49 protein-coding genes, 1 tRNA gene and 1 other RNA gene are annotated in these 55,801 nt (G+C 45.4%); 43 read left to right on the forward strand and 8 right to left on the reverse strand.

All coding sequences use genetic code 11. The annotated features are described in order from the left end of the window. From B147_RS0113140 to B147_RS0113165, 5 genes are all read left to right on the forward strand, one after another. Window positions 1-1,149, forward strand: a 1,149-nt coding sequence (locus B147_RS0113140; protein WP_020587664.1) for a formylglycine-generating enzyme family protein, incomplete at its 5' end; no start/stop codon positions are given. A gap of 103 nt (window positions 1,150-1,252) precedes the next feature. Beyond that, window positions 1,253-2,140: a site-specific tyrosine recombinase XerD gene (gene xerD / locus B147_RS0113145; protein WP_020587665.1), complete on the forward strand. Its 888-nt coding sequence runs from the start codon at window positions 1,253-1,255 to the stop codon at window positions 2,138-2,140. Between the two features lie 80 nt (window positions 2,141-2,220). Beyond that, window positions 2,221-5,697 carry a transcription-repair coupling factor gene (mfd, locus tag B147_RS0113150; protein WP_020587666.1) on the forward strand — a complete coding sequence of 1,159 codons (3,477 nt, stop codon included), beginning with the start codon at window positions 2,221-2,223 and terminating at the stop codon, window positions 5,695-5,697. 368 nt (window positions 5,698-6,065) lie between these two features. Then, on the forward strand, window positions 6,066-6,734 hold the full coding sequence (locus B147_RS0113155; protein ID WP_020587667.1) for a uracil-DNA glycosylase: 669 nt from the start codon (window positions 6,066-6,068) through the stop codon (window positions 6,732-6,734). Window positions 6,735-6,914: 180 nt separating this feature from the next. Further along, a complete protein-coding gene (locus tag B147_RS0113165; protein WP_020587669.1) occupies window positions 6,915-7,106 on the forward strand; it encodes an FmdB family zinc ribbon protein in 192 nt (63 codons plus the stop codon). Between the two features lie 155 nt (window positions 7,107-7,261). Here the strand turns inward: B147_RS0113165 and B147_RS0113170 are convergent, their stop codons facing one another. Together B147_RS0113170 and B147_RS0113175 are read right to left on the reverse strand one after the other, a co-directional pair. Then, window positions 7,262-7,606: an AF1514 family protein gene (locus B147_RS0113170; RefSeq protein ID WP_245569014.1), complete on the reverse strand. Its 345-nt coding sequence runs from the start codon at window positions 7,604-7,606 to the stop codon at window positions 7,262-7,264. An 11-nt stretch (window positions 7,607-7,617) separates the two neighbouring features. Continuing rightward, entirely contained in the window at window positions 7,618-8,454 is an 837-nt protein-coding gene (locus B147_RS0113175; protein WP_033397374.1) for an aminotransferase class IV, read from the reverse strand. A 155-nt stretch (window positions 8,455-8,609) separates the two neighbouring features. Between B147_RS0113175 and B147_RS0113180 the strand changes: the two genes are divergently transcribed. From B147_RS0113180 to B147_RS0113265, 17 genes are all read left to right on the forward strand, one after another. Then, window positions 8,610-9,350: an EI24 domain-containing protein gene (locus tag B147_RS0113180; RefSeq protein WP_020587672.1), complete on the forward strand. Its 741-nt coding sequence runs from the start codon at window positions 8,610-8,612 to the stop codon at window positions 9,348-9,350. Further along, the gene (locus B147_RS0113185) at window positions 9,328-9,723 is read left to right on the forward strand and encodes a cereblon family protein (protein ID WP_020587673.1); all 396 of its coding nucleotides are present in this window, start codon (window positions 9,328-9,330) and stop codon (window positions 9,721-9,723) included. Before B147_RS0113180 ends, B147_RS0113185 begins: the two co-directional genes overlap by 23 nt. A 581-nt stretch (window positions 9,724-10,304) precedes the next feature. Next, a complete protein-coding gene (locus B147_RS0113190; RefSeq protein WP_020587674.1) occupies window positions 10,305-13,334 on the forward strand; it encodes an FAD-dependent oxidoreductase in 3,030 nt (1,009 codons plus the stop codon). Continuing rightward, on the forward strand, window positions 13,334-13,762 hold the full coding sequence (locus B147_RS0113195) for a hydrogenase iron-sulfur subunit (RefSeq protein ID WP_020587675.1): 429 nt from the start codon (window positions 13,334-13,336) through the stop codon (window positions 13,760-13,762). The genes B147_RS0113190 and B147_RS0113195 overlap by 1 nt, the downstream gene beginning before the upstream one ends. A gap of 110 nt (window positions 13,763-13,872) precedes the next feature. Further along, window positions 13,873-14,562, forward strand: a complete 690-nt coding sequence (locus tag B147_RS0113200) for a methylenetetrahydrofolate reductase C-terminal domain-containing protein (RefSeq protein WP_020587676.1) — start codon at window positions 13,873-13,875, stop codon at window positions 14,560-14,562. Further along, window positions 14,562-15,485, forward strand: coding sequence for a methylenetetrahydrofolate reductase (locus B147_RS0113205; protein WP_020587677.1), 924 nt, complete (start codon window positions 14,562-14,564; stop codon window positions 15,483-15,485). The genes B147_RS0113200 and B147_RS0113205 overlap by 1 nt, the downstream gene beginning before the upstream one ends. Before the next feature lie 189 nt (window positions 15,486-15,674). Beyond that, the gene (locus tag B147_RS0113210; protein ID WP_020587678.1) at window positions 15,675-16,085 is read left to right on the forward strand and encodes an iron-sulfur cluster assembly scaffold protein; all 411 of its coding nucleotides are present in this window, start codon (window positions 15,675-15,677) and stop codon (window positions 16,083-16,085) included. Between the two features lie 327 nt (window positions 16,086-16,412). Then, entirely contained in the window at window positions 16,413-17,657 is a 1,245-nt protein-coding gene (gene tmcD / locus B147_RS0113215) for an electron transfer complex subunit TmcD (protein ID WP_020587679.1), read from the forward strand. Between the two features lie 11 nt (window positions 17,658-17,668). Beyond that, window positions 17,669-18,328 (forward strand): TmcC family electron transfer complex membrane anchor subunit, encoded by a 660-nt coding sequence (gene tmcC, locus B147_RS0113220; RefSeq protein ID WP_020587680.1) that lies wholly within the window; start codon window positions 17,669-17,671, stop codon window positions 18,326-18,328. 86 nt (window positions 18,329-18,414) lie between these two features. Continuing rightward, the gene (tmcB, locus tag B147_RS0113225; RefSeq protein ID WP_026259642.1) at window positions 18,415-19,746 is read left to right on the forward strand and encodes an electron transfer complex ferredoxin TmcB; all 1,332 of its coding nucleotides are present in this window, start codon (window positions 18,415-18,417) and stop codon (window positions 19,744-19,746) included. 1 nt (window position 19,747) lies between these two features. Continuing rightward, on the forward strand, window positions 19,748-20,146 hold the full coding sequence (gene tmcA / locus B147_RS0113230) for an acidic tetraheme cytochrome c3 TmcA (RefSeq protein WP_157237884.1): 399 nt from the start codon (window positions 19,748-19,750) through the stop codon (window positions 20,144-20,146). A gap of 295 nt (window positions 20,147-20,441) precedes the next feature. Beyond that, a complete protein-coding gene (locus B147_RS0113240; RefSeq protein WP_020587684.1) occupies window positions 20,442-20,828 on the forward strand; it encodes a hypothetical protein in 387 nt (128 codons plus the stop codon). A 17-nt stretch (window positions 20,829-20,845) separates the two neighbouring features. Continuing rightward, window positions 20,846-21,547, forward strand: coding sequence for a hydroxyacylglutathione hydrolase family protein (locus tag B147_RS0113245; RefSeq protein ID WP_020587685.1), 702 nt, complete (start codon window positions 20,846-20,848; stop codon window positions 21,545-21,547). Between the two features lie 106 nt (window positions 21,548-21,653). Continuing rightward, the gene (gene speD, locus B147_RS30295) at window positions 21,654-22,493 is read left to right on the forward strand and encodes an adenosylmethionine decarboxylase (RefSeq protein ID WP_020587686.1); all 840 of its coding nucleotides are present in this window, start codon (window positions 21,654-21,656) and stop codon (window positions 22,491-22,493) included. Between the two features lie 34 nt (window positions 22,494-22,527). Next, entirely contained in the window at window positions 22,528-23,400 is an 873-nt protein-coding gene (gene speE / locus B147_RS0113255) for a polyamine aminopropyltransferase (RefSeq protein ID WP_051085667.1), read from the forward strand. Beyond that, window positions 23,397-23,822: a GNAT family N-acetyltransferase gene (locus B147_RS0113260; protein WP_020587688.1), complete on the forward strand. Its 426-nt coding sequence runs from the start codon at window positions 23,397-23,399 to the stop codon at window positions 23,820-23,822. The genes speE and B147_RS0113260 overlap by 4 nt, the downstream gene beginning before the upstream one ends. A 103-nt stretch (window positions 23,823-23,925) precedes the next feature. After that, the gene (locus tag B147_RS0113265) at window positions 23,926-24,909 is read left to right on the forward strand and encodes a DUF2156 domain-containing protein (RefSeq protein WP_020587689.1); all 984 of its coding nucleotides are present in this window, start codon (window positions 23,926-23,928) and stop codon (window positions 24,907-24,909) included. 55 nt (window positions 24,910-24,964) lie between these two features. Here the strand turns inward: B147_RS0113265 and B147_RS0113270 are convergent, their stop codons facing one another. The 3 genes from B147_RS0113270 to B147_RS0113280 all read right to left on the reverse strand — a co-directional run bounded on the left by B147_RS0113270 (window position 24,965) and on the right by B147_RS0113280 (window position 26,782). Then, complete coding sequence (locus tag B147_RS0113270; RefSeq protein ID WP_020587690.1) at window positions 24,965-25,486, reverse strand: C40 family peptidase; 522 nt, start codon at window positions 25,484-25,486, stop codon at window positions 24,965-24,967. A gap of 159 nt (window positions 25,487-25,645) precedes the next feature. Beyond that, window positions 25,646-25,999 (reverse strand): flagellar basal body rod C-terminal domain-containing protein, encoded by a 354-nt coding sequence (locus B147_RS0113275; RefSeq protein ID WP_020587691.1) that lies wholly within the window; start codon window positions 25,997-25,999, stop codon window positions 25,646-25,648. A gap of 72 nt (window positions 26,000-26,071) precedes the next feature. Further along, on the reverse strand, window positions 26,072-26,782 hold the full coding sequence (locus tag B147_RS0113280) for a putative metalloprotease CJM1_0395 family protein (RefSeq protein ID WP_020587692.1): 711 nt from the start codon (window positions 26,780-26,782) through the stop codon (window positions 26,072-26,074). Window positions 26,783-27,030: 248 nt separating this feature from the next. On the opposite strand from B147_RS0113280, the gene hisB reads away from it, so the two are divergent. The 10 genes from hisB to B147_RS0113325 all read left to right on the forward strand — a co-directional run bounded on the left by hisB (window position 27,031) and on the right by B147_RS0113325 (window position 37,020). After that, on the forward strand, window positions 27,031-27,618 hold the full coding sequence (gene hisB, locus B147_RS0113285) for an imidazoleglycerol-phosphate dehydratase HisB (protein WP_020587693.1): 588 nt from the start codon (window positions 27,031-27,033) through the stop codon (window positions 27,616-27,618). A 96-nt stretch (window positions 27,619-27,714) separates the two neighbouring features. Further along, the gene (gene dnaG, locus B147_RS0113290; protein ID WP_020587694.1) at window positions 27,715-29,496 is read left to right on the forward strand and encodes a DNA primase; all 1,782 of its coding nucleotides are present in this window, start codon (window positions 27,715-27,717) and stop codon (window positions 29,494-29,496) included. A 23-nt stretch (window positions 29,497-29,519) separates the two neighbouring features. Next, window positions 29,520-31,400 carry an RNA polymerase sigma factor RpoD gene (gene rpoD / locus B147_RS0113295; RefSeq protein ID WP_020587695.1) on the forward strand — a complete coding sequence of 627 codons (1,881 nt, stop codon included), beginning with the start codon at window positions 29,520-29,522 and terminating at the stop codon, window positions 31,398-31,400. A 72-nt stretch (window positions 31,401-31,472) separates the two neighbouring features. After that, window positions 31,473-31,549: transfer RNA gene (locus B147_RS0113300), tRNA-Ile, on the forward strand. Between the two features lie 174 nt (window positions 31,550-31,723). Then, a complete protein-coding gene (locus B147_RS0113305) occupies window positions 31,724-32,539 on the forward strand; it encodes a Nif3-like dinuclear metal center hexameric protein (RefSeq protein WP_020587696.1) in 816 nt (271 codons plus the stop codon). 14 nt (window positions 32,540-32,553) lie between these two features. Further along, window positions 32,554-33,264: a zinc ribbon domain-containing protein gene (locus B147_RS0113310; RefSeq protein ID WP_020587697.1), complete on the forward strand. Its 711-nt coding sequence runs from the start codon at window positions 32,554-32,556 to the stop codon at window positions 33,262-33,264. 130 nt (window positions 33,265-33,394) lie between these two features. Next, an RNA gene (gene rnpB / locus B147_RS30300) (RNase P RNA component class A) lies at window positions 33,395-33,822 on the forward strand. A gap of 29 nt (window positions 33,823-33,851) precedes the next feature. Next, window positions 33,852-35,162, forward strand: a complete 1,311-nt coding sequence (locus B147_RS0113315; protein WP_020587698.1) for an HPr family phosphocarrier protein — start codon at window positions 33,852-33,854, stop codon at window positions 35,160-35,162. Between the two features lie 5 nt (window positions 35,163-35,167). Then, the gene (gene ispD / locus B147_RS28330; RefSeq protein ID WP_020587699.1) at window positions 35,168-35,938 is read left to right on the forward strand and encodes a 2-C-methyl-D-erythritol 4-phosphate cytidylyltransferase; all 771 of its coding nucleotides are present in this window, start codon (window positions 35,168-35,170) and stop codon (window positions 35,936-35,938) included. A 143-nt stretch (window positions 35,939-36,081) separates the two neighbouring features. Continuing rightward, window positions 36,082-37,020 carry an ABC transporter substrate-binding protein gene (locus B147_RS0113325; protein ID WP_020587700.1) on the forward strand — a complete coding sequence of 313 codons (939 nt, stop codon included), beginning with the start codon at window positions 36,082-36,084 and terminating at the stop codon, window positions 37,018-37,020. An 83-nt stretch (window positions 37,021-37,103) separates the two neighbouring features. Here B147_RS0113325 and B147_RS0113330 read toward each other — a convergent pair whose 3' ends face one another. Next, window positions 37,104-38,660 (reverse strand): MerR family transcriptional regulator, encoded by a 1,557-nt coding sequence (locus B147_RS0113330; protein WP_020587701.1) that lies wholly within the window; start codon window positions 38,658-38,660, stop codon window positions 37,104-37,106. Between the two features lie 314 nt (window positions 38,661-38,974). Between B147_RS0113330 and B147_RS0113335 the strand changes: the two genes are divergently transcribed. The 5 genes from B147_RS0113335 (at window position 38,975) to B147_RS0113360 (ending at window position 47,831) form a co-directional block, all read left to right on the forward strand. Next, on the forward strand, window positions 38,975-41,038 hold the full coding sequence (locus B147_RS0113335; protein WP_020587702.1) for a serine/threonine protein kinase: 2,064 nt from the start codon (window positions 38,975-38,977) through the stop codon (window positions 41,036-41,038). A 95-nt stretch (window positions 41,039-41,133) separates the two neighbouring features. Then, window positions 41,134-42,312: a DUF444 family protein gene (locus tag B147_RS0113340; protein ID WP_020587703.1), complete on the forward strand. Its 1,179-nt coding sequence runs from the start codon at window positions 41,134-41,136 to the stop codon at window positions 42,310-42,312. A 37-nt stretch (window positions 42,313-42,349) separates the two neighbouring features. Further along, window positions 42,350-44,014: a SpoVR family protein gene (locus B147_RS0113345; RefSeq protein WP_026259645.1), complete on the forward strand. Its 1,665-nt coding sequence runs from the start codon at window positions 42,350-42,352 to the stop codon at window positions 44,012-44,014. Further along, window positions 44,011-46,347, forward strand: a complete 2,337-nt coding sequence (locus tag B147_RS0113350) for a serine protein kinase PrkA (protein WP_020587705.1) — start codon at window positions 44,011-44,013, stop codon at window positions 46,345-46,347. Before B147_RS0113345 ends, B147_RS0113350 begins: the two co-directional genes overlap by 4 nt. Before the next feature lie 113 nt (window positions 46,348-46,460). Beyond that, window positions 46,461-47,831 (forward strand): response regulator, encoded by a 1,371-nt coding sequence (locus B147_RS0113360; protein WP_020587707.1) that lies wholly within the window; start codon window positions 46,461-46,463, stop codon window positions 47,829-47,831. A gap of 6 nt (window positions 47,832-47,837) precedes the next feature. Here the strand turns inward: B147_RS0113360 and B147_RS28335 are convergent, their stop codons facing one another. Together B147_RS28335 and recJ are read right to left on the reverse strand one after the other, a co-directional pair. Then, on the reverse strand, window positions 47,838-49,022 hold the full coding sequence (locus B147_RS28335) for a sodium:calcium antiporter (protein WP_020587708.1): 1,185 nt from the start codon (window positions 49,020-49,022) through the stop codon (window positions 47,838-47,840). Window positions 49,023-49,138: 116 nt separating this feature from the next. After that, complete coding sequence (recJ, locus tag B147_RS0113370; protein ID WP_020587709.1) at window positions 49,139-50,842, reverse strand: single-stranded-DNA-specific exonuclease RecJ; 1,704 nt, start codon at window positions 50,840-50,842, stop codon at window positions 49,139-49,141. A 155-nt stretch (window positions 50,843-50,997) separates the two neighbouring features. Here recJ and B147_RS0113375 point away from each other — a divergent pair, with 155 nt between their 5' ends. From B147_RS0113375 to B147_RS28345, 6 genes are all read left to right on the forward strand, one after another. Then, window positions 50,998-51,207, forward strand: coding sequence for a DUF4911 domain-containing protein (locus tag B147_RS0113375; protein ID WP_020587710.1), 210 nt, complete (start codon window positions 50,998-51,000; stop codon window positions 51,205-51,207). Then, window positions 51,194-52,567, forward strand: coding sequence for a tRNA (N6-isopentenyl adenosine(37)-C2)-methylthiotransferase MiaB (miaB, locus tag B147_RS0113380; protein ID WP_020587711.1), 1,374 nt, complete (start codon window positions 51,194-51,196; stop codon window positions 52,565-52,567). Before B147_RS0113375 ends, miaB begins: the two co-directional genes overlap by 14 nt. A gap of 6 nt (window positions 52,568-52,573) precedes the next feature. Continuing rightward, the gene (gene map / locus B147_RS0113385) at window positions 52,574-53,455 is read left to right on the forward strand and encodes a type I methionyl aminopeptidase (protein ID WP_020587712.1); all 882 of its coding nucleotides are present in this window, start codon (window positions 52,574-52,576) and stop codon (window positions 53,453-53,455) included. Further along, window positions 53,445-54,191 carry a lysophospholipid acyltransferase family protein gene (locus tag B147_RS0113390; protein ID WP_020587713.1) on the forward strand — a complete coding sequence of 249 codons (747 nt, stop codon included), beginning with the start codon at window positions 53,445-53,447 and terminating at the stop codon, window positions 54,189-54,191. Before map ends, B147_RS0113390 begins: the two co-directional genes overlap by 11 nt. 522 nt (window positions 54,192-54,713) lie before the next feature. Further along, entirely contained in the window at window positions 54,714-55,214 is a 501-nt protein-coding gene (locus B147_RS28340) for a hypothetical protein (protein ID WP_020587714.1), read from the forward strand. 30 nt (window positions 55,215-55,244) lie between these two features. After that, window positions 55,245-55,487: a P-II family nitrogen regulator gene (locus B147_RS28345; RefSeq protein WP_020587715.1), complete on the forward strand. Its 243-nt coding sequence runs from the start codon at window positions 55,245-55,247 to the stop codon at window positions 55,485-55,487. Window positions 55,488-55,801: the final 314 nt, after the last annotated feature.

Genomic DNA, 55,801 nt, shown 5'->3' on the forward strand with positions numbered 1-55,801 from the left:
GAGCAGGTTGAGGAAATTGATGATGATGTTGACATAGAAGAGGTTGATGATGACGAACTTGAAGAAATTGAAGAGATAGATGAAGACCAAGAGATTGAGGATATCGAACTTGACGAGGATGAAGACCTTGAAGAGTTGGAAGAGATCGATGAGGACACGGAAATAGAAGATGTTGAACTCGATGATAATGAGTCCCTTGAAGAAATAGAAGACATTGAGCTTGACGAGGATCAGGAATTAGAAGAAGTTGATTTAGGTGAAGATGAGGACTTAGAAGAGCTTGACGAACTAGATGAAGAAGAGCTTAAAGCCCTGGAGGAGTTTAGAAATGCCCGGGAGCTTGCCGAACAGTTTGACGATTTCTTGGGAGAGCGTGAAAAAAAATTTAATGCGTATATCACGATCCCCGCAGGTTCCTATACCATTGGTACGGAAAAATCCTTGAAATTCAGTCTTGCTTTACAGCCCTTTGACATGCCCAAGGTTTATATGGGTAAATATCCGGTGACCAATGCGTTATTTGAAATTTTTATTGAACAGACCGGATATGTCACCACTGCCGAAAGAAAAAGGGTTGGGACGGTTTACCATTCCCGGTTCAAGAAAGAGGGAGAAAAAGTGATCTGGAGCAAACAGGCCGGGTCTTCCATGGTTAAAGGCGCTTGCTGGTACCAGCCGATAGGCCCTGGTTCCACCCTTCATGGCAAAAGAAATCATCCTGTGGTTCAAATCAGTGTGGAAGATGCCTTTGCTTACGCTTCCTGGATCGGACGGCGTCTGCCCACGGAAGCCGAGTGGGAGGCTGCCGCCCGTACGGATATGGCTTTAAAATACCCCTGGGGCAATCAGTTTGATCCGAAATTATTGAACATTGAATCTTCAGGACTTGCCGACACAAGTGCTGTGGACGATTATGACCATGCTGCCAATGGTTTTGGCATGGCGGATATGCTCGGCAATGTCATGGAATGGACAGCCGACACCCAGCCGCCTCCCTTTGCCACCCGTAAAGCCAAGTTGTTTAATGTAGCCAAAGGCGGGGCCTGGAATGCCAAGGACTCGGTCACCATCAGTTCCCGGGGCCTGTTCCCTTCAGATACCACGGCCAACATTATCGGATTTCGATGTATTTCCGAACTATTCCAGTAAACACCATGGGGATGGGTAATGGGGGATCTCCAAAGCGTCGCTTTCGGCAAAATATGGGGCAAATCAATAACTTGTTGTGATTTTATTATGAAATGGTGAATTTATGTACGAACTGGTTGATACCTATATGGACCATCTAACCATAGAAAAAGGACTTTCTGCCAACAGTATTACAGCCTATGGAACAGATTTGGCATCATATCTGAATTACCTGTCTGATAATGGGATTGAGGATTTTGGAGATGCTGACACCGCAGCTATTCTTGGGTGGCTGGTTTATCTGACCCGCCAGGGCCTGTCAGCCAAATCCAGGGCCAGATACCTGATCTCTCTCAGGGGATTTTATAAATACCTGACAGCAGAGAAACTGATATCCGTCAACCCCTTAAAAGATATTGATATTCCCAAAACCGGCCGGCATCTGCCGAGTGTCATCTCCGTCAATGAAGTGGAATCACTTTTGAACGCCTGTGATATCACAACACCCAAAGGACAAAGAAATCTTGCCATGATGGAAATCATGTACGGGGCCGGGCTTCGGGTCTCGGAGCTTGTTTTTTTAAAGGTGGTTGACGTGAATCTGGATGCCGGGCTTGTCCGGGTCATGGGCAAAGGCGCCAAGGAGAGAATTGTGCCCATTGGTTCAAAGGCCAAAGACGCGGCAAGAATTTGGCTGGACCAGGGGCGTCCCCTTGCATTAAAGCAGCTGTCCAGTGATTTTTTGTTTGTTGCAAGGGCAGGCAAGCCCATGACCCGCCAGGCATTTTGGAAAATTATAAAAAAATATGCGCTTGTTGCCGGTATTGCCCGGCCTATCTCCCCCCATACCCTGCGGCACTCCTTTGCCACCCACATGATTGAGGGCGGGGCGGACCTGCGGTCGGTCCAGACCATGCTTGGTCATTCCGATATTTCAAGCACCCAAATCTACACCCATATTTCACGGGATTACCTGATTAAAATGCATCAAGAGTTTCATCCTAGAAAATAATAAAAAAGTTTATAGCTTGCACACTTGGTACCCGGATGATAAATTCCGAACTTTGTTTTAAAAATGCCCAGAGGCTTTAAATGATTGATGCTGTATTAAATTCGTTGAAAGAAAATAAATATACCATGCTTGCCATGGGTGATAACTATGCCCCGAAAGCATGGATGATTGCCCAAATGTTTTCCCGGTTGACCCAGCCTTTGGTTGTTGTTTTGCCCGATGCAAAAAAAGCGGCAGCCTTTATTTCGGACCTTCAATTTTTTGTGTCGGCCGACCGGCAGCGCATCATTTTTTTCCCCGGAGGCCATTATCCGGGGGCCAAAAATATTTCTTTTCATAAAGAGACATCCGCTTCAAGGCTTGCAGCACTGTTTAAAATTAGTGAGACCATCCGGGACAGGTTTCTTCTGGTAACTTATGTTGATCCGCTTTTATCTTTTCTGATGCCCAAAGACATGATGGTCGGCAGTTTTGAACTGGTCATGGCCAATGAAGAGATTGACAGGGACCGCTTACTGGAAAACCTTGAAGCAAGCGGGTATACCCGCTCCACCCTTGTTGAGGATCCTGGTGAGTATGCGGTCAGGGGCGGTATTGTTGACATATTTTCCCCGGGACTGAAACAGCCGGTGCGCCTGGAATTTTTCGGGGATCTTGTGGAATCCATACGCTATTTTTCTCCCTATACCCAGCGCGGCACAAAGGAACTTGCTGAAACCATAATTGTTCCGGCCACAGAGGCGGTGATTACAAAACAAAGTCTGCCCCATGTCCAGGCCCGTCTACGCAAGGCCGGAAACAAGGCCGGGCTTACGGCGGACAGGATTCGGGATTACGTCAATCAGATCCGGGATAAAGGGCGGTTTGACGGCATTGAGTCTATGTTGCCCATTGTGTATGATTCTTTGGATACCGTGTTCGACTACCTGCCGGAAAATACTTTTTTTATCCTGGATGAAGCTGATGAGCTGCCCGAAAAGGCAAAGGATTTCCATGACGGGTTAAGGCTCAATTTTAAAGCCCTGGCTGACGAAAAACGATTAAGCCTGCCGCCGGAGTCAATTTGCCGGGACTGGCAGACCGCCGAAGAAAAAATTTTTGCATCTAAAACCCTTTGTTTTAAAACGCTCATGCTGGAACAGGACAAAGGGGAAGCAGAAGTCCTTTCCCTGAAGTGTTCAGACAACCGGGCTTTGTCGGAATCCTTGCGCAACAGAACAAAAGACGCCACGCCTTTAACCCCTTTGGTGGAATGGATTGGGCAACAGCAGCAGGATGTTCAACATATTTTGTTTGTGCTCAGCCAGGATGCCCAGGCAAAGCGGTTGAACGCACTGCTTGCGCCCTACGGCATCGAACCTCAATTTTGCCGGGATTTTAGTAGCCTTTCCGGCATGAATCCCGGTTTATATTTTACCGTGGGCACGTTAAGCAGCGGCTTTATTCCTGCCTTTGAAAATTTTAGTATTGTCACCGAAGGTGAGATTTTCGGCAGAAAACGCATCCGCCGCAGGGTGTCGGCAAAACGGGATTTAAAGGCGCAGTTCATTGCCCCCGAAGAGCTTAAAAACGGCGATTTTGTGGTTCATTTGGAACATGGGGTAGGGCGGTATGAGGGCCTTTTCAGCCTTACTGTATCCGGCATTACCCAAGATTTTATTCTGGTGGTTTACCAGGATGATGACAAGCTCTATGTCCCCGTAGACAGAATGGAGGTCATCGGCAAGTATATCGGGGTGGACGGCTACACCCCCGTGCTTGATAAAATAGGATCCAAGTCCTGGACAAATTCCAAGGCCAAGGCCAAGGCCGAAGTTGAAAAAATGGCAGCAGGACTGCTTGATCTGTATGCCCGTCGAAAGGTGGCCAAAGGATTTTCGTTCAGCCGTCCGGATAACTACTACAATGATTTTGAAGCCGGCTTCCCCTATGAAGAGACAAAGGATCAGCTGCGTGCCATAGATGATGTCCACCTGGATATGGAAAAGGACATGCCCATGGACCGGCTGGTTTGCGGGGATGTGGGCTATGGAAAAACCGAAGTGGCCATCCGGGCCGCGTTCAAGGCCGTGAACGACGGCAAACAGGTGGCGTTGGTGGTGCCCACCACCATCCTGGCCGAACAGCATTTGAATACCTTCCGGGACCGTTTCAATGATTATCCGGTTATTATCGAGTGTCTGTCCCGTTTCCGCACAAGAAAAGAACAGACCGATATTTTAAAACGAACCGCCGCAGGTAAAGTGGATATTGTCATTGGTACCCACAGGCTGTTGCAAAAGGATGTGGTGTTTAAATCCCTGGGGCTTTTGGTTATTGACGAGGAGCAGCGGTTCGGGGTCAAGCACAAGGAAAAATTAAAAGAGAAACGGGCGGCGGTGGATGTCCTGGCATTGTCTGCCACACCCATTCCAAGAACCCTGCACATGTCTTTGACCGGTATGCGTGATATTTCCGTAATTACCACCCCGCCTGCTGATCGTCAGCCCATAATTTCATACATTACCAAATACGAAGATGCCGTGGTCCGGGACGCTGTTGTCAAAGAATTGGATAGAAAGGGCCAGGTCTTTTTTGTTCACAACAACATAAAGACCATCTTCAAAACGGCTGAAAATATACAGAAACTTGTGCCCAGTGCAAAGATTGGTGTGGCCCACGGCAGATTGTCCGAAACCGAACTTGAAAAGGTGATGGAACAGTTCATTCACCAGCAGATCAATGTGCTGGTCTGCACCACCATCATTGAATCGGGGCTGGATATTCCCAGTGCCAACACCATGATCATAGACAAGACAGAACGTTTCGGCCTGTCCCAGATCTACCAGCTGCGCGGCCGTATCGGCCGGGGGGACGACCAGGCCTATGCGTATCTGTTTATTTCAGATGAGTCCCGGCTCACCAAGGATGCCAGAAAACGGTTGGCTGCACTTATGGAACACCGGGATCTTGGGTCCGGATTCCAGATTGCCATGAAAGATCTCCAGATCCGTGGGGCAGGTACCGCATTAGGCGCCTCCCAGTCCGGTCATATCGCCGCCGTGGGCTATGATATGTTTCTTAAACTTTTGGACAACGCAGTCAAAGATATGAAGGGCGAGCATGTCACCGAGCCCCTGGAGCCTGAAATCAACGCATCCATGTCTTCGGGGTTCCCCGATGATTACATTGAATCGGTGGAGCAGCGCCTGACAATTTACCGGAGACTGTCCCGGTTGACCCGGGTATCAGATATCGCAGACATGAAACAAGAACTGGTGGACCGGTATGGCAAACTGCCCAAACCTGCTGAAAACATGCTGCTTAAGATTATGCTCAGAATTTTTGCCATCAAGGCCGGGGTCAAACGCCTGGATGTTACCCCGGATGTCCTGGTTCTGGAGTTTTCCCCCGACCATATGACCCGCACCTTGACTGACATTGAAACCATTTTGAAAAAAACAGTAGATGCAACGTTTGTCAAGAAAACATCTGTCCGCATCCAGCTTGGGCGCAAACGCAGCAATATTTCACGGGCGTTGCTTGAGACAAAGCAGCTTTTGTCATCTATTTTTTAACGTTTAAGTCCATTTTCACTTCTAAGTGGTTATGAAAGATGATCGAAAACAACAGATAAACTTGTTTGGTTGAGGAATATCCATCATGCTTTACTGTCTAATTAAAGTATTTGAAGCTATAAGGAAAGCTGAAAATGAATACATGGAGACTCATGTAATAAATAACAGCTAACTAAGCAAATTAAAATTAACACCCAATTTTTCAAAAGTTCGTCGGAATTAGTTCAACATGAGCTTGATTTTCGAAGATTGAGGATTATTTGGCATTGTGTATATATAATTGAAGAAGAGTAGTTTGGATTTTTTATTTGGCCTTCAGTCAGATGAATGGGAACAAAAGGAATGTTATCGTCATTGGGAAACCAGGAATGATCAACCATTTTTTTAAGTTATTGCATAAACCTAAAGCTAAACAGATTTTCAATCCATGGGTTGAGGTTGATAAAGAAAATGACATTGATAAAACCGCTCCCGAAAAAAGAATGTTGAACCTGAAATGTTACCTGGAAGAACGTACCAACGCGGAATATCTGATTCTGGCAGAGGCGTTGGGGTACCAAGGCGGTCATTTTACAGGCATTCCAATGACTTCAGAACGGATTATTCTGGGGCATAAAACGAATCAAGGGATCTGTCCTGATCATGTATGCCGATCACCACTTTACAGGACAAGCAACACGAAGAAACATAAGGATGGTTTCAACGAACCGACGGCAACAATTGTCTGGGGAAAGTTGATCCGTGAGGGATTGGACACACGGAATTTTGTTCTTTGGAATGCCTTTCCCTGGCATCCATACAAAAATTCAAGAGGCTTGTTGTCCAACAGGACGCCTACCAATAATGAGATGATGGAAGGGGCGCAGGTTCTGGAAGCCCTTTTACAAGCATTTGATTTCAAAAAAATCATAGCACTTGGCAATAAAGCTGATGGGGCTCTTAGAGAAATAGGTATAAAAACAGAAAAAGTCAGACATCCTGCCATGGGTGGCGCAGAGCGTTTTCGGGAACAGTTTTTAAAAATTGTAAAAGGATAGGAGGTGGACGATACCCAATCCTTTAACTTGGGATCAGCCTGGAATTGATAAAGCTGAAAATAGAATGCACAGCAATTATCACATCTTCTCTCCTTGTGCCATTGATCAACAGCAAGAAGGACTTATCTTGATTCCAGAGAACAATGAAAACAATCATTTCATCCATGAGGAGGGTTATCCATGCCCATTTTTGAATATACGTGTAAACAATGTGGCAAAGAGTTTGAAAGGGTTATTTTTTCAGGTGAAGAAAAGGGGATCACTTGCCCTGAATGCAAAAGCAAAGATGTTAAGAAAAATTTGAGTGCATCCTCTTTTATGGGTGCAAGTATAGGCACCTGTGCAACGCCTTTCCCCAATGGCCCGTCATGAGCGCAGTAAATGAATCTTCAGGTTGAAGATTAAGAAAAGCGATCCCAATGCGGGGATGGCATAGCCGCCCCCCCCCCTCGTGGCATTTTTCAGCGGCCCGTCAGTATCTTCGTATCTTCCGGCACTGAAAAGTACCCCCCCCCAGGAAGCAACAATCAGACATCCTCAATTGTCAGGATCATGAAAATATATTCACCGTCATTAATATTAATGGTCAGATTTGCACCCCTTACCTGGGCATAATAAATCCACGCAGGCTTTTTTTGTGTGCCACATTCACGGGTTGGGTAAAATTCGCCTGTCTTCCCATTTTTCCATGACAGGATCATGCAGCTTTTGCATCTTTTTTGTGCAATTTTTTTTGCTAAGGCTTCTGCCTGCTGAAAACTAAGGTAAGGATCATCTACGGTTTCTTCTATTACTTCATGACTGGTGTTGCCCGGATTTGAAAAGATTTGTACCATTTTACCTTGTATTATCCATTTAATATTTTCCGTCAAACGACGGGTGCTTAAATTGATAGGCCACCCTGCTGATTTTTCATTGCCGACATTAAAGCTTTGGTGCCGGGACCGGGCAGGCCTGTGCCGATAACATAGTCATCCACCTGGATCACTGGTACGATGCCTTTGTTGGTCCCGGTGATGAACACTTCAGGGGCAGACAGCAGGGTATCCAGGGAAAGATCCTGTTCAGAGACGGGAAACAACTTTGCCCCAAGGTCCAGAACGGTTTTGCGGGTGATGCCCTTGAGCACCCCATTTTCAGGTGTGACCAAAGTGCCGTCAACCAGGGCAAACAGATTGCTGGTGGTGCCTTCAAGAACCATGTTGTCCCGGGTCGTATACAACGCCTCGACAGCGCCTCGCGCTTTTGCCTCTTTTAAGGCCAGAACGGCAGGGATGTAATTGGTGGCCTTGGCGTCCGGGAGTACACGCTGCTGGAAAAAGGTGATCACCTTGATGCCTTTTGTATACCAAAGGGCGGGCAGAGCAGGAATATCCGTTGCCAGAACAATCAGTCTGGGATTATCCGCCGGGCTGAAGAAATCAGGGCTGGATCCCCCGGTTACAAGGATGCGGATATTGGCTTCATCCATATGGGAATTTTTTTCAAGCACCTTGAGAACGATCTCTTTGATCTCTTGTTTGGTCCATGCCGGTGTCAGACCGATTTTTGTGACCGATGAGAAAAGGCGGTCAATGTGCGCATCAATGCAGTAGGGCCTTCCCCCGACCGTTCTGATAATATCGCAAACTGCATAGCCCCTGAGCACAGCCAGATCGTCCACAGGAATCACCGCTTTGTCCCAGGGCAGAAATTTTCCGTCCACATAAACTGTTTTCAATGCAAATGCCTTTTGTAAAATTGAAAAATAAAGCCAGGTATAGTAAAAACCTGTATTTAATATACGCACGCTCCGGGCATGTTTCAATTGGAAAACAAAAATAGTGCCGGAAAGCAAATTATTGCTTGGCCGGTTCGACAAAGGAGAAAAACAACATGGGATTGATCGCAGGTATTCAGTATAACATTAAGGGCGTTATCCTGGCGTTAAGAACACCATCTCTTTTAATGCTCGGGCTGATAAGATTTGCAGTGGTCTTGCTGTTGGCCCTTGCTTTGTCCGGCATGGTGCTTTACTGGCATAATGACATCTTTTCCATGATATGGCAGATGCCCGAGTCCCGATGGCTGATCTGGCTGTGGCACATTGTCTCCTGGATTCTGACTATTATATTGATGGCTTTTTCCATGCTGACCTCCTATCTGATTTCTCAGATTTTTTTCTGTGTTTTCATCATGGATTATATGTCCCGGATTACAGAACGCATGGTGCTTGGACAAGAAGCCCCGGGGGCCAACACATCAATATTCGGCGTGTTTTTGTATCTGATTCGCCAGGAAATCCCCAGGGCTGTGGTGCCCATACTGATATCGGTCGCCCTGATGATTATCGGGCTGTTTACCCCTGTAAGCCTTGCCATCATAGCCGTATCATCGGTGGTGGCAGGTATATTTCTGGCATGGGACAATACCGATCTTGTCCCTGCCAGACGCATGGTGCCGTTTAAAGAACGGTTTGAATTCCTAAAGAAAAATTTATTTTTCCATATTGGATTCGGCCTGTTGTTTCTTGTGCCCTGGGTCAACATCCTTTTTCTTTCATTTGCCCCGGTGGGCGCTACCTTATATTATATAGACAAAGAAAAAAACCGACATGATGCTGGATTTAATTTGTAAAAAAACAGACCGGCACACCCAGGAAAAAAGTGCACCAAAGGTTCAACCAACGATAGACCCGGTTATTTTGTGCAAAAACTGCAATGCTGTTGTGACAAAACCTGAATTTGCCGTTCATACGGGGCAAGGGTTTTCCCAAACCTTTGCCAATCCGGCCGGACATGTATTTGAGATCGGATGCTTTGCCCAAGCATCCGGTTGTGCCCAAGGATCACCCAGATCCAGTGAATTTACATGGTATCCGGGATATGACTGGTGCATAGGCATATGCCGTAATTGTACGTTTCATCTTGGATGGATTTTTTTGCCTGTCGGGCAAGGGTCGGGATCAGAATTTTATGGGCTGATTTTGGACCATCTTATTTTTCCATAACGCGCATACTGCGATTTTAGTCTTGCAATATGGATAAAATTGACAAGCAACTATCTAAAATACAAAAGAGTTGTTGTTTTTTTTAATGATGCAGAGCCTTAAATAATGATCTGCAAAGCTGTTACAGTATTAATAAGTAATCATTTTACATGTGATTTATTATCTGCTATAGAATCTTTGGTTAAATAAAATAGAGGTAGATAGCAGTTCCACCGTGCCTTGAGGGTACCTAATTTTGACTGCTCAATGCCAGATCGAGCAGCTTTAAATAAGATAGGGATATTGGCTATGAGTTTTCGAAAAAAACTTGTTTTCAAGAATTTCGCTGTTTCGATAATTTCTTTTGAAGATATCAGTACTCCCTTTTGTGATACCCACAGCCGACAATTTTATGACCGTTTCGCTGTTACATCGTTGGCATACGGATACACGTCTGTCTCCAGCGTTGTACAGCAGGGTATTGGCACAATCCGTTGATGATCTAGGCAAGAAAGCATCCATTGCCTGTTTTTTTTGTATCTGATACACGTCTACAGGAGATGGATACACATGGATATTAACTGATAACGTTAAGGTTACACATGCAAAAAATTAAACAAGACGAAAAACGCGTGCTCGTCATTGGCGGTGGCGTTGGCGGCATCAAGGCAGCCCTTGATCTTTCCGAGTCTCGGAAAAAGGTCCTGCTCATTGATTCCGACTATGCCATTGGTGGATTAATGACCCAGCTGGACCGCACTTTTCCAACCAACAATTGCGATTTGTGTACAGTTTCTCCTCATCTGTCCGCAACGACTAGGGAAAAGTTTCTTGAGGTCAGCACCATGACAGAGCTAACCAGCCTGTCCGGAGAGGCCGGTAATTTTACGGCCACATTAAAAACCGCTCCCCGGTTTATTGACATTGACAAATGTACTGCCTGCGGTGAGTGTTTGAAAAAATTTCCAGAGGCCGTCCGGTTTACCCCGGGACTTGACCCAAGAGCGCCGACCTGTATGCGGTATCCCCAGGCGACGCCCTATGCCTATTCCATTGATATGGAAAAGATAGATGATGTCGAAGCACTTAAGGCAGTCTGTAAAGCCGGGGCCATTGTACCAGACGACACTGAACAAGAAGTCCAGATCAACGCGGCATCTGTCGTCCTGAGTGTGGGCGCAGAAATGTTTGATCCAAGCGTTATGGATAATTTTGGCAGTGGAAAATTTGACAATGTGGTTCCCGGTCTTGAATATGAACGGATTATGTCCGCATCTGGACCTTTCCAGGGTAATTTGGTCAGAAAATCAGACCAGCAGCGGCCGAAAAAAGTGGCCTGGATACAGTGTGTGGGATCCAGGGGCATTAACCGAAACGATGTTTCCTATTGCTCAAGTGTATGCTGCATGTATGCCCTTAAAGAGGCTATGGTGACCAAGGAACGTTTTGGTGATGATATTGAAACCACAATATTTTTTATGGATATGCGGACCTTTGGTAAGGATTACGAACAGTATTACAACCGCGCCAAAGAAGATTTCGGTATTCGTTTGATCAGATGCAAACCCCATACCATCACAGAATTGCCTGATAAATCGCTTGCGATTACCTATGCCAGAGAAGACCTGTCAGCCATGGAGAATGAAGAATTTGACATGGTTGTGCTCTCCACAGGCTTCAGACCCAACCAGAAAACCATTGATCTGGCAGAAACGCTGGGTATTGATCTAACGGAGCACAATTTTGCCAAATCCGGCACCATGGATCCTGTGACAACTTCCAAAGACGGTGTGTATGTCTGTGGTGTCTTTGAAAGCCCTAAAGATATTCCCGAAACTTTGGTTCAGGCATCAGCTGCGGCCTCCATCGCAGGCGCGGCCATAGAGAGCGAAGAATCTGTTGATGAGCCAGGCAGCCTCTATCCGCCCCAAAGAGATGTTGAAGGCGAAGATCCAAAAATCGGTTTCTTTGTTGTTGACTGTGACGGGGAAATCGGCCAGACTCTGGATATCGACAAACTTCTGGAAAATGCCAAAACCAATCCTGATGTGGCTGTGGCAGAAGCGTTTAAATTGAGCTGTTCCTTTGAATCCATGGAAAAAATTGAAAACCTGATCAAGGAGCAAAACCTGAATCGGGTGGTCATTGGTTCCGGTTCCCCGAGAATTCAGGAAATTATGTTCCAGGATATGCTCAGACGTGCAGGACTCAACCCCTACCTGCTTGAGCTTGTCAACTTAAGAGACCAGAATGCCTGGGCACATAATGACGCCCCTGCCAAAGCCCTTGAAAAAGCCTTTCAGCTGGTTCAGGTGGGTATTTCCGGTGTCAGAGCAGCAAAACCCCTGGCTGAAAAAGTGCTCCCCACAAATCAAAGCGCCCTTGTTGTGGGTGGTGGCGTAACCGGTATGACATCCGCCCTTGAGTTGGCGGACCAGGGTACGTTCACCTATCTTGTGGAAAAAGCCCCGGTACTTGGCGGCCAGGCACTTAACCTGTCCCAAACCATCGAAGGCGATGACGTAGCCGCCTTTGTTCATGATCTTGTGGTCAAGGTCTCGAACCATGATAACATAAAAGTTTATACTGACGCTGTTGTGGCAGATCACCACGGCGTGCCCGGCAATTTTTCCACCGGCATTAAACAAGTCGCCGCTGACGCCCATGAACAAATTGAGCACGGCGTCACCATCCTTGCCACAGGCGCAACAGCCAACCGTCCGGCCGTCTACGGCTTAGGCGAACTCGGCAAGGTTATGACCCAGCTTGATCTTGACGCCATCCTTGAAAATGATCCAGAAAAAATCAAGGAGATGGAACAGGTTGTGATGATTCAGTGTGCCGGTTCCAGGGAGGCGGACAATCCCAACTGTTCGCGGCTCTGCTGCCAGGCTGCCATTAAAAACGCCCTGCGTCTCTTGCAAGTCAACCCGGAAATAGACGTCTTCGTCCTGTACAGAGATATCCGTACTTATGGTTTCCAGGAAGATTATTACAAAGAAGCCCGGGATAAAGGCGTCAAGTTCATCCGTTTTGACCTGGAACATCGTCCCGTTGTCCGGGAAGAAGCCGGGAAAACCATTGTCCATACCCACGATTTTGTTTTGGGGCAAGACATTGAGATTGAAGCCGATTGCGTGGCGTTAAGTACCGGTTTGGTTGCAAATACGGAGACCACAAACAAACTTGCACGTGTGTTTAATCTGCCCAAAACCGAAGATGGTTTTTTCTTAGAAGACCATGTGAAGCTCAAGCCCATTGACATGGCGCTTCGCGGCTTCTTTGTGGCCGGTACAGCCCACTCTCCCAAGGTGATCCGTGAGAGCATCACCCAGGCACATGCCGTTGCCGGCAGAGCCCGGACCCTGCTAGCCACTAAAGAGATTACTCTACCGGCTACCTATGCCACGGTTGATCCGATTAAGTGTGCGGTCTGCCTGATCTGTGTCAGAGCCTGTCCATATGGTGTTCCTTTTATAAATACTGAACGGCATTCAGAAATTGATCCGGCCAAGTGTCGCGGCTGCGGTATCTGCGTGGCCGAGTGTCCGGCCAAGGCCATTCAGTTAACGGCTTGGGAAGATGACCAGATAATGGCTAAACTTGATGGTTTATTTGAGAGGTATAACTAATGAGTAACTTTGAGCCTGAAATCGTGGCCTTTTGCTGTCATTATTGTGCATACACCGCAGCAGATATGGCCGGCACCAGACGGATTTCATATCCGTCCAATGTAAAAATTATACGCGTGCCCTGCACCGGCAAAGTAGACGCCATCCACCTGATGAAAGCCCTTGAAAAAGGGGCTGACGGTGTATATGTGGCCGGTTGCCTGGAAGGGGACTGTCATTTTAAAGACGGTAATGTGCATGCCGCAGCCCATGTGGAAAGCATCAAAAAAACCCTGGAAACTCTGGGGTGGGAGCCCGAGCGTGTGGCCATGATGCGCTTTTCCGCAGGTATGGGTGAAAAATTTGCCCAGGCTGCCACGGAATTTACGGAAAAGATTAAAGCATTAGGGCCAAGCCCGGTCAGTCAGGCAACAAGCAAAGCCGTTTAATAAAGTGGCTCATTCAATTTAAATGATTTGTTGTATTTGCTTGTCGTGTCTAACGTATGAAAGAGATTTAACGGGTTACTTTTTATATAAAAATTTTTGGAGATTAAAACATGATAACAGCAGAACAAAAACCCCTGCAGGAAATTCTCGGGTACATTGCGCCCTATGAAAAAATACTTGTGGTCGGCTGCAACGAATGTGTTACCGTTTGTGCAGCAGGCGGCAGAAAAGAGGTCGGACTTCTGGCTTCCGCAATTCGGCTGAACAGCGCCAAAGAGGGAAAAAAGATCGAAGTCTTGGAACATACTTTGGAACGTCAGTGCGATCCGGAATATGTTGCACAGCTCGAAGACCTGGCCGGCCAAGTGGACGCTATTGTTTCTCTGGCCTGTGGCTGCGGGATTCAAACCGTTGCTGTCAATTATGCGATTCCGGTTTTTCCGGGTGTGAATACCAAGTTCATGGGCGCATCCGAAAGCCAGGGTATCTGGGCCGAGCGCTGCATGGGTTGTGGCGACTGCATGCTGGGCGTTACCGGCGGTATTTGCCCTGTTGCCCGTTGTTCAAAAAGCCTGATGAACGGTCCATGCGGCGGCAATTCCAATGGTAAATGTGAGATCAGCCCGGATGTGGATTGTGCATGGCAATTGATCTGGAACCGTTTGGTTGAACTGGGTATTCAGGATCGCTATGAAGAACTGGTTGCGGCAAAAGACTGGCGGCCTGCAGGCGGCGGCGGCCCCAGAAAAATTATCCGGGAGGATTTGGCATCATCCAAAATTACGGAGGACGTTGAATAATGAAAACTGAAAGCAGACTGGAAAAAGTACTGGCCTCAGGCCAACTGGCCGTAACCTCTGAAGTGGGTCCTCCCAGGGGTTGCAATCTTGATGTTATCAAAGAAAAAGCCAACATGATCAAGGATTATGTGGACGGCATCAATATCACGGACAATCAGACCGCTATGGTCAGGATGTCCTCCATTGCCGGCGGCATCGCTATTAAACAAATGGGACTTGACCCCATTATCCAAATGGTATCCCGGGACAGAAACCGGCTTGCCATGCAGTCTGACATTCTGGGTGCGTATGCCCTTGGTTGCAACACCATGCTCTGTTTGTCCGGCGATCATCCCCAGTTTGGCGACCATCCCATGGCAAAACCCGTATATGATATTGACTCCATCAACATGATTAAGATGGTCAAAGATATGCGCGATGAAGGCAAGTTCCAGGGTGGAGCAGATATTACAGATCCGCCCAAAATGTTCATTGGTGCGGCTGCCAACCCCTTTGCTGATCCCTTTGAATTGCGTGTTATGCGTCTGGCCAAGAAAGTGGCAGCCGGCGTGGATTTTATCCAGACCCAGTGTATCTTCAACACAGCTAAGTTTGAAGAATGGATGAAACAAGTGGTTGACCGCGGCCTGGATGAGAAAGTGGCTATTCTTGCCGGTATCACCCCCATGAAATCCCTGGGTATGGCCAAATACATGAAGAGCAAGGTGCCTGGCATGGATATCCCTGACGAAGTCATTGACCGCCTTGCCGGTGTGGATAAAGACAAACAAGCCGAAGAAGGTATCAAGATGGCTATTGAGCAGATGCAGCGCCTCAAAGAATGCAAAGGCGTAAAAGGGTTCCATATTATGGCCATTGAATGGGAAGAAAAGGTTCCTGAGCTAGTACAGGGCGCAGGCCTTCATCCCAGACCTGAAGTTTAAAAAACATATGCTGATGTAGCGGTTTTTGCCGACCCAAGGCCACAACTGCTTCACTATGTATAAAATAAAAGCAGACCGGGCAGGATTTATTGTCCGGTCTGTTTTTTATTTTATGGGAATATGGTATTTATAAACATGATAGCAAAGAAGTGTTTAGGTAAAACAAATGGTTGAAGGAGTTATCTTTTGATGGAAAGCCAGGATTTTTGGAATGTTCACTCTCTTACACTAATTGAAATGGCATATGAAGCAGGTTCCAGGGAGCGGATTGAGAATCCGGATGGATACGGGGCCCGGACCGGGGTATGTGGAGACAGTGTAGAGTTCTTTATCATGGTGGACCAGAATAATTGTTTAAGTACGATTTCCTTTGACTTTGACGGCTGCGTATATACGGCAGCATGCTGCAATACCGTGGTACGTCTGGCCCAGGGGCATTCTGTTGAAAATGTATGGAATATTACTGACGAAATGGTTAAAGCGTATCTTCAGACTTTGCCCGAAGACCATTATCATTGCGCTGAGCTTTGTGTAGGTGCGTTTTATTTGGCGTTGACGGATTACCAAAATAAAAAAGCCATGAAAAAAAGCAGCAAATAGTTTTAGTTTTTTTATAGCATGTCGTTAATAGCGCATGCACTAAATTCCGTATTGGGGCCCAACGAAATAGTATAAAAAGATTTTCTGTGTAGTTGGTTTTCATCTTGGGGAACGAAGGTCTCCGTCAGGGGCACAGTCGTGGGGTGCAGAGCGCATAGAAATTCAAAATTAAAGCTGAAGCCGATTCGCGGTTTTGCGCTTGTATCGCATCATTGGGTATGTGTTTGTGCGATGTCGCAGGTTTGTTCTGATCTGTTTAAAATTCAATAAGTTATATGTTTCCAGTCCGGCCCATGGCCGGTGTTCTAATCATAGTGGGAGATCAAGATGAAAACCAAACAATCATGGGATTGGAGCACCCCGCTTAAAGAAATTCCCTTTAACAAGTTGGAATCACAATATAACTGGGTGGAGGACCCCTGCATTTCTGCTGACGGAGAGTCCCTGGCAAGTATTGTCAACCTTGATGAGGCGGTCTTTGGTATATGTGTCAACGGAAACTTGTGGGAAGGTGAATATGAAAAGGCATGGAGCCTGAAAGCATTGCCTGACAACCGGTTGGCTGCCATCGTGTGCCGCGATGAGCAGTGGGGGCTGATCATGGATGGTGTACTTTGGTCCAACCAATTTGATTTTATTTGGGATTTGCAGTGGAATTATGATGGTTCAAAGGTCAGTATCGCTTTTCAGCAGGATATGGAATACGGCATGGTTGTCAATAATGAACCCTGGGAAGAGACCTTTGAAAGTATGACGGGAATGACCTTAAGTGAGACGGGTGACGCTGCTGCCGTGGTCCAGGTGATATCCATGGCTGCCGCAGACGTAAACGCTTTTTCCCAGGGACTTTTTTCCGTGGCTAAAAACGGTGTGCCGGGCAATGAACATTTTTATAATATCTGGGACATTAATTTTGATAACAGTGGTGAAAATCTTGCGTGGGCTGTCAGATTTGATCGTCAAACTTACGGGGTGGCGGTAAATGGTATGTGCTGGGATAACCGCTTTGCGGCTGTATGGAAACCGGTTTTCTGCAAAGATGGGAATAAAGTGGCAGCACCTGTGAGAACCAAAGGACAATGGTTTTTATACCAGGATGACCGGCAATTATGGCCCACCGGCTATGAAAATATCTGGCATCTGACTTCAAATCCAGCTACTGGGGCCTTGTGTGCCATTGTGGCGCCTGAATTTGGGAAATGGACCATAGCCCAGGATGACACCCCATGGACCCTTGAATGGGACGGTATGGTCAGGCAAATGGTACATTCAAAGGACGGCTCTGCCCTGGTTGCCGTGTTCAAAGACAAGGGCATGTGGGGGCTGGCAAAAAACGATCAGGCATTTCAACTTTCCTGCGATAAAATGTTTTCACCCTGTATCAGTGATGATGGATCTCTTGTTGCCGTAAGCTATGAAAAGCAGGGAAAATACTATGTCAACGTTAATGACAAAGTTGTCGCAGGACCCTATGAATACATGACGAACCCTGTGCTTGGGCCGGCCAATGACAAGGTCTTGGTTAAGGGTATTGAAAATGGGATATATAAACGCAGCATCATCTCTGTGTAGGGAAAAAGAATATGAATGCTTTTATAGATTTTATCATGGGCCCTATGGTGTGGATCTCCTTTTTGATTTTTTTTGGCGGCCTTGGTTTTAAAGCTGGCTTTTTTATTCGGGAGCTTAAACGCAAAGAATCATATATTTTTTCCTACCTGACGCTTTTTCACAGCCTACGTTCCATTGGCGCCTGGCTGATTCCTTTTTTTCCTGTCTCCACCCGAAAAAACCCTTTTTTTTACAGTATATCCTATCTGTTTCACCTGCTTTTGTTCGCGGTGCCCATTTTCCTGTCCGCCCACGTGGTACTGGTACAGGAAGCCTTTAATATTTCCTGGCCGGTATTTGACGACCACATTGCAGATACCATGACGGTTGTCGTTATTATCGCCCTGATCTTTTTTGGGGGCCGGCGGATTATGGTACCCGACGTAAAATTTTTAACATCGCCAACTGATTTTTTGCTGATTGCTGTGGTGTTGTTGCCCTTTTTTACCGGATTCCTTGCTTATCATCAATTTTTTGCATACCGATGGGTAATGATTGTTCATATTCTGTGCGGGGAATTTATGTTGATCATGATTCCGTTTTCACGGTTTTCTCATATGGTGTTTGCCGCGTTTACCCGGGCCTATACCGGATCTGAGTTTGGTAATGTCAGGCACGCAAGGGACTGGTAATTAGTGTTTTTGCCCAAACACGGGTTTTTGTTCAGGCAGTGATTTAAGACATATTAGAGGAGATCACTATGCAGGATATAGCCCCGATGAAAACTAAAGATCAGAAGAAAAAAATGGATCCGGCCATAGAAGGGGGGCTTGAACGGCTTACCCGGGAAAAAATAGTCAAAGTAATCAACCAGACATTCCATGAAGAGACCGGTGCACGGTTCAGGGCGTATGTTCAGACCTGCATGCGTTGCGGGCTTTGTTCCGATGCCTGTGCTTATTTTTTGTCCAATGACAGAGACCCTAAATTTTCTCCTGCAGCCAAGGTCAAACAGACCATATGGGAGATGCTTAAAAAAAAAGGGAATGTTTCAAAGGATTTTTTACGAAGAGCTGTACGCATAGCCCATCTGGAATGCAATGTCTGCCGCAGATGTTCCATGTACTGCCCTTTTGGAATTGATATCGCATATCTTATGCTGCTGGTCAGGCGCATCTGTCACAAGCTTGAGATTACCCCCCAGTATATTCAGGATACGGTTAATTCCCACTCAGCCGCCTTGAATCAGATGTGGGTTAAGGAGGATGAATGGATTGATACGTTGCAGTGGCAGGAGGAAGATGCCAGGGATGAATTTGAAAATCTTCGCATTCCCCTGGATAAAAAAGGCTCCGATGTCATGTATTCAGTCATTGCGCCAGAACCTAAATTTCAGGCTGGTCTGATTTATCAGGCTGCGGTGATGATGCATGCTGCAGGCATAAATTGGACAATGCCCTCACGCCCGGGGTGGGATAACTCCAACATGGCCATGTATACAGGGGATAATGAAATTTCGGGCAGAATCACCAGGGCTTTCTACGAGGCTGCCGCAGATTTAAACGTTAAGCGTATTGTTATGGGCGAGTGCGGCCATGCCTTTCGTTCAATCTATGATGTGGGCAACAGATGGGTCTCATGGTCAATGCCGCCCATTGAGGTGGTCCATGCCATTGAGTTCTACCATGAGCTGCTTACCTCAGGCCGGATTAAAATAAAAGAAAAGTTTAAAGAAAAGGTTACCCTTCATGATCCGTGCAACGTCTCCAGAGGACGTGGGCTGCATGATATGGCAAGAGCGGTGGTCAATATGACCTGTTCGGACTTTGTGGAAATGATACCAAATCGGGAACACAATTATTGCTGTGGTGCCGGTGGCGGGGTAATCAACTGCGGACCACCTTATAAAAATGAGCGTATGGTAAATAACCGCGTCAAAGCTGAGCAACTCAAAGCAACCGGTGCCAAAGTTTTAATTGCCCCCTGTCATAATTGTCATTCAGGCTTTGAGGATATCGTGCACCATTACGAACTGGACATGGACGTAAAATTTTTAGGAGACATCATTTTTGAAACCATGGATAAAAAGGTCTATGTTCCGGGAGGATAAAATGAAGATAAAAATTCTGATAATCGCATTGATGCTTTTTGCGTGTAGCGGGATTTCAATGGTACATATTAAGCGGGCCGTTGCCGTGGAAGATATTGTCCGCATGGACACGTCGGCGTTTGGCCGGCTCAGGCGTCCTGCCGCAGTGTTTGATCACAACTCACACAATGAAGCTGCACAAATAGATGACTGTGCTGTTTGCCACCATGTATGGGAAAACGGGAAACTTGTGCCCGAGGAATCCAGTGAGGATACGTCCTGTTCGGAATGCCACGGGCTTATTGCCGGACCACATAACCCAATGACGCTAACCAATGCCTTTCATATCCAGTGCCGAAGCTGCCATGTTAAAAAAGGAAAAGGGCCTTTGCTTTGTGCAGAATGCCATCAAAAAAAATGATTTGCCCTATTGGTTGGTATGAAAATACAACTATATGAAATAAAAGCTTAAATTTCTTATCGTGTTATTGTCAGGTTTTTTCAGATCTAATCAATAGGTCCGGGGGAATCTGTTTTTTTTGCCTGATTTAATTTTAGGATTGAAAAAAAATAAAACCTTCTTTATCAAACAATAATACTTTTAAACTGTATTCAGGCACAAACATGTTTGAGATAAACATTATGGCGTTTGGGTATTTGACAATCATAAAACTATTGTTACCATAAAAATTAGGTACAAATCCGGGAGATTGAATGTGGCAAAAAAAATGACTATTTTTGATGCCGTTGAGGCGTTTGAGTTATATGACCTGTATGAAGATATTATTGATGCTTATGAAGCCGAGTTTTATGCCCAGTCTGAAATGGAAGCAGATCTTAGGGACCTGATCGAAGAGCACGATGAAATCTACGAGTTTTCAGCAGATGAGGATGACAGTTATTCCGAAAGCTTTGAACGTAATCTCAAAGAGGCCATCAGTATGATTTTTGACGATCACGGGCTTGATGTCCAGCTTGATGATCAATTCATGGATGGGGATGATATTGATGTGTATGATGATGAACCAATGGGCGGCGGCCCTGGCCGGAATGAGGATGAAGGTGCCTTTGAGGAAGATGTAGATGAAGATGAAATGTTTTAAGATAAAGGACTGAGTGTTTGGATATTCAACAGTTTAAATACGGTGCGGATAATCTGGGTTATCTGGTTTACAGTGAAAATTGCGCTATTGCCATTGATCCCGGGGCTCCGGATAAGATGGCCAAATTTGCCTCAGAAAAAAATATTTCCATTGAGATTGTCACCAATACCCACACCCATGCCGACCACACCCAGGGGAATAATGCCCTTGTTAAAAGGACAAATGCCCGTTTTATTGACTGCACAACGTTTTCACATGGACAGGTTCTTGACCTTAAAGATGCAACCGGACTTGAGGTGATATCGACGCCCGGGCATACCATGGATTCGCTCTGTTTTAAAGGGGATAGGTTTGTTGTAACCGGTGATACGTTGTTTAATGCCACGGTCGGCAATTGTTTTTCAGGGGATCTTGAATCTTTTTTTAAATCTTTAAAGCAGTTGATGGCACTGCCCGGTGATACCCTGGTTTATGCCGGACACGATTATGTTCTTGACTCTTTGAAATATGCCAAAATTATTGAACCGGATAACCCCGATTTAAACTGGTATGCGGATGCATATAATCCGGACCATGTTGTTTCCCGTCTGTCTGATGAACTTAAGGTGAATCCATATTTGCGTTTTGACACGTCTTCCATGATTGAACGCCTTAAAGACAAAAATCTGCCAAGAGAAACTCAATTTCAAAGATTTTCATCTGTTATGGAAGTCTTCTAACTGTTCATTTAATTTTCTATTTTTAACCTGTTGCCTCTTTAACCTTTTTTTTAATAGGTTAAAGAGCATATGGTTTAAATTTTTATTCGGAGTATTTTTTAAAAAATTGCTTGATAAAAATAAAAAACGTGCAGTCTGTTATCCTGATTCAGGCTTTGCCCTGGGCCGGCATATTACCATCGAATACTACGATTGCGCATCCGATGTTCTGCTTGATAAGGACGGGGTTGAATTGATTCTGCTCAAAGCGGCCAGGGAAAGCGGGGCCACAATTATCAGCAGTTCCTTTCATCAGTTTGAACCCCAGGGCGTGTCCGGTGTAGTGATTATTGCCGAATCCCATTTTACGGTTCATGCCTGGCCCGAACATAATTACGCGGCAGTTGATATTTTTACATGTGCCGACAATATCGATCTGGACACAGCCATTCATTCCATAGAAACGCAATTTTCATCCCGGCGGGTATTTATCTCTTCGGATCAGAACAGGGGGATACTGCAGCTCGGGCCAGGAGACTGTGTCCCAAACAGCAATGAAAAGGTGATGGATAGACGAACACTTCCCATAGCCTGGAAAAAAGTGTGCGAAAATTCAAATCCTTGGGGAATGTCCACGTCTGTTGATGTATATGACTGCAGTCCTAATGTGATAAAAGATCCGGACCGTATGAAAGACTTTGCGGGCAGGGTGTGTGGAAAGCTTGGTATGATGGACATAGAAAATGCACCTTTGGTTTTTTATGATGAAACCGAAACCGCAGCCGGTTTTTCCATGAAACGATCCATTGAAACTTTTGGGATATCCGGCCATTTTGCCCATGCAACCCATGCCGCATATCTGGATTTTTTTTCCTGCAATACATATGAACCCCGTGAGTTGGCAGAATTTTCTCTGTCATATTTTCGGGGCAGTCACTACAAGATGCAGGTCGCTTTAAGACAATAGGGTCCATGGCCAAGATTGGGGTAGAAATATATAGATGACATATTCAGGCATCATACACAAAGGATGGTTTTCAGAAGTTTGTCCCATGTGGGAGGGTACCGCTGTCTCGTTGAAGGTGGATGAACTTCTTTACAGCAAAAAAAGTCGGTTCCAGCAGATAGATCTGTACCAGACCCGTTCACACGGCCGGATGCTGGTGCTTGACGGCATCATTCAGTTAACGGAACGCGATGAGTTCAGTTACCAGGAAATGATGGCGCATTTGCCCCTGTTTTCCCACCCGAATCCTGAAAATGTGCTTGTCATCGGTGGGGGTGATGGCGGTGTCCTGCGTGAGATTAATCGTCACGATGAGGTCTGCTCAATTGATTTTTGTGAAATTGACGAAGAGGTCATTGAGGTTTCAAAACAATTTTTACCGTCCATGGCCTGTGGGTTCGACGATCCCAGGGTGACTGTCCATATCAAAGACGGCGCTGCCTTTGTCCGGGAACATCCTGGTTGTTATGATGTAATCATTGTTGATTCCTCGGACCCGGTTGGTCCCGGAGAAGTCTTGTTTGAAAATCAGTTCTACCAGGATTTAAAATATGCGCTTAAGCCTGGCGGCCTGATTGCCACCCAGGGTGAATCCTTTTTCCTTCACCCCGACTGGGTTGAAAAATTGATGGGCATTACACGGTCTTTGTTTCCCGTATATGCCTATGCAAATATAATTGTGCCAACATATACAGGCGGTCATATCTGTATGTGTATGGGATCGTTGGGGCCTAAACTTACGGCGCCGGCACGTCCAGTGCCCGAAGTACTTCAGTCTCAACTTAAATACTATAGCATGGAGGTGCACCGTGCGGCCTTTGTGCTTCCCTATTTTGCAGAAAAAATGCTGAAAGGCAAAAGTATATGAGGATAGAGACACTTAATGGGCTTGAGATAAAACTTGTGCGCACAGTACCTGTGGATGAGTTTCAGGCTTTATACCAGGATGCCGGGTGGTGGAAAGACGATTATAAAATATCAGATGCATTCTTACACAGGATTCCTGAAGAATCTGCCTTGTTTGCAGGTGCTTTTTTAGAAAAAAAGCTAATTGGAATGGGACGAGCCCTTTCCGATCTGTGCAGTGATGCTTATATTCAAGACGTGGTTGTGCTGTCCGACTATCAAAAACTTGGTATCGGCAGCATGATTGTAACTTTTTTGATCCAGGAACTTAAAAAAAGGGGCGTGGACTGGATCGGATTAATCGGTGAGCCGGGAACACGTGCGTTTTATGAAAATTTGGGATTCCGGCAAATGAAGGATTATATCCCCTTTAAACTTGAATAACGGCCATGGCCGACCTGGTCTATCGATACCCAGGCTTCAACCCATAATAAAGTATGAAAGTAACATAACAACATATTGGCACTTTCAGGAAGAAGGAAATACAATGATATGTCATAACCAACAATCGGCGGCCTACGATACGCAGCCAATAGTCACCAACAGTGCAGATGATCTTCAGAGTGAACCGAATATACTAAAGCCCGGGAAGTTTGATCTGGAAACCCGTTCCCTGATCCTTGATTTCCTGGGCCATTACCCACCCTGTTCATGTGAGTACAGTTTTGTTAATCTTTTTTGCTGGCAGAACCTGTACCGTTATTCATGGTTTCTTTATGACAACAGTCTGGTTATTCATGACGACCGCAGTCAGACCCTATTTATGCCCATAGGAGAGGATCTGGAACCTGAAGAATTGTTTGCTTTGTCCCAAAAAGCTGTTTCCGCAGGGCTGTCTGGAAACATTGGACTGGTGCCTGAATCTTACGTAGATATCTGGCAGGATCTGGATCGCTATTTCACTATTACCTCTGACCGGGATGCTGCGGATTATGTTTACATGACAGAGGAACTGATCGGGTTAAAAGGAAATAAACTGCATAAGAAAAAAAATCTCATTTCCCAGTTTAAGCGTGCGTACCCGGATTATTCCGTAGTTCCCATAAATGAGGCGGATTGTAAGGGGTTAATGCAGTTTGAACGGCGTTTGCTTGACGGCATGCCTTCTGTTCCCCGCTCTTTGGTCGAAGAATCCGATGCCATGGAAATGGCCTTTTCCCATTGGGACGATTTGGGTTTAAGCGGACTGATGCTTATGGTTCAAAACGAAATTGCAGCGTTTTCTGTTTTCAGTCCTCTATCCTACGATACCTGGGATGTTCATTTTGAAAAAGCCGATGTCTCTTTCAAGGGTGCTGCCCAGATGATTAACTATGAGACCGCCAAGTTTTTAACAGGAACCGCGCGATATATCAACCGGGAACAGGATCTTGGCATACCTGGATTGCGCCAGGCAAAAATGTCATATGTTCCCCATGCGTTGATTGAACCATATTTTTTAGTGCCGAAACTGGGTTTAAGATCCCATTAGCGGTGTGTGAAAGCCATCTTAAAACGCATGTTTTTAAGATGGCTTTTAAAGAGGATCATCCAGCGTCTTTTTTTAAAAAATTCCCCGCTTTAATGAAATGCTGTTTGAAATAAATATTGTTCAGTGAGGCGCGTTTTACCTTGCGTCCTCTGCCCGGGGCATGGACAAATTGCCCTTCACCGATGTAAATCCCTACATGAACAACCCCTCTTCTTCTGGGTACGGAAAAAAAAACCAGGTCTGCAGGTTTTATGTTTCTACGGGAGACTGATGTGCAGTTTTTAAACTGAGATTTGGCTGTTCTTGGTACATGAGTCCCGATTTTTTTGTAGGCATATACCACTAACCCTGAGCAGTCAAAACCTTTGGGCGAAAGACCGCCCCAGCGATAGGGCGCACCCACGGCAGTCACGGCAGTCTGGATAATTGACTGGCGTGCATTGCTGACAGGGGATATCCTGTTGATTTTAGGCTGTGGTTCCGGCCGGGGGGCGGGTGTTTTATGAATGGGTTCATCAGATTGTCCGAGAAGGGCAGCCTGCTCCGTCTGGCCCTCCGGGGCAGTTACTTCAGGCATGCCGCAGCCAAAGCATATCACTACAGATAAAAAAAAGGTCACAAGGGCTCGGGTTGGAAAAGTAAGCTTTAGCACAATGGGCAAATCAATAGGTTGTGGTCGTTAGATTATCAGCGGTTGTCCGTGACGTGGGCATGTGTTATGCGGAAACCTACCGGCTCATCCAATGGTGTCCAGTAGGGTTCCGGTTGTCTCATCATAGGTTTGAATCATTTTGGCGTTGGCTTCAAACCCGTTTTGGGCTTGAATCTGCACAATCATTTCCTCTGCAATGTTTGTATTGGATAATTCCTTTAAGGAGCCGTCTTTTTTTAGGGGATCTTCAACCATCGGTGCGCTTGCCTGGGTTTCGGAGATGGAGGTTTGTACCTGTCCGTTCTCTGCCTCGACATTATATGCTCTGTCTGCCTTAAACGCGTCTGATAGGGAGTTGGCAACATTGTTTGAAGAGACCTGCATCTGGTTTGAAAAAGCCTTTAAAGCTGAAGCATTGTTTTGGACGGTCATATTCATGATTTTTACCTCTGGTTTGTAACGATTGATATGTAATAATATCAAAAATTTATCTTCATAACAACACCTTTTTCAAACAGCGATGTGGAATGAATTTGGGGCCTCCTGGTTGGGTATGCTACCTGTTTTGGTATACGCATCGGAAACCTGCTGCCGGGTATAGTCAGAGACCGCCGGCTCCATTTGCTTGGCCTGTTCATCTGCCATAAGCTGTGTAATTTCTGCCATGGCTTTTGCCGCCTGGGATGCAGCGTTTGATGCGACTTTTAAATCCTGGGAGGATGGCTGGGCAGGAGCTAATGCTGCGGCACGCACCCGCCGCATTTTCTGTAATGTTGCCTCGGGATCCCCAGGTTCGGGAGATGTGTCAATACTGACCTCTCCGCCCACCGCATAATTTTTCCCGTCGGGACCCTTCTGATAGGAAAAGGTGGCACCGGATGTGATATATTCGCTGCCTGCGGCAATATGGGCCATTTCATGCGCCCGGACTTCAGAGTCAGCTTTTTTAAGTTTTTCGACGAGTAGCTTCTCATCCGGGGTAAGCATTGACGCTTCATCGGACGCTGGTGGACGGCCTTCTTTTTGGACAGCCTCATCTTCCTGGGCCTGTGAAGCCGAATCAACTTGTTTTTCACCGTCAGGCCGGGGCAGGGCTTCGTTGCCCCGTGTATCCTGTATTCTGGATCCGGAACCCGGGGACGAAGATATCAGATCAGGTCCCTGTCCAAGGGCGGACTGATATACATAAAAGCTGTTTATTCCTGCAGCCTGAATATCCATGGTGCTTCCCTTAAATGATAGATATCTTTAATATACCAATTGATTCTGAAATTTCAATCGGTTATTTGAATGTATATCAGACGATGGATTCGGCGTTGACAAATGCCGGGAATGCGCGTATTTTAGAGGGATTCATCATGACGTATTGGCGTTACGTCCTGATAGGCTGTAAAAGAAAAGCATAGTGCCAGTTAATTATTAGAAGATTGTATAAAACAGATTTCTGCCGGTTTCAAGGAAAATTTTTTATGAGTCGACAATCTGAGGTGTCAAGGCAGACAAAGGAAACCCGGATAAACATCCGGCTGAATCTGGACGGACAGGGGAAGGCTGAGATCAGCACAGGCATTCCTTTTTTTGATCACATGCTGACAGCATTTACGGTACATGGTTTTTTTGATCTTCGAATTTCAGCCACAGGCGATCTTGACGTAGATTTCCATCATACTGTGGAGGACACCGGCCTTGTTCTAGGTCAGGCGATCCAGGAAGCATTGTCTGAAAAAGGGGGGATCCATCGGTTTGGTGACGCAAGTGTGCCTATGGATGAATCCTTGTCCCGGGTAAATATTGATTTGTCTAACCGGCCTTATCTTGTTTATAATATCCCCAACGGCTTGAAATCCCGGGGGGCTTTTGATGCGTATCTTGCCAAAGAGTTCTTCCAGGCAGTCTGTGTTAAAGGCGGGTTTAATCTGCATATTAATGCCTTGTACGGTGAGAATGAGCACCACGTTCTTGAGTCCATCTTCAAGGCGTTTGGACGCTCTTTGCATACTGCGACCCGGCCGATTTCCCAGGTATCAGGCGCATTATCCACCAAAGGCTGTTTATAGTTCAGTTGCACGATTCGTTGTTGACAGGTCGTATTCACTGCTTATTCTATTTAAATCACATAAAGATTTGAGATTTTGGAGCCTGCACTACCCAAAATGATGATCCCTGAAGAAAAAATTGCAGAGATTTTAGCTGCCTCGGATATATTTGATATTGTTTCCGAGGCAGTTATTTTAAAAAAGTCAGGTAGAAATTTCTTTGGTCTGTGCCCCTTTCACTCCGAAAAGTCGCCTTCTTTTTCCGTTAATCCCGATAAACAGATTTTTCATTGCTTTGGGTGTGGTGTAGGTGGCAATGCCCTGTCGTTTGTCATGAAATATCATGGGATCTCCTTTCCGGAAGCGGCAAAGATGCTGGCCAGAAAATACAATATTATAATTGGGACCCGAAAAATGAGTCCTGAACAGCGCAAAGCCGTTCATATCCGGGAATCTCTTTTTCGTTTGAATAAAAAGGTAATGCAGGCATATACCGGATTCCTGAACGACCCTTTAAAAGGCGGGTCCGCCAGGCAGTATCTTGAACGGCGGGGGACAGATAAACAGATCATTGAACAGTTTCAGCTTGGATTTGCCCCTGATGCCTGGGATGCTATCGTTAATGTTTTAAGGCAAGAGAAAGTTGCTAAAGGGGTTGCGGTCAATTCAGGCCTGGTGCTGGAAAAAAAACAGAAAAATGGATTTTACGACAGATTTAGGAACCGGCTGATGTTCCCCATTTTTGACATCAACATGCAGGTGGCCGGATTCGGCGGCCGGGTCATGGATGACGGCATGCCCAAATATATGAACTCTCCTGAGAGCCCGGTCTACAGTAAAAGTCGGATTCTTTATGGATTGCATGCGGCAAAACAGGCGTGCCGCAGGCAGGGCCAGGTGTTTATTGTGGAAGGTTATTTTGATTTCCTTTCCCTTTATCAGCATGGGATTAAAAATAGTGTGGCAAGCCTTGGTACGGCCTTGACGCGGGAACATGTCAGAATCCTTAAAGGCTATGCAACGACCATGACCTTGGTATTTGACTCTGATGAAGCAGGTATAAAGGCGGCCAAAAGAAGCATTGATATTTTTGTTCAGGAGGGGATTGATACACGGATTTTGGTACTTCCGGGAAACAATGATCCCGACTCCTATGTCATGGCCCATGGCCGGGATGCCTTTCTTGAACTTGCAGATACTGCCAAGACAGTTATGCAGTTTTTGCTGCAGTTGGCCTTAGATACACACGGGACTTCCGTTGAGGGACGTATAAAAGTTCTGGACGAGATGAAGCTGCACCTGGCTATGATCCGGGATTATGCGGTTCGTTCAATCTATGTACGTGAACTTGCTGAAACACTTAATATTGATGAAAAGGCTGTTCTTGAAAAAGTAAAGGATGCCTATGAAAAGCAGGCAAACAGGCTGGCCCGGGGCCCTTTGATTCCTGAGGTAGACGATGCGTCCAAAAGCGTTCTGGAATCAGACCCAAGGGAAAAACAGCTCCTTTCCATGATGCTCCACTGGCCTGAACTGATTTCGGTTGCCGTGGAAAAAAAGGTACTCACTTGCTTTTATTCAAAGCAGCTTAAACGGCTTGGTTGTTTAATCATTGACAGCAAAACGGATACACAAAATATTGTGGGTGCGGCCATGGCCCGGGTTGAAACCGATGAAGACCGGCAGTTGATTGCATCCATGGCTATGGAAGATTATACCGGGGTTCAGGATCCGGCGCAGACGTTCGCTGTCCTGGTCAACCGGGTTATAAAAATAAAAAATAAAACAGACAGAGAAATTGTCAGAGAATTAACAAAAGCAAAAGAGGGCTGTAATGTTGATGTCATTGAGCTGCTCAAACTTAAGCAGCAGCAGATTAAGCAGTTGCATAACAGTTAACTTTAAGCCTTTGGGAGGCATATATGGCAGAAAAGACCGGCAAATCTGAGCAAAATGTGATGATCGGCAAGGAGGAAATGCGAAGGCTCATTAAAAAGGGCGAAGAAACAGGCGTCCTGTCCTTTGCCGAAATCAATGACGCCATTTCGGATGATTTGCAATCCTTTGATCAGATAGATGATATTGTCATTCAGTTTCAGAAACTGGGTATTGAACTGGTTGGTGACAAAGACGAGGATACGTCTGCCATAAAACCAGGAAGGGCCAAAAGCCCCAAAAAGACTTCCCGGTCATCAAAGAGCAGAAGAGCCAAAGGATCCGGATCTCATAAGAGTAATGATGACGAAGACCTTGAAAACGACGTCGATAAGAAAAGTAGCAAGGGAACGCTTTCTTCCGGACGTGAACGGTCCGATATGGAATTTGGCGCGGTTACTGATCCCGTGAAGATGTATCTTAAAGAGATGGGTATGGTAACCCTGCTCAGCCGTGAAGGTGAGATTGAGATCGCTAAAAAAATAGAGGTCGGGGAACGGGATGTTTTACGGGCCATGCTGGATTGTCCTTTGGCGCTGAACACCATTTTTATGTACGGTAAAAAAATGGAAGACAAAGCCATGCGCCCCAAGCATGTACTCCGGGATGTGGATGAGGGAGACGGGGTGGTTGATGAGGTCACCAAACAGGAAAAGTTCCTTGAATCTTTAGCCCGGATAAGAGACTTGCATACGCAAAATCAGTCCTGCCGGGATGAGCTTGAAAACACCAGGAAAGGCACAAAAAAATACAGCAGCCTTGGAGAACAGATTGACTGCAACACAGAAGAGATTTTTGAGCTGCTTAAAAGCTGGCGATTCGAATCCAATGTTATTGATAATATAGAAAAAAGTATCAAAAATACAATAATCTGGTTTAAAACCGTGGACAATCTGCTGGCCAGGTGTGCAAAAACATTTAATGTCCAGCCCAGCACCATGATGAAGCAGACAAAAGACCAGGTTGTGTTTGTTGAATGGGCCACGTCAAGAAGCGAAATTGTTCCTGATCGTGCTGCTCTTATTTTTGATGATATAATGGCGCTATGCGATCAGGTTGCAGAAAAAAAGAACCTGGTCAAAGGCAGTGTGGATGACCTCAACGCAATTGTGCAAGGGATTGAGGTCGGTCGAAAAAAAGCGGATGCCGCAAAGCGTGAACTGGTCCGCGCCAATTTAAGGCTTGTGGTAAGCATTGCCAAAAAATATACCAATAGAGGTCTGCAGTTCCTTGATTTGATCCAGGAAGGCAATATCGGTTTAATGAAGGCTGTGGATAAATTTGAGTATCGCCGGGGATACAAGTTTTCCACTTATGCCACCTGGTGGATCCGCCAGGCCATTACCCGCGCCATTGCGGACCAGGCCAGAACCATCAGGATTCCGGTTCATATGATTGAAACCATTAACAAGCTGATCCGCACCTCCCGGTACCTGGTTCAGGAGATGGGTAAAGAACCTTCACCCGAAGAAATTGCCGAAAAAATGGAAATTCCCATTGATAAGGTCCGGCGGGTATTGAAAATTGCCAAGGAGCCCATTTCCCTTGAAACACCCATTGGTGAAGAAGAAGACAGCCATTTAGGTGATTTCATTGAGGATAAGAAATTTTCCATTCCTTCCGAAGCCGCTATTGATTTAAGCCTTGCCGAACAGACACGTAAAATATTGGCAACGCTGACCCCCCGGGAAGAAAAAGTGTTAAGGATGCGTTTTGGTATTGGAGAAAAGTCGGATCACACATTAGAAGAAGTCGGAAAGGATTTTACCGTAACAAGAGAGCGTATTCGTCAGATTGAAGCCAAGGCCTTGCGTAAGCTTCGTCACCCGACCAGGAGCAAAAAGCTAAAAACATTCATCGAAAATTAACGCTTGACAGTAAACAGGTGTTACTATATATATTGCAAATTTGCTTGCAACGCAGTACCAAAGCGGCTTTCCGGGCCTATAGCTCAGTTTGGCAGAGCCACCGGCTCATAACCGGTCGGTCCCTGGTTCGAATCCAGGTGGGCCCACCAAAGAACTTGTTCATGAATGAGGTCTTAAACAGGAGGGATGCCGGTTGGTATGCTGAAAAGAGGAAAGGATGATCAGGTCATACATGGATATGCCTGTAAAGCAATATAAAATATACTAAATCTGAAGCGTGGAGTGTACTCCACGCTTTTTTATTTTGAGACTTAATAAAACGCATGCCAACGGTAAAACAGATTATTAAAATTGTAGATCAAATTGCGCCTTTTTCTCTGGCTGAATCCTGGGATAATTCAGGGCTTCAGGCAGGTGATCCCGGGTGGCAGGTGTCCAAAATCTTAATTGCCCTGGATGTCACGGATAAGGTGCTGTCCGAAGCGGAAAAGTTGGGGTGTGACATGCTGATTACCCATCATCCCCTGATCATGTCACATGAAAAGCAGATTGATTTTTCCAGGATGCCTGGAAGTGCAGTTCTGACCAGTGCAAGATCCCGGATTGCCATAATTAGTGCCCATACAAACCTGGATAAAGTCCAGGACGGCCTGAACGACTATTTGGCCAAAAAGTTGGGTATTTTTTGCACAGATGTCTTTCTTGCCGATGAAGTGGAAAATGAATCAGCGGGCCAAATTCAAGGTCTTGGCCGCATCGGGCAGCTTGGTGGAACCATGACACTTGAACAACTGGCTTGCCGGATTAAAGAAAAATTGGGAATTCCCCGGGTAAGAATTATTGGTCATCCCGGGAACATGGTATCAACAGCAGCACTATGTTCGGGTTCAGGCGGCTCTTTGACAACTCAATTTTTAAGCTCAGGGATGGATGTATATATTACGGGGGATTTGAAATACCACGAGGCAAGGGATATAGAGTCCCATGGTAAATCCGCCGTCGATGTCGGCCATTTTTCTTCCGAATTCATTGCTGTTGAGCTTTTGAAGAACCTTCTTAGGCAGATGTTCGATGCCGCAAAATATGACATCGTAATTAATACATATGATCAGGAACAAGATCCATTTTTAACCATATGAGGATGTAACACCTTATGTCAAAACCAGATATTGCCACCCTTGTAAAACTTCAGGAGGCTGAGACCCAAATAGTGCGTCTTAAGGACGTACTGTACGAGGTTGAAAAAAAGAAGACCAAACTGGCATCCAGGCTTAAACAGTTTGCCGCAGCGCTTAAAGAAAATGTTGAAGAGCTTGAAATGCTTGAGAAAAATTGCCTTGACATGGAGAATGAAATCAAAATTGTTGATGCGCGTATTATCAAAAGCAATGAAACTCTTCGCAACGTAAGCACCAATAAAGAGTATCAGGTTTTGCTCAGAGAGGTGGATGATAACAAAAAAAGAAAAGATGCCTTAGAGACTGAGCTGTTACAGATCATGGAAGAGCGGGAAAAGTCCCAGGCTATTGTGGACGAAAGCACAAAAGAATATCAGCAGCTTGAAGAACAGATCAAAGCTGAACAGAACCAGATTGAAGAACAAACCATTAAAGACCGCCAGCTACTTGAGGAATATCTTGGAAGCCAGAAAGAAATTGGTACAAGTCTGGATCCTAAACTTTTAGATCGGTTCAAACGTATTTCCAAAATGAACCAGGGATCTGCCGTTGCCCAGGCGCAGGATCAGGTCTGTTTAGGATGTTTTATGAACATTCCACCCCAGTTGTATATTGAAGTTCAGCGAGGAAACCAGTTGATATTCTGCCCCCAGTGCAGCAGAATTTTATATTATGCGAAAAGTTGATACTCTATAACGGCCACGGGCCGTCCTTGGTCTATCTGCACCCAGGCTTCGGCCCACAACGAAAGTTGAAAGATCTGTGTTGGTTACACAGACTTTCTTATATAAAAGAAGAATAATTTTTAATTTCGGTCTGACCGGAACGAACGGTCGCCGGGCGAATTAACGCCGGGAGGAAAGTCCGAACACCGCAGGGCAGGACGCTCCATAACGTGGAGTCACGGTGACGTGAAGGAAAGTGCAACAGAGAGTAGACCGCCCAGCTACTCATTGAGTCGAACAGGTGTATTTAGCACAGCTCACTGTTCGATTGAATGAGTGGCTGGGTAAGGGTGAAACGGTGCGGTAAGAGCGCACCAGTTCCCCGGGTGACCGGGGAAGCTTGGTAAACCCCGTCCGGTGCAAGACCAAATAGAGAGACGCTTAAGGGCTGCCCGTCCAAGTCTCCGGGTAGGTTGCTTGAGATGTATGGCAACATGCATACTAGATGAATGACCGTTGATCTTTTTGCGGGTAACCGCAAGAGGATAACAGAATTCGGCTTACGGGCCGGTCAGACCGAAATTTAAATACTGGATAAATATATATCTATGAATGAAACCTGCGACATATCTTTTAAAGAAAAAGCAAATATTTTTTCATATGAGTATCTTCAATGCATTCTGTTCATTATTGAATTGAATGACGACAGTTATCTTTTTACCAAGAAACTTTGTTCAAAACTGATAATCACCTCCCACATTATGGAGGATTTTCTTGACTTTCACGGTGCAAAAAAGAACAAGGACTGGGTGTTTTACCGTGCAATATCAGCGGCAATTCGACACCTTTCCCTTGCCTGCTATTCCCAGCGTCATACCCTGGACCGGTTTGACTTTTACAATTTCGGGGATCAGAACCACAGTGCCTTTAAACAGGAAGCACTGGATATGCTTCGATTTCTCCAGGATGCCATTCACCAGGCAGCACCCGTTGCCTTGAGGGAGGCAAAACGTTTAGGTATTACCATTCCTGAGTCCGGCTATGACCTGGATTATTTTCCCGGCATTGCCACTGCCAGCCAACTGGAACATAATATTGACGACGCTATGCCCAAAAGCAGTCAGAAAAAAAATTTGACACGAATCTCCAGTCAGTTTCTTGAATTGATAAGGGATTTTGAACAGTTTACCTTTTACGAACGTTATGACCTTAAGACCATTTACAAGCTTGTCCCTGATGTTATCAACGAGGTGGCAATGAGAAGTTATGAAATGCGGGTGCATAATATTCAGTCTTCCTTTGATTCTTATGTCGTCACCACGTTGCAGGCCTCTGATGCTGAACTTTTAAGCCAGTTGCGCAGTCATTTTTCCATCGTATTTCATATTCTTCAGGTTTTAGGGCGTTTACTTCATTTTTATGAGCGTCACCTCTATGATACCGGTTTTAAGCATGTGTATAAAAATATCAGTCTCTCTCTTTCCGACCTTATTGATCCGGATGCTGTTTTGGACCGTGCCATGAATTATTGTCTTTATTATGCAGGCCGTTTTTTGTCCTCAGGCAAGGCTGTGGCCACAAGGGTTTTAAACGAGAATATGGAATCGGATACAATTGAAGTGGGTATCCCCAAAGACAGGGGCTTCCACAGCCGGCCAAGCCTTTTGGTGGCAAAAATCGTCCAGCATTACGGCGGAGAGGTCAAGCTTCATGTGGGAAAAGACCAGTTTGATGCTTCTTCGGTTCTTGATATTCAATGGGCCGGGGGAAAAATTAAAAAAGAGGAGATTGAGACGGTCGTCTTTACCGGAGATTCCAGGGCGTTAAATGATTTGAAAATCCTTTCCGGCGTTAATTACGGTGAAGATCATATGGGCAAGGGTATCCCGTTACCCCGTGAATTGAGTTATTTGATTTAAAATTTATGTCTGACACAGAAAAGAAAGAGACATTTAAAAATATTGCTGTTGTGGTGGCGGGCGGAAAAGGCCTTCGCATGCAGTCTACTGTTAAAAAGCAGTTCATTGATCTTGAAGGCATTCCGGTAATTGTCCGCACGCTTGCCGCCTTTGATACGCACTGCCGGGTTGATGAGATTATTCTGGTGGTTCCTGAACAGGATCTGGATTTTACCCGCAACGATTTTTTGCAAAGATTTTCATTTTCCACACCCTTGCATATTATTAAAGGCGGTGTGACCCGTCAGGATTCCGTGGGCAACGGACTTGATAAAGCGTTAAAAATTTGTGTTCAACCCGAGACAACATTGGTGATGATTCATGACGGGGTGCGGCCTTTTGTGGGCAAAAATCTGATTAACAGGTGCCTTGACGGTGCGTTGAAAACCGGAGCCTGCATTCCGGCTCTTGGTGTCTTTGATACGGTAAAAAGGGTCGATGAAAATGGCAAAATCATTTGCACCCTTGACCGGGATAAACTGTTTCGGGCCCAGACCCCCCAGGTTTTTCGCCTTGATTTGATTGTCAAGGCCGCTTCCCATGCCCAAAATACCGGCTTTTTGGGTACCGACGAAGCGTCGATCTGCGAACATGCGAAAATACCGGTGGCGATGGTGGACGGCGGATCGTTTAATATTAAACTCACCTCTCCCCAGGATTTGATTTTCGCAAGTATAATTATTCAAGCAAAAAAAGAGGCTGAATTAACCGGACACCCGAATCTTTTTTTCAGTTAAAATTTATTATACCGCCTCATTATCAGGATTTCACATTCTGCACGTTGGGGTTTACTTTGTTGCGAAATTATGGCAGATTCAAATGTAAATGGTACGTAAAATCCGTATTTATTATACATTAATCATTCCCGGAGGTGCCTGAAATGGCGGAAAAACCCGCGATCAAGATCGGCTATCTTAAAATCACTGATCATTTCATTCTCGGTGTAACAGCTCGAAAACTACAACAACGTATGGAAACCTTTCAACACTGCACGCTGGAACCCGTGGTTAAAAACGGCTGGAATGAAGTTGCTGATGCGCTTTCCGTAAAATCCTTGGACGGGGCACTGGTTTTGGCTCCGACAGCCATGGATCTTTTCAAGTCTGGTGTTGATCTCAAACTGCTGTTGCTGGCACATAAATCCGGCAGTGTTCTGGTTAAAAACAAAAGAGCTAACATCAATTCTGTTGAGGATTTCGCAGGCAAGACCGTTTTAATTCCGTATCAGCTTTCTATTCATAATATGCTGTTTCACAAGCTGTTATCCGAGAAAGGGTTGAAACCCGGACGCGCTACGGAAAAGGGAATTGATGTCACCCTTGAGGTTGTCGCACCTTTCCAGATGCCCGAAGCCCTTGAATATGACGAAGACGGCGAAATCGGCGGATTTATCGTAGCTGAACCATTTGGCTCCCAGGTTATAGCAGCCGGCCATGGTGAAGAATTTGAACTGTCTAAAAATCTGTGGCCCAAGCATCCCTGCTGTGTTTTCGTCATGCGTACCGAGATTATTGAAAAGAATCCCGAAGCCATTCAGGAAATCTGCACAAGTTTTGTAAGGTCCGGGCTTGCCATAGATGCTCAGCCTGAACCTGCCTCAATTATTGGTGCTGATTTTTTTTCCCAGGACAAGGATATCATCCGGCGGGTGCTTACCGATCCGCCTGACAGGATTCTGACAGGAGAACTTTATCCCCAGAAAGAGGATCTTGATGTGATCCAAAAATATATGATGGATGAAATGAATATTATGACATCTCTCATTGATTTGGATAAATTTGTAGACACGCGTTTTGCCGACGCTGCAGGGGCAAAATAAAGATCCGAATAAGTTGTTAACTTACTTTTATGTGTTGTTCGGAGTTGGCTTGGGTGTTGATATTCATAGCCGGCCCATGGTTGTTATTTTGCAGAATCAATAAAGCCGTATATTTTTTCTATGGCTTTTAAACTCCAGGCCGGTTTCCCGGACAAGGTCGCGACATCGTCTCTGTTGAGGCGATCCGTTGTTTGCTGAGCTGCAAGGCCTTGTTCCTTTAATTCAATAATGATTTTCATGACGGCAGCTTTGTATTTTTTCATATCCTGATCCGGCGAAATATCCGGTTTTATCGAGGCCGTTTCCTTATTAGATACCAGGTTCCAAAGATCATCAACCTGATTGTCAACCTCAATTTCAATCGGGGCCTGTTCTGATTTTTCCTCTATGCCGTTCACAAGCAGCGACAGATCGTCCATGGGTGCCTGGGGCTGTTTAGGTTTTTCAACCAAGGCAGATAGATCATCCAAAGCATCTGTGCGCGCATCACTTTCAGGGTCAATAAGCCTGGACAGATCATCCATCGGCGCTTGGGGTTGTGCCGGTTCATCAATCAGGGCGGATAAATCATCTAAATCCTCACTGGCCTTTTCTCCGGCATGTTCAATCAGTTTGGACAGATCGTCCAGATCTTCAGAGAAGTCCTTTGGGACATCGGAATCCATACCCACAAGGCTGAATAGATCATCTATATCGTCTTCATTGTCATCTTCTTTCTCCATGGAATTAGAAGAAGACAAATCAGGATCAACCAGCTTTGACAAGTCATCCATCTCATTTGATATATTGTTTGTCTCAGGTGCTGACGGCGTTTCTTCCAGCAGGCTTTCAAGGTCGTCAAGGTCGCTGTATGGATCTGATACAGAGTCGATCAATGAGGAGAGGTCATCAATATCTTCCGGTGTCAGTGCTGTTTCATTGACCAGCAAGGACAGATCGTCCATGCAGGCGGAACCGATGTCGCCAAGATCCTCGTGGTCCTGGTCCTTGAACGGGTCTTCCATGGGGACAGGATCTTCAAACAGATACTCATTTTCATCAAAATTGGTATCCGAAAGGTTTTCATCAAGCCCGGGTGATTCTTCCAGGGCAATGTTTTCCAGGGCTCGTCCTGCAATTTTCATGGCCTCCGGCACCGCGCTATGCCGCTGATTCATTGCCTGTAATGCCTGGGCAATGTTTGTCATTGCATCGGCTTTTTTCTCTTCAGCTGCAGCCCGTTTCTCCATTGCATTGGCTTTTCTTTCTTCTATCCGGGCAAGTGATTCCTGGGCTGAAGCAATACGGTCCTGTTTTTCAATATATGCCTGGAACATATCTTTGAACATTGATACAGACTCTAAACCCATTTGAATTGCTCCCTGGTTCTCGTCAGGATATTGTGTTTCTGCTGGGGCTTTTGGCCTTTCCGCCTCCTGTGCAAGGGAGGTCTCAATCTGCTCGGGCAGCATACCCGTATCTATAAATTTTTTGATTTTTAAAAGGGTGGTAACCGCCTGTTCAGTATAATATGTTTCATTGTTGACAATTTGTGTGGTAAGCCAGGGGCTGAATCGATGTAAAATGAACTTTAAAGTGGCCTTACCCATATTCAGTTCATTTATTAGATCCTCAATGGTCAACAGGGTTGAACGGGTCATTATTTCCCTCATTTGCGAAAGTTGATGAAGTTTATTTTTTATTGTTATCATAAAATCAAGGATACCAAAAGCGTTTATAGTAAAGGCGAATAAGGGTACGATAGTATTTGACACCATTTTTTTCGCTTGATATATCTTTTTTAAGTAAACTCTGTCTTTCATATAACAGCCATGGGCTGACCTGGTCTATCAGCACCCAGGCTCAGCCCACAACCAAACAAGAAAGTAATTCAACAACTAAATGAGACTTTCTTATAAAATTCCAACCAAAGATTAGGCAGCACTTGCCGCCTTTGCTGCCCATGGAGGGTAAAATGGTCACTACAACAGATCCTAAGAGCTTTAACCATCACGTCGAAGCCGTTAAAAAGGGGACTCGTATATTTGAAGATGCATTCCAGGGGGTCTCCCGCATGATTCTGGAGGCCGGTATCCGTAAGGTCACGGTCAAGGGAAAGACCACCTACAAGTTTGATTTGTTCAGCGGAGGCAAAAGGCATCTGGTGGGGATGTACGATGAAATCAATTCCTTTGTCTCTTTTGTCAAGGATGCTTCCGAGGGAGGGTCTTCCCGGGAAATGGCTTTTGTTCTGGTGGGTGAGCCGGGGAATGGCAAAACTTTTTTTGTTGAATACCTGTGTGCCCGCTACCGGGAGTTTTTGTCTGTCCCAAAGAACATGAAATATACGTTTCGCTTTAAGAATTTGGACAAGATAGGTGGATATGGAAAGATCAATGTCATTGAATCCCAGACCTATGAGGACCCCATGATCCTTGCCATGAGCTTTAAGGGGAACAAAGAAGCCTCCATGAGTTATCTTTCCAAGGCATTTAAATTCAAGGACAAGGAGATAGAAAGCCTTTATGATCAGTATCGTCCTCTAGGTGCCTGTTCGGCCTACATATGGAATCAGATTCGGGAATATTGTGATGATACCCCTGCACAAATGATGGATTTCATCGAAATTGCCCCGGTACCGTTGATAGAAAGTCTTGGCACGATTACCGGCAAATATCCGGCCAAGGACAAGATCACCTCTTCGGCTGTGGATCTTATGGGTGAAGAGTCCATCCAGCGTCTGCTGCATATTCCGGATTCCAACAATCCATATCGATTTGATCTGCGCCGGGGGGCTTTGGCCCGGGTGGCTGGCGGGGGGATTCATTTTTCCGACGAGATTTACAAAAATAAAAAGGATTTGGTTCAGGTCTATCTTGGCGTGATCCAGAACCGCATGATTGAACTGGATGGTTTTAAATGGCCCATTGACACACTGATCATCGCCACCTCAAATAATTCCGAGTTCAACACTTTTTTAATGGAACGAGAGGAAGCGCCCATTGTTGACCGCTGCCGGATCTGCTATGTGGCCCATAATACGGATTACAAGATACAAAAAACCTTGACCGAATATGCCATCGGCACAGATGTCAAACGTTCCCTTGACCAGGAAGTGCTCCACCAGGATCCAAATCTGAACTATGCCGCATCCGTTGCTGCGGTGTTGACCCGGCTGCCCCGGTCCGACAAACTCACCCCCGTTGAAATTATGAAACTTGCCGCAGGAGAGGTGGCCGGAGAAAAAAGTCTTAAAACCCTGGCTGAACTCATTGATCAACTCAACCAGGATACCGATATTACCAAACGCTTTGGCCAGAAAGGCTTGGGTCAGAGAAATCTTGGCCGGGCCGTGCAGTTGCTTTTGGAATCTTCTGAAACCAATGACGGCAAATGCATGTTTGCCCTAGATATTTTTAACGCTTTGGATCGGGTGGTACTTGATTATGTTCAGGAACCTGCAGACCGGGCCAAGTTCAAGGAGGATTTGAAAATTGCCAGGGGTCTTTACCGTGAACGCATTATGACAGAGATGTTTAATGCCTATATGGATGAACCGTTGGCCATCAAAAAGGATGTGCTCAACTATGTAAACATGATCATTGGTGTGGATGCCGAGCACCTGGGCCCTGATATGATGTGGAAGTATAAGGATCCCCAGACAGGCGAGCTTCGGGCCCTTAAAATTGATGAGCGCTATATTAAGAACGTTGAGGAGCGCTTGGGTCTTAAAACCGAAGAACAGCGGGCCTCCTTTAGAAATTCCATTAGAAAGATATATGGCCAGAAGCTGTCTGTGGATGCCAATTATGATTTCATGGACAATTTGGAACTGGTTAAAGCCATCACCGATGTCCGGCTTAAATCCGACATTGCAGGTGCAGGTTCCTTAATTGGGGCGTTGGCCAACCGCACCAACGAAGAAAATCAAAAACTCTATGACAGAATGATTTACACCATGGATCAGAAGCTTGGATACTGCCCAACTTGTGCCCAGAAGACCATAGAGTATTTCTGCAGCCAGGAAGACGACAAATAGTGTTTGAACGGCTGGGCAACTTTTTGTTCAAACACGGGGTCTTGGTTAGATACTTGGTAATGGCTCACACTGTATAAAAAACAAAGGGGAAGCGTATGGTAACCCTTGATGAATTATTGGAACGGGATCGCCAGCGGGAAGAGGACGGATTCAAGCGTAAAATCCGTATCGGTCGTATTGTCAAACCAGGTACCGGGGGCAAGGAAAAAATTATTGTCGTCCCCACCACCGTGGAGGAGAAGTTTGTCCATGAGGAACCTTCCTTTGACCCGAAAACCGGAGAAGGAGAACCTTCCGGTGGTACCGGAGAAGGGGAAGAGGGCGATATCATCGGTGAACAGCCCGTGCGTCCGGATGAGGGAGAAGGTGAAGGGGAAGGCCAGGGCGCCGGAGAAGGAGAAGGCGAAGGCCAGGGCAGCGAGCATGAATTCGAGTCCAGTGCCTACGAACTCGGCAAGGTGCTGTCCCAGGATTTTCAGCTCCCCAACCTCCAGGACAAAGGCAAAAGGCGGGCCCTGTCCCGCTACACCTATGATCTGACGGATAAACACCGGGGCATGGGCCAGATCCTGGATAAAAAAGCCACATTAAAACAGATTGTTCAGACCAATATTGCCCTTGGCACAATTCCGGATGTCGACGACATAGACCCGGGCCGGTTTATTATTTCCCCCCGGGATCTTGTTTACAGGATTCTGTCCCGGGAAAAAGAGTACGAATCCCAGGCCATGGTCTTTTTCCTAAGAGATTATTCCGGCTCCATGGGCGGCAAGGTAACCGAGGCAGTGGTTTCCCAGCATGTGATGCTCTATTCGTGGCTGCTGTATCAATATGACAGACAGGTGGAAACCCGTTTTATTCTCCATGATACCCAGGCAAAGGAAGTTGAGGATTTTTATAAATATTACTCTTATAAAGTGGCCGGGGGAACCAAGGTGTATACCGCTTTTGAGCTGGTAAATCAAATCGTGGAGAAGGAGAGCCTGGACCGGGACTACAACATCTATGTTTTCCATGGGACCGATGGCGATGACTGGGATAAGGATGGCGTCAATACCCTGAAAGAGATAGAAAAAATGATGCGCTATGCTGCCCGGATAGGTATCTCCATTGTAGAGCATTCCTATGTGGGATCAAGTCAGACCGAAGTTGAAAAATACCTAAGAAAATCCGGATTACTTGAAAAACGTAAGGAACACATCAAGATGGATGTTATGCATGAAGATGTGGATGATACCAGAATTATTCAGGGGATTAAAAATCTGATTTCCTAAAAATAAAGTGCCGGATAAAAAAGAAAGGCAGGGCCTAATGGAACTTGTCAGTCAGCATGTTAAAAAAATTATGGAAGAGTGCAAGGTCAGAGCCAGGGATGAAGGCCTGAAGTTTGATGATGAAACTCTTGAATATATCGTTACCAACCGGGATATGATCGAACTGTCACCCAAGGTTATGATTCCCACCCTGTATGATTACTGGGTTCATGATGTCAGAGTTTTGTCAGGCAAAGGCATGTATGAAGCCTATCCTTCCAATCCTTATGAAACTGTTATCAACACCCGGCCGGCCATTTCCTATTATAACGATAATAACCCGGACTGGCTCAATGTAATGATTTTTTATCATGTACTGGGCCACATTGATTTTTTTCAGAACAATTTGTTTTTTGTAAATACCTGGGACACTGATCTTACCGGCCAGGCGCTTGCAGATAAGCGTTTGATTGCCCAGCTCAGAAGTGAAAAGGGTCGGCGATGGGTGGATTATCTTATTGAATTTTCCAGGGGAATGGACAACCTGGTGGGCTATAACAAAGCGCTGGATGGTGTGTTGAGAACCCGGAATCAGCCTGTTGTAAGGGTATCCAGGCAAGATTACTATTTTGATGTTTTTTTGCAGAAAATAAAACAGGTGTCACACAATACGTACTTAAAAGAAATTGAAAGATTCAATCAGTGTAAAAATAACATTGCCCAATTTTTTGAACCGGTTCTTTCACAGTACCCGGAGTTTGAGCAAATGTATAAGAAAATGAAAAAGGACAAGGAAAAACCTGTCCTGGACATCATGGAATATATTATCAGGCATTCGCCGTTTTTACGGGCCGAGGAGAATCAGTGGATGAAATCCGTTATTCAGATCGTCCGCGACACTTCATTGTACTTCCAGCCCCAGATCCGCACAAAAATTATGAATGAAGGATGGGCAAGCTACTGGCACGAATATTTGTTCATGAAAGATGAACGTATCCGTGGCCATGAAGCGGATTTTGCAAAGGTGAATGCCGGGGTAACCGCACTGCCCAAGGTAGGACTCAATCCTTATGCCTTGGGGTTGCGCCTGTTTGAACATATCGAAGATATGCAAAACAGAGGATGTTATTCCCTTGAGTATTTCCGCTTGAAAGATGAGAAAAAGAGGCGACAGTTTGATAAAGGAGAAAAAAACGGCCATGATTTTATTTTCAAAGTCAGGGAGAATATGAATGATTTCACCTTTATCAACAGATTTGTGGACCAGGAATTTATAGACCATTACAAGCTGTTTGTCACAGGTAAGCGATTCAACCGGGAGCGCATGACCTGGCAATACTATATTAAATCCAAGAAAGCCGGCGATTATAAAAATATGATTATCGACACCCTGTATCACCCACCAGTGATATATGTGGATGAGGAAAAAACCAAAGACGGTTTACTTTACCTTGTCCACGAATTTGAAAACAAGCCCCTTAAAGCAGATTATATTGAAAATACCATGATCGGTATTGAATTCATATGGGGGGGGCCTGTATACCTTGAAACCAGCATTCCTGTGGGAAAAGAACAGGAAACGGCACCTCAAACTCATTTCTTGGATCCTTCTGCGGGTGCTTCGGGGACACCTGCGGCACCAGTTGTCCGTGAAAAAATTAAGTGGCAGCGGGTATGTTATATAATGGATAAACGGAAATTAAACAGACGGGAGGTGGCATGACCATGGATACCAAAACCAGTTCTGTGGATTCCGATGCAGCCGGATCCGTAACCCAGGCCCTGGATTTTTTAAACCGGAACATCCGGGATTACCAGCGGCACAAACCGGTCGCTTTTCAGGAATTCTTGCAGATTCTCAATGCTAAGCCTTCCCAGATTTTAAGAAATATTTTTCAGTCATTTCATGACATGATTCAAAGCCATGTGACTGAAATTGAAAATGATATAGATCATTCTGCCATTACCAAATATGATACCGGTACGCTTTTCATGGAAGGTTCCGATACACCGTATTTTCCGGATATGCTGTTTGCCAACCGGTTTATGAAACAGATGAACTATCTGCGCCATGGTAATCAGCAGAACCGGATCTATGTGTTTTACGGTCCCCACGGATGCGGAAAATCCACCTTTTTAAATAATCTTCTGGAAAAATTTGAGCAATATGCCAATACTGAAGAGGGGTTGCGTTACGAAGTGGTATGGCGTCTGGATGTCAAAAAGCTTAAAGGGCCTGAACCGTCTCTAATGCGGCTCTCTTCTTTTGAAAAACTGATCCAGTATATTGACAGTGATTCAACTTCAACGGAAATGAAGCCGGGTTCAGATCAAAAACAGGTCCAATTTGAAGGCCCGGAGCCTGAATTCATTGAAATCCCCTGCCTGTGCCATGACAACCCTTTTCTGGTAATCCCCAAAGACCAGAGACGCGCTGTTCTGGACGCATTGATCAAAAACGATGAATTTAAGTGGAAGCTGTTTACGGAAAAGCAGTATGAATGGGTATTTAAAGATGAGGTCTGCACCGTGTGCGCCTCTATCTACCAGAGCCTGTTAGAGCGCTTGGGCAAGCCGGCCAAGGTGTTTGAGATGCTATATGCCAGGCCCTATTATTTTAACCGCCGCCTTGGCAACGGGATCAGTGTTTTCAACCCCGGAGACAGGCCGTTGCGGCGAAACGTTATCCTCAACCAAATGCTCCAGAGCCGTATTAATGCGCTGTTCCAGGATTCCAACGTTATTAATTATATTTACTCCTCCTATGCAAAAATTCATAACGGCATCTATGCACTTATGGATATTAAGTCGCACAATGTCGAGCGCATGGTTGAGCTTCACAATATTATTTCAGAGGCGATTCACAAGGTAGAGAACGTAGAGGAACACGTGGAGGCCTTATTTTTTGCCCTCATGAATCCCGAGGATAAACAGAATCTTAAAGATTTTCCCTCTTTTGAAGACCGTATTCAGTATATAGATATCCCATACGTTCTTGATGTGACCACTGAAGTTAAAATTTACCTGAACATTTTTGGCCGCCACATTGAAAGCGGTTTTCTGCCCATGGTGCTTGATAATTTTGCCAGAATTATTATTTGCACCAGAATCGGAAAAAAATCCCTTGCGTTGGAACAATGGATAAAAGATCCGAAGAAATACCTGAATTTCTGCGATGAGGAACTCATTTTGCTGCTCATGGAAATTTTCAGGGGAAGCATTCCCAAATGGCTGAGTGACGAGGACAAAAAAGCGCTTGACAAAAAGATGATGAAAAAAATTATTGTCGAATCTGAAGAATATGGGAAACAGGGATTATCCGGCCGGGATTCCATTAAACTTTTTGACCGGTTTTATTCGAAATTTGTTAAGGAAGACAGGCTCATCAATATGCTGGATTTATGTTCGTTTTTCAATAAACTTGAAGAACCCATACGCCAGATGATTCCCCAGGGGTTTTTGTCTTCACTTTTAAGGATGTATGACTATTCCATTCTCCAGCAGGTCAAAGAGTCCCTCTACTATTACAATGAGGAGCAAATCGCAAAGGATATAAAAAATTATATTACCGCTGTGACCAATGAAATCGGCTCTGTTGTGGACTGTATTTTTACCAAAGAAGAGATTCATGTCACTGACGCGTTTCTTGAAAGCATTGAAATCAGACTTTTGTCTGAAAGTGCCGATGAAAAACGTCGTCAGGCGATGCGTCTGGATGTATTAAAGGAATATACAGGGTTCACGCTTTCCCATGAGATTATGATCGAAGGAAAAAGCATTGACCAGACCCGGCTGTTTCACACCCTTCATGAACGGTATGTGCATAGCTTAAAAAAACGGGTGTTGGAGCCTTTTATTGACAATGCAAATTTCAGGCGGGCCATAAAGGATTTTGATACCGAAGAGTTTAAAGCCCATGACAAACGCATTAAACGCGATGTGACATTTCTTATTGATAATTTGGTTAGTAAATTTGAGTATTCAAAGCAGGGTGCCAATGAAATCTGTATTTATGTGATTGATAATGATTTGGCCAATAAATTCAAGGATTCCTGATCGTCATGCGGTCGTGAAAATATGGTTTGCCAAGGCCGGTCCATGACCTTTGCGACCGGCTTTGGACAGTTCTTTAAGCCTATAGATGAGCATAAAAAAATTGAGGCCGAATCATGAGAAAAGCAAATGTGCTGATCGTTGACGATTCCAGGTCGGCTCTTTTTGCCGTAAAAGCATTATTAAGTCCTGCAGGAATTCATACGGTTACTGCGTCCGATGCCTTGCAGGGACAAGAGGCTCTGAGAACAGGGCAGTTTGATCTGGTGATTACGGATGTTGATATGCCGAATATGTCCGGATTGGAATTTTGTCAATGGATCAAATCAAGGCCCGAAACCGAACATATTCCAGTGATTGTTTTAAGTTCCCTTGATACGGACGCTGATATTGAAAACGGTTTCAGGGTCGGTGCGGATGCATATGTCCCCAAACGTCTGGCAAATAAGGAACTCATTCCACGCATCGAAAGCGTGATGAACAAATGTACCTTTGTCAAAGATAAAACCATACTTGTGGTTGAAGACAGCAAAACCATTCAGATGGTTACAAAACAGGGGCTTGAGGATGCCGGTTTCAAAGTGGTTCTTGCCGATGACGGACAGCATGCCCTTGACATCATTGATGATGTAGCACCCGATATTCTGCTTACGGATTTGAACATGCCCCGGGTGAACGGGGAAGAACTTTGCCGCAGGCTGTTCAATATGAATCAGTACAATTTTTTGCCTGTTGTGGTGATGAGCTCTCTAAGCGACAAACCCATGATGAGACGTCTTATCAGGGATGGTGTTACGGCTTTTATTGTCAAGCCGTTTAATGTGGACATGCTTGTTGTTACCATGGAAAAACTGCTTTCAGATCATTTTCAACGCATGCTTGAAGAAAGGGAGCGGCTTGTTCTGGAGCAAAAGTTGACGGTTGCCTCCATCGCCAGCCTGATTAACGCATTGGAAGCCAGGGATAAATACACCAGTGGTCATTCCGAAGCCGTTACCAGACTTTCCATAGCAATCGGCACGGAGTTGGGCTTTTCAGATACGAAACTGAGCCGTCTTCAGATTGCAGCAAGCCTTCATGACCTAGGTAAGATCGGTGTACGTGACAATGTGCTGCTCAAACCGGGTAAACTGACCAGGGATGAATTTGAGCACATCCAAACCCATACCATTGTTGTGCAGGACATCCTAAAACCGTTGCCCGGCATGGAAGATGTCCTTGTTGCGGCTTCTTCCCATCATGAAAGGTGGGACGGTACAGGTTACCCTTACGGGTTGAAGGGAGAAGACATTCCCTTAATCGGAAGAATCATTGCCGTTGCCGACGTGTTTGATGCATTGATCAGTGACAGGCCTTATCGCGACGGCATGCCTACAGAAAAGGCGCTCTGGATAATTTCCGAAGGTGTGGGTTCCCATTTCTGTCCAACGGTTTCAGCTGCTTTTTTTAGGTATATGAAGACACTGAAAAACGGCAATCTTACGTAGCGGTTATCACCAACTACCTGTTAAACTATTTGCTGTCTTTTGCAAAAATTCGCTGATGCCGCCAGGCCGGCGCAAGAATTCGATAAATGCACCGGATGGTTTGGCCAAAAATGAAGTCCCGCCATTTAAATAATCTGCTGCACCAATCGCATAAAAAATAAACACGGCATAAAGGATACCTAATACACAGACATGCAACAGGTGCATTTCTTCACTGAAGTAATAGATACCTATTGTGACAATGGTAACAAGCAAAAGCATGACCTGGACATCAATAAACGTAGGGCCGGCGTCAATGAAGTCAATTTTTTGGCCGGTAAACAAAAGAAAAAGTGCAAGGGGAAGTCCCATACTGATGGTAATATCAAATATATTTGATCCCAATACATTGGACAACGCATCATCATAATTCCCTTTTTTAGCATCCTTAATGGAAATAATTGTGTCCGGAACACTGCTCACGGCCGCAACAAGGATTAATGCAACGAACAATGGATGTATTTTCAGTGCTTCTGCAATACCTTTGCATCCTTCAACGATCCCTGCGCATGCTGCTGCCATAATCAGTGTTGAACAAAGTAACAGTATCCAGCTTCTTTCCTTTATCCCTTCTTTGGATCTGAATTGATATTTTTTGAACCAGGCGTCAGACTCATTTTCATTATAGCCATTCTGTGTTTCATTGTTACCGTTTTTCATTGATAACAGCGTATAAGCCAGATAAATGACATAGAAACCGGTAAAAATCCATCCATGCCAATGGGTGATGTAATGACTTGATAATAAAAGCAACATCATTATCTCGGCACCTATGAGAAAAAGGCCGTCTCGCAGTATGACTTTTTTTGATACTTTAACGCCGGTTATGCCCACAGCTAAAACAACCCAAATCACGAGCATGGGGATTATTATGCTATTGAAGATCGCAGAACCTGCGTTGCCGCCAATACTTGCCGCAAAATCCCGGCCTAAATTTTCCTGTACTGCCAGAACAAGAAAAAATACGGTGGTCAGCAATTCGGGCATGGAAGAGCCTATTGCATTTAAAGTGGCCCCCTTTACACCTTCGCTCAAATTGCTTCCGAGATATTCCGTTGCTGCTTCAAAAACATCACAGGATTTTGCTATGATGTACGAACAGACGAGCATCAGAATTAACCCGCCGTACCAGGTATGAAATATAACACCCATAGTTCCTATTCAACTCCCTTTTTTTGTCGATATGCGTTTGTACACGTGAATGTTGATTTTAAAATTACAAGTTGCTAGGTAATGTCAATAATGATTTTTTGTTCCTGGGAATTCAATCACAAATCCTGAACAATAACCTGAACGCGATTTAGCTTAAATCTGTCCGCCTTAAGTTTCACTATCAGTTTGGGGAAAAATTCGGGCAGGCAGGTCGTGTCGGACAGGTTGAAGTGCAATGCCTCCACCTGGTGTTCCCCGCTTTGATCCTTCAAGGTCATTTTTCGATGGCAGCCGCCAATGATGATGGAAGATGCCACCCATATGTTTTCCAAAAGAAAAACCGGTTCGGGGTTGCCGGTGCCAAAGGGGCGAAGCATATCTATCTGGCGGACAAGTTCCGGGGTAATATCCGTAATCTCAATGACGGCATCAATTTTCCGGACAGGTTGAAAATCTTTTTCTGTGCAGACCAGATCCAGGATCTTTGTCAGCGCCGGTTTCAGACGTGACAGGTTCTCTTTTCTGATCGATAGTCCCGCTGCCATGGCATGCCCCCCAAAGGTTTCCAGCAGATCACGGATTTCAGACAACACTTCGTGTATATTTATCTGATTAATACTCCGGCATGATCCTTTTGCAATGTCATCTTTTGAGTTGAGCAGTACCACCGGGCAGACATATTTTCGGGCAAGCCTTGATGCGGCAATGCCCAGCACGGATGCCTCCCATTTGCTGTCCCACAATACAACAAGTCGGTTATCAAGTATGGATGGATCATTTGCAATACGCCGCTCAATCTCCTCGACAATTTCTTTTTCAATGAGTTGGCGTTTTCTATTCAGTTCATCAAGAAGCGCTGCGGTTGTCTCGGTCTGGGCCGGAGCAGGGCAGGTCAGGTGGGACACACATATTCTTGCATGTGAGATGCGGCCTGCAGCATTAAGCCGGGGTACGATTTTAAATGAGATGTCGTCGGAATCCAGCTTATCCATGTCAACCCGTGATGTCCGGGCCATGGAGACAAGCGCCGGACGAAGGCCCATGCGAATACGTTTCATTCCGGCCACGCAAAGAACCCGGTTGTCCTGCACCAGGGGGACCATGTCTCCTATGGTGCCGATGGTGAACAGGTCCAGGTATTCGGATAATTTAGGTTCGGCAAATTGTTCCCATACCCCTTTGTCCCTGAATACTTTGCGCATGCCCATAATCAGGTAAAATGCCACACCGACACCGGCAAGATATTCAAGATTCGCCTCACAGTCGGCCTGCTTTGGATTGATCACGGCAAAGGCTTTGGGGATTGCTGTATCCGGTTCATGGTGGTCGGTGATGATGACGTCAATGTCTTCCCTGGCTGCCGCCTCAACCGCTTCATGGGAACAGATGCCGCAATCCACGGTGATGATAAGGTCTACATCCATGGATACGGCCATTTCAATGTGGGGCAATTGAAGGCTGTAGCCTTCCTTTGTCCTGTGGGGTACATACCAGGACAGATCGGCTTCTACCAGAGAGAAAAATTGGTAAAGCATGGCCGTCGCCGTGATCCCGTCCGCATCAAAATCACCGAAAATAAGAATCTTTTCTTTGTTGCTGACCGCTGTATAAATCCGATCCACTGCCTTGTCCATATCCTTTAATTCAAAGGGGCTGCTCAGTCTGGAATAATCCGGATTCAGAAAAAACCTGGCCTCATCAGCTGTTGTGAACCCTTTGTCCGCCAGCAGCCTTGCAATAATCGGATGGCAGCCAAGTGCTTTTTGAAGTTTTTGAAGAACTTCTCTGTCAGGTGTTGTATATGTAAGTTTGATCTCCATGGAATGCCGGATTTATACCTTCTTGGGTGACTACGTGTCAATGCGTTGGCCACAAAGACATCAAAACTGACAATTTTGTTCAGGCAAAACTATTGAGCAACCGGAGTTGTTGGTGGTATAGTAAGCGTTTTATAAAGGATTAGGTTTAGAAGATTATGCAATCTGTTGTAAAAGAATATATGGTGGATAAAACAAAAATCGGATTTATCCGTTTTATTTTTGAAGCCTATGAAGGATTAGCCGTTGTCACAACATTGGAGCCCGGAACCGGCCATATCCGGCTTGCCATGCCCCCTGACCGGCAGGACGAGGTAAATATGGTCACGCAAGCGTTGAAGAAGGACTTTTATTTTGAGTCAAGATAAGCCAAAAGCCTATGTAAACACCATCGGGTGTCAGATGAATGTGTATGATTCCCAGATCCTGGCTGGCCTTTTGCAAAATGCAGGGTATGAACAAACCCATGATCCGGATCTGGCAGATCTGGTGTTATGCAATACCTGCGCCATCCGCCATAAGGCCCAGGAAAAGGCTTACAGCTTTTTGGGCCGTTTTGCCGGCACAAGGATTAAGGGAGATCGTCCGCTGACCATTATGGCCGGCTGTGTGGCCCAAAAAGAAAAGGAAAAAGCATTTATCCGCCTGCCGCATCTTGACCTGGTTTTAGGCACACAGGCTTTCGGGCGTTTTGAAACCCATCTTAACGCATTGGCTGCCGGTGAAACCCGCATTGTGGATACCGGACCCAGCGAAAATATTTTCGAAGGCTTTCCCAAGGATGCCCCTATAAACCCCTTGCCCGGAAAACAGGTGTCACGCTTTGTAACTATCATGCAGGGCTGTGAAAATTTTTGCACCTATTGCGTGGTGCCCTATGTCCGGGGAAAGGAAAAAAGCCGTGACCCATTTGCCATTGTAGAAGAGATTAAAGGGTTGGCCGCTTCCGGGGTGCGTGAAATTACCCTGCTGGGCCAAAATGTTAATTCCTATGCCGGCAACAATGGAAAAGTCTGCTTTGCTGATTTGCTTCACCTTGTCAGCAGGGTGGACGGGATTGAACGTATCCGGTTTGCCACCTCTCACCCCAAGGATTTATCCCAGGATCTGATCCAGGCCATGAAGGATATTGGCAAGGTCTGCAATCATCTCCATCTGCCGGTTCAGTCCGGTTCTGACGAGGTATTAAAACGGATGAATCGAAAATATGACCGTGACACCTATTTTACAAGAATTTCTGCCCTAAGACAGGCCTGCCCGGACATTGCCCTGTCCACGGATATTATTGTGGGGTTTCCCGGAGAATCCGTATCTGATTTTCAGCAGACCATGAATTTGCTTGAAACCGTAGAATTTGATGCGGTATTTGCCTTTTCCTATTCGGCAAGGTCATTTACACCGGCTGCCAAATTTTCAGACCAGCTGGATGAACAGACCAAGCGGGACCGGCTGAATGAACTGCTGGATTTCCAGGAGAAGATAACAGAAAAGAAAAACAAGGCCTTTGTTGGTAAAAAAGTTACGGTGCTGGTGGAAGGTGACAGCCCTAAACCCAGGGACGGCTTTGTAAAGAAGAATAAAAATACCAGACAGATGTTCGGCAGAAGTGATGCAAACAAAATTGTGCATTTTGCAACGGATAAGGCCGCCATCGGGGATCTGGTCACACTTGAAATTATAAACGCATACCCCCATTCCCTTTGGGGAGAGGTCTGCGAAAGCGATTAAGATGTTATGAAAATTAAATCAACGACCATCCGACCCAATGAACTGTGTCCGTGCGGCAGCGGGAAAAAATTTAAGAACTGCTGCAGGAACAAAAAAACGCAAATTTCTTTGAAGGATAAATATAAAAACAAGTATGATATTATCCTGAAAACACCGGAACAGGTTGAGGGCATCAGAAAATGCGGGGAGCTGCTCTTATCCATTATGGACGGGGTCGAGGCCATGATTGCTCCCGGCTTAAAAACCGATGATATCAATACCTATGTCCATGAACAAACCATAAAAGCCGGGGCAGTGCCGGCACCGCTCAACTACAGGGGATACCCCAAAAGTGTCTGCGTTTCCATCAATGATGTCATCTGCCACGGCATACCCGGAGAGCGGGTGCTTGAAGACGGGGATATTGTCAACATTGATATTACACCGATTTTAGGTGGTTACTATGCCGATGCCAATAAAACTTTTTTTGTGGGTACGCCCGGACGCGATGCCCAAAAAATTGTAGCCGTGGCTGCAGAAAGCCTGCGATTGGGTATAGAGCAAGTCAAACCCGGCGCCACGTTAGGGGATATCGGGCATGCCATCCAAAAATATGCCGAAGGTCAGGGTTGTTCGGTCGTCAGGGAATTTGTGGGGCATGGTGTAGGCCTTGATTTCCATGAACAACCCCAGGTCCTTCATTTTGGACGGCCCGGTACCGGTGTGACTCTTGTGCCCGGCATGGTGTTCACTATAGAACCCATGGTCAATTTAGGTAAAAAAGAGCTGCATGTGCTTGAGGACCGCTGGACTGCCGTGACCAATGACGGTTCCTTGTCCGCCCAGTTTGAACAGACCATCCTTGTAACAGATGACGGGTACGAGAGTTTAACCCCATATGAGTTTTAGCAAGACGGTATTAAATAAAATTTTTTCAGTTTTATTTATTGCATTTATCGGTATTTCCTCCGTCTTTTTTTTCTGTGTGGCCTGTGTGTTGCGCATATGCACAGCACCCTTTGATCAGCGAAGAATTGTGTCAAACGTTTTCAGCGCGTTTTGGGCCTCGGTTTATATCTGGGCCATGCCGCCTTGGTCCGTAAAAATTATAGGCCGGGAAAAGCTTGATATTCGTGAAAATTATGTGTTTGTATCCAATCATCAAAGCCAGTTGGACATCCTTGTCCTTTACCAACTGCTGTTTCCCTACCGGTGGGTGTCCAAGGCTTCCGTTTTCCGGCTGCCGTTCGTTGGGTGGAATATGGCACTGAATAATGGGGATATTAAACTTAAACGCGGTGACAAGGACAGTATCAAGGCCATGATGGCAGAGTGTGAAGCGCTTTTGCGGCAGAATATTTCCATTTTTTTCTTTCCCGAAGGCACGAGGTCCAAAGACGGCCGTATCGGCCGATTTAAACCCGGGGCATTTATCCTGGCAAAAAATACAGGGGTTGATATTCAGCCCATTGCCATCAGCAACACCATTAAGGCTTTGCCTAAACATTCACTGACCTTTCAGGGGCACACAGAAATGACGGTAAAGGTCCTGGATACCATTCCCTTTTCCCGGTTCAGGAATATGACCCCTGAAAAGATTGCCGACATGACAAGGACTTTTATTTCGGGTCATGTTGAGAGTTAAAGGGAATCGGTTTGATCGTATAAAAATATAGTTTCTATTTTTTCCTGCTGAATTTTTATATCTTTGTTGTGGGCCGAAGACCTGGGCGTGAATAGGCCAACGACGGCCTATGGCTGTTAGTCAATATTGATGAATCCGTAAAAAGTCCAACCAATGGCTAAGTAAAAATTTTCGCCTACTGCGTTATGGTGTCTGGTAAGAAACCATAACGCAGTAAGAAAAAACTTTTTTTCGAGGCTATCCATATTAAGGTCATAGAGACTGAGTCGTACAATATTTATTTGAATGAATTATGTCAAATTAGTTTGTTTTGACTTGTTAAATACATTTGTGCAACATTTATATAGCGGTTGCGGAACCATCGTGGAAGCATTCATAGCCCATCGCTTTAAACGATAATCAGATGCATTGGGTTCAAAATTTATCTAAAATTTTGGATTTACTATTCACTTGGTCAGTGAAAAATAATTTTTTCTTAATTTCAGTATATTGCGTTTTATATTCAGCTAAGTTCTGGAACAGTTGGGCGCCTATGACGAAGAGCAGAATNTGGATTATGTATTTTATGATGTTCTGGGCGACGTTGTGTGCGGCGGTTTTGCCATGCCCATCCGTGAAGGCAAGGCCCAGGAGATCTACATTGTCGTCTCCGGCGAAATGATGGCCATGTACGCAGCTAACAACATCTGTAAAGGTATCGTGAAGTTTGCCCAGTCCGGCGGCGTTTGTCTCGGCGGCTTGATCTGCAACTCCCGTCAGGTAGATAACGAAGAAGAAATGATTCTACAGCTGGCCAAGAAATTGGGCACCCAGATGCTCCACTTTGTTCCCAGGGACAATATGGTTCAGCAGGCTGAGATCAACAGAAAGACAGTTATTGATTTTGCACCGGAACATGTCCAGGCAGATAAATACCGGGCACTGTCCAAAAAGATGGATGAAAATGAAATGTTCGTTATCCCCACGCCACTGGAAATTGAAGAGCTTGAGAATATGCTCATTGAATACGGGATCGCTTCATAAACTTAACCCAGCACCATAAGGAGCATTTACATGAAAGTAATGATCAAAGCCATTGTTCGTCCTGAAAAAGTTAACGCAGTTATGTCCGCCCTCATGGAATCCGGTTATCCTGCGGTTACCCGGATGAGTGTAGCAGGACGAGGAAAACAACGGGGAATAAAAATCGGTGAGATCACCTATGACGAAATTCCCAAGGAGATGCTCATATCAGTTATAGATGAAAGTATCCCCGGAACTGCTGGAATCCCTCTATCACCGGACATTGTTCACTAAGTATTAAACATTATTCCTGTATTGGAAGCCATCTCTTCCTCCTCATCTCTATTGACAAAAAAAGTGGGTCCAAAATAAAAAATTTCATTTTTGTGTTTAATGAATACACAGTCTGTAAAAAGGCTTTATTCGTTGATATTCTTCCAATTCCTAATAAAATTTCACTTAAAAAATTTAATTTTTTTTTTGCGAGACAAAACATTCTTCTGAATAATAATTTATTCAAAAACATTAAATTACATATTTGAATCTAAATATATTTCATTTTTGTGTTATATGTGTCTTTTTTGATTTTGATCAGCACGAGCAAAAAA

The organism is Desulfobacter curvatus DSM 3379, assembly GCF_000373985.1.
In the GTDB taxonomy this organism is placed as follows: Bacteria; Desulfobacterota; Desulfobacteria; order Desulfobacterales; family Desulfobacteraceae; genus Desulfobacter; species Desulfobacter curvatus.

Bases quoted from the DNA above. Each gene is read 5' to 3' on its own strand.
- B147_RS0113275 (WP_020587691.1), bottom strand. From the start codon at position 25,999: ATGAATATGACCGTCCAAAACAATGCTTCAGCTTTAAAGGCTTTTTCA.
- B147_RS28335 (WP_020587708.1), bottom strand. From the start codon at position 49,022: ATGGGTGTTATATTTCATACCTGGTACGGCGGGTTAATTCTGATGCTC.
- B147_RS0113330 (WP_020587701.1), bottom strand. From the start codon at position 38,660: ATGACCCGTTCAACCCTGTTGACCATTGAGGATCTAATAAATGAACTG.
- B147_RS0113205 (WP_020587677.1), top strand. From the start codon at position 14,562: ATGAAAACTGAAAGCAGACTGGAAAAAGTACTGGCCTCAGGCCAACTG.
- rpoD (WP_020587695.1), top strand. From the start codon at position 29,520: ATGGCAGAAAAGACCGGCAAATCTGAGCAAAATGTGATGATCGGCAAG.
- B147_RS0113155 (WP_020587667.1), top strand. From the start codon at position 6,066: ATGATCAACCATTTTTTTAAGTTATTGCATAAACCTAAAGCTAAACAG.
- B147_RS0113270 (WP_020587690.1), bottom strand. From the start codon at position 25,486: ATGCCTGAAGTAACTGCCCCGGAGGGCCAGACGGAGCAGGCTGCCCTT.
- B147_RS0113305 (WP_020587696.1), top strand. From the start codon at position 31,724: ATGCCAACGGTAAAACAGATTATTAAAATTGTAGATCAAATTGCGCCT.
- B147_RS0113375 (WP_020587710.1), top strand. From the start codon at position 50,998: ATGCAATCTGTTGTAAAAGAATATATGGTGGATAAAACAAAAATCGGA.
- B147_RS0113310 (WP_020587697.1), top strand. From the start codon at position 32,554: ATGTCAAAACCAGATATTGCCACCCTTGTAAAACTTCAGGAGGCTGAG.
- B147_RS0113390 (WP_020587713.1), top strand. From the start codon at position 53,445: ATGAGTTTTAGCAAGACGGTATTAAATAAAATTTTTTCAGTTTTATTT.
- B147_RS0113315 (WP_020587698.1), top strand. From the start codon at position 33,852: ATGAATGAAACCTGCGACATATCTTTTAAAGAAAAAGCAAATATTTTT.
- B147_RS0113195 (WP_020587675.1), top strand. From the start codon at position 13,334: ATGAGTAACTTTGAGCCTGAAATCGTGGCCTTTTGCTGTCATTATTGT.
- B147_RS0113180 (WP_020587672.1), top strand. From the start codon at position 8,610: ATGGGATTGATCGCAGGTATTCAGTATAACATTAAGGGCGTTATCCTG.
- ispD (WP_020587699.1), top strand. From the start codon at position 35,168: ATGTCTGACACAGAAAAGAAAGAGACATTTAAAAATATTGCTGTTGTG.
- hisB (WP_020587693.1), top strand. From the start codon at position 27,031: ATGAGTCGACAATCTGAGGTGTCAAGGCAGACAAAGGAAACCCGGATA.
- tmcD (WP_020587679.1), top strand. From the start codon at position 16,413: ATGAAAACCAAACAATCATGGGATTGGAGCACCCCGCTTAAAGAAATT.
- tmcB (WP_026259642.1), top strand. From the start codon at position 18,415: ATGAAAACTAAAGATCAGAAGAAAAAAATGGATCCGGCCATAGAAGGG.
- mfd (WP_020587666.1), top strand. From the start codon at position 2,221: ATGATTGATGCTGTATTAAATTCGTTGAAAGAAAATAAATATACCATG.
- speE (WP_051085667.1), top strand. From the start codon at position 22,528: ATGACATATTCAGGCATCATACACAAAGGATGGTTTTCAGAAGTTTGT.
- xerD (WP_020587665.1), top strand. From the start codon at position 1,253: ATGTACGAACTGGTTGATACCTATATGGACCATCTAACCATAGAAAAA.
- B147_RS0113185 (WP_020587673.1), top strand. From the start codon at position 9,328: ATGATGCTGGATTTAATTTGTAAAAAAACAGACCGGCACACCCAGGAA.
- map (WP_020587712.1), top strand. From the start codon at position 52,574: ATGAAAATTAAATCAACGACCATCCGACCCAATGAACTGTGTCCGTGC.
- B147_RS0113335 (WP_020587702.1), top strand. From the start codon at position 38,975: ATGGTCACTACAACAGATCCTAAGAGCTTTAACCATCACGTCGAAGCC.
- B147_RS0113360 (WP_020587707.1), top strand. From the start codon at position 46,461: ATGAGAAAAGCAAATGTGCTGATCGTTGACGATTCCAGGTCGGCTCTT.
- B147_RS0113260 (WP_020587688.1), top strand. From the start codon at position 23,397: ATGAGGATAGAGACACTTAATGGGCTTGAGATAAAACTTGTGCGCACA.
- B147_RS0113350 (WP_020587705.1), top strand. From the start codon at position 44,011: ATGACCATGGATACCAAAACCAGTTCTGTGGATTCCGATGCAGCCGGA.
- B147_RS0113325 (WP_020587700.1), top strand. From the start codon at position 36,082: ATGGCGGAAAAACCCGCGATCAAGATCGGCTATCTTAAAATCACTGAT.
- tmcC (WP_020587680.1), top strand. From the start codon at position 17,669: ATGAATGCTTTTATAGATTTTATCATGGGCCCTATGGTGTGGATCTCC.
- B147_RS0113340 (WP_020587703.1), top strand. From the start codon at position 41,134: ATGGTAACCCTTGATGAATTATTGGAACGGGATCGCCAGCGGGAAGAG.
- recJ (WP_020587709.1), bottom strand. From the start codon at position 50,842: ATGGAGATCAAACTTACATATACAACACCTGACAGAGAAGTTCTTCAA.
- B147_RS0113345 (WP_026259645.1), top strand. From the start codon at position 42,350: ATGGAACTTGTCAGTCAGCATGTTAAAAAAATTATGGAAGAGTGCAAG.
- B147_RS0113210 (WP_020587678.1), top strand. From the start codon at position 15,675: ATGGAAAGCCAGGATTTTTGGAATGTTCACTCTCTTACACTAATTGAA.
- tmcA (WP_157237884.1), top strand. From the start codon at position 19,748: ATGAAGATAAAAATTCTGATAATCGCATTGATGCTTTTTGCGTGTAGC.
- B147_RS0113190 (WP_020587674.1), top strand. From the start codon at position 10,305: ATGCAAAAAATTAAACAAGACGAAAAACGCGTGCTCGTCATTGGCGGT.
- B147_RS0113200 (WP_020587676.1), top strand. From the start codon at position 13,873: ATGATAACAGCAGAACAAAAACCCCTGCAGGAAATTCTCGGGTACATT.
- B147_RS0113265 (WP_020587689.1), top strand. From the start codon at position 23,926: ATGATATGTCATAACCAACAATCGGCGGCCTACGATACGCAGCCAATA.
- dnaG (WP_020587694.1), top strand. From the start codon at position 27,715: ATGATGATCCCTGAAGAAAAAATTGCAGAGATTTTAGCTGCCTCGGAT.
- B147_RS28345 (WP_020587715.1), top strand. From the start codon at position 55,245: ATGAAAGTAATGATCAAAGCCATTGTTCGTCCTGAAAAAGTTAACGCA.
- B147_RS0113280 (WP_020587692.1), bottom strand. From the start codon at position 26,782: ATGGATATTCAGGCTGCAGGAATAAACAGCTTTTATGTATATCAGTCC.
- B147_RS0113165 (WP_020587669.1), top strand. From the start codon at position 6,915: ATGCCCATTTTTGAATATACGTGTAAACAATGTGGCAAAGAGTTTGAA.